This is a genomic window from Planctomycetia bacterium, assembly GCA_021413845.1.
Taxonomy (GTDB): Bacteria; Planctomycetota; Planctomycetia; order Pirellulales; family PNKZ01; genus PNKZ01.
This window is the reverse complement of record JAIOPP010000163.1, coordinates 1-57671: the sequence shown is the minus strand read 5'-3', so window position 1 is coordinate 57671 and position 57671 is coordinate 1. Positions and strand designations below refer to the sequence as shown.

Sequence of the window (57671 nt, the reverse complement as noted above, 5' to 3'; positions counted from 1 at the left end):
TGCTTGATAGCGGGCAGAGGGGGCGCCTTCTGACAACTTGGTGGCGAGATGATTTCGGTCGCGTTGTTGGCCAATGCTCTCACCGCCGATATGGGAATGATTCCCGGTTTCGCTCCGGTCGGGCCCGCGCTCGGGCTGCCGTTGTCGGTGCTGGCTGCGTTTCTCGAGCGGCCTTTTTATACGTGCGCCGGCGTCGAGCGAAATGCGTTGCGCTATTCGTTGCAAGCGAACTTCCTCAGCCTGCTTGCCGGCGTCGTCGGACTCGCGGTGTTCGCTCCGATCGTCATGAGTCCGCTCGGAGCGGCGTTCGGGTGGTTCGTGCCGCCGGCCGCCGTTGCACTCTCTGTCTTGGTCGAAGGACTCTATCTGCGACCAGAGACAAACCCGCGATCGTTCGGTTGGAATTGGGTCATCGGGGCGAACGTGTTCAGCGCCGCGATCTGTGTCGTCGTGATGATCGTCTCGTCGTCGCTTCGAGATTCCTATCCGGCGTTCGCTAGAATGTTTCGGCCGGGCCACGATCGCTTGGAGGTCGGTCTCGCGGTCGTGTGCTTAGGTGTGTTCATCGCCTCATTCTGCGGTGCCGCGAGGCGAGACTCCTCGCCGCAGATTTCCTCCACTCCCGAGTCCTCACCCGCCGCGTCGGCCGATGCGATGCCCCTCCCGACGCTCCGCGCCGAGGCCGAACATTGAATTCCGGCGGCAGTTCCCGTATCGTTCGGTTCTACGAACCCTTGGCCTCTGATCTGCTAGTTGTCTATGACCCCGTACCAATTGATCGAAGAGCTCTCCGAAAAAGAGGAATACACGGCGGCCGACTTAAAACGGGTGCGGGCCATGTTGGACAAGTATCCGAAGTCGGCCGAGCTTTGGGACTACTACGGCGACCTGATGCAGATGAGCGTCGAGGAGTTTCCGATCGAGCGCTCGCAGGAATGCTACGAGAAGGCGATTCAATGCTACCCGACGTTCGCTTCGGCCCATGAATCGCTTGGGCACCTGTACGATGCCTATCTCGACGACTTCCCGAAGGCCGAGGGGTGTTTCGTGCGCGCGATCGAGTATGGCGCCGGCGACTCCGCCCGCGTCGGGCTGGCGCGCGTGTTCGCGCAGACGGAGCGCGAAGCGGCGGCGATCAAGCAGCTTGATCTGTGCGAGGACCAAGCGAACCCGGACGTGTTGGAATTGCGCGCGGAGATCGAAGAGGGATAGAACGGCGAACTCGACCGATCGCCGATCCTGCGACGATCGGTGTCGTAGAATGATGCCCCTATCGAATCGAGAATCGATCATGACGACCGACGAACAAGAGATCCGTAACGTCGTGACCCAATGGATGGAGGCGTCGAAGGCCGGCGACATCGGTGCGGTCTTAAGCTTGATGACCGACGACGTCGTGTTTCTGCAGCCGGGCCAGCCGCCGATGATGGGTAAGGCCGCATTTGCCGAAAAGGCGAAGCCGCAGCAAGGTCCGCTCGGCGAGCGTTTGCAGATCGACGGCAAGAGCGAGATCCAAGAAGTGCAAGTCTCGGGCGAGTGGGCCTTCATGTGGACCAAGCTTTCGGTCACCGCGACTCCGCCCGGCGGCGCGCCGCCGATCAAGCGCGCGGGCCACACGCTTACGGTGCTCCGAAAAGAAAACGGCCGCTGGCTGCTCGCGCGCGATGCGAATCTGCTGGTGAAGGTCGACTAGGCTTGTGTGGTTCGTGTGCTCGACGCTTAATCGCCGTTGCAGGCCGATAAGCGAGGGGGTAAGGTGTATTTTTGCATGTCACGCCATGCGATCTCTCACATCATAGAGCGACACAATTCCAGGCCGTTGCCGGCCGTTAGTAGCGAAGATCGCCGGATGGATCGGCTGTGCGGTTGAGCCTTCGATCGGCCTTTTCCGTGACCGAATGTGAGCGAAAGAATCGTCGGGAATGCCACGGATGATTTCAAGCAGTGAGATTTCCGTCGTTGTGCAAGGTGCGGTCGCCGGCCGACCGAGCGATCCACCGGCGAAGCGATTTACCGACCGCTGCTTGCGCTCCGTGCGACGTCATCTGCCGGAGGCGCAGATCATCTTGTCGACATGGAAAGGTGCCGACGTCACCGGCTTGTCGTTCGATCGACTCGTCTTGAGCGACGATCCCGGCGCGGTGCCGCTCGATGCGCGCCGCACGCCGAACAACATCAATCGACAAATCGTGTCGACGGGTGCCGGAATGCGAATCGTCGAACGTCCCTACGCCGTGAAGTTGCGAACCGACTTCGAGTTGCTCGGCGATCGGTTCTTGCACTACTTCGGTAAGTTCAACGCCTACGGCGGGGATGATCGAATCTTTCGCGAACGAGTCGTCGCTTCGACGGTCTTCTCGATCAACCCGCGGCGGTTTGCGCCGATGCCGTTTCATCCGAGCGACTGGTTCTTTTTCGGTCGCAGCGAAGACTTGCGCAACCTTTGGGATATCCCGCTCGCACCCGAGCCGGAGACGTCGAATTGGTGCGGTTTGGAAGATCGAGCCCGTGTTCCGTTTCTCGGTGGAAGGACGGCACGCTATGCGCCCGAGCAAACGATGTGGCTCGGCCTGCTGCGGAAGCACGGCGACGTTGCTTGTCGCCACATGACCGACGTGGCCGACGGCGCGATCGAAGCGACGGAACGAACGATTGCGAACAATCTCGTGCTCGCTTCGCCGAACCAACTCGGCTTAAAGTATCTCAAGGGGCGCCGCGGCTCGCTGTGGGACTTCGAGAGTATCGCCGTGTATACCCATTGCGAATGGCGTCGGTTGTATCGCCGCTACTGCGATCCGAGGGCCACGGTTCCTTGGATCGACGCGCGCGGCTATTTCAACGCTTACCTCTACTTTTGGTATGCGATCGGGCAGCGACTGCTGAGTTGGACGCGCGGGCCGCAAGCCGATCCGTTTGCGAATTCGGATCTCATGGCTTCCAAATCGGATCGATAAGTTCGGCGATGTAGGTATTGGTGAACGAAGGACAGTGTTCGGCGTGAGCCGGTCGTTTAGGATTCGTAGCTATGGTGGGTGAGAATCTTGATCTTTCGAGCGATCCCGAAGACGGCGACGGAAAATCTCGCGCCGCTTCCGGGCACCCAGCCGGGCGACCGTTTCTCGGCGTCCATTTCGTGTGTTGCGATGTCTATGCGCGGATCTACGTCAACCGCGAAGCAACTGCCTATCAAGGCCACTGCCCGAAGTGCTCGCGAGCGATCGTGGTAAAGATCGCTTACGGCGGCAGCGACTCACGATTTTTCGAAGCAGGATAAGATCGAAGCTCCGCCGAAGCCGATGAAGACTCGGTCGACGATGCGTTCCGGTTTCTCGAAGCGTCGGCGTGTCGCTGCTTTCGGAAACGAGGGTCCGACGTATAATCGGCAACTGCATTCGAGCATCTCTCCCCCGACCGCTTCGCTTCCGTCATGCCTTTGCTCCCCGCCGAGATCGATCTTTATCCTGCCGACTTTCTGGAGCGGCCGGATGTAGGCGCGGAGTTGGGGCGCGGGTGGTGGGCGTTTTATCTTCGTGCGCGACGCGAAAAGCAGTTCATGCGCGTGCTCCGCGGGCTCGAAATTCCCTTCTACGGGCCGACGATTCGCAAACGCTCGAAGTCTCCTTCCGGCCGAACGCGCGACTCGTTTATGCCTCTCTTCTCCGGCTATGTGTTCGCTTACGGCGACGACGAAGCGCGGCGACTCGCTCTGACGAGCGATTGCGTAAGCCGTTGGTTGCCGGTTCCCGACGGCACGACTTTGACGACCGATTTGCGTCAAATCCGTAAACTCATCGCGGCGAGCGTGCCGCTGACGATCGAATCGCAGATCGAGCCCGGCACTCCGGTGCGCGTGAAGACGGGGACGTTTCGCGGGATGGAAGGGGTCGTCATTTCGCGCCAAGGAAAAGAACGGCTGCTCGTAGCCGTCCGTTTTCTCCAGCAAGGCGCCTCGCTGGCACTCGACGATTTCGAAGTCGAGCGGATCTAAGCCGGCGGCCGCATCGTTGCCGTCGCCGCATGCAGAGCAATTGCTGTAAGCGCGTGCATACAACCTTGCCGTCGCCGGCGGTTTCTTGTACCTTCCCGCACCCGTATGGGCGTGGCTCGATCGAGACTCGTGCAGGCGATTTCTTTGGAACGTTCGGCATCGCGATGGATTTCGAAGTTGTTAAATCGACGCGGACTTGCGCCGTCAGCGGGCGTGAGATCGCAGCAGGCGAGACTTACTACACCGTGCTGATGAAAGACGGAGCGATGGTGAAGCGACTCGATTACTCGGCCGCTTCTTGGAACGGTCCGCCGGAAGACGCGATCGGTTGGTGGAAGTCGACGATGCCGGCTCGCGAAGGGTCGAAGAAGCAGAAGCTCGCTCCGAGCGAAGTGATGCTGCAACTGTTCGCCGAGTTGGAAGACTCGCCCGAGCAATATGATTTACGTTATGTGTTGACGCTGCTGTTGATTCGCCGGCGGTTGATGCGACTGGAAGAGACGGTCAAGGAAGACGATACCGGTGTGGCCGGAGAGACGATGGTGCTCTACTGCCCGCGCGATGAGCAGACGTATCGAGTTCGGGTCGTCGATCCGAGCGAACCACGCGTGGCGGAGATTCAAGCTTATTTGGGCCAATTGTTGTACGCTCCGAGTTAACCGGCCGCTGCTAAGAAAACCTACGAAAGTCGCGGAAGTGATCAAACAACCGGCTGCCCTGCTCTTCGCTTGCGTCGTCGCCGTTTCGGCGGGGGGCGCTCAATGTCATCGGCCGAATCCGAACGTGACGGCGATCTACGGCCCGCGCGTGTTGACGGAGAACCCATCCACCGGCGATGTGATTCAGGTCGTGAATGCCAACAGCGCACTCATTCGCTCGCTTTATACGACGGATGCCGTGATGAGCGTGCCGGGTGCCCCTTCGTTGCGCGCCAATCTTGCGCTGGAGCGGCAAAAGAGATTGCGTCTCCGCGCAGAGACGGCGCTCACCGGTGCGGAAGTCGATATGGGAAGCAACGACGACGTGTTTTGGTTTTGGGTCCGAAGGAATCCGCCTCCGACGTTGTATTTTTGTCGACACGATAAGTTCGCGGCAAGCGCGGCGAAGCAAGTCGTGCCGGTCGATCCCGAATGGCTGCTCGACGCGATCGGCCTGGCGACGTTCGATCCTTACCATCAGCATTCGACGCCGCAGAAGAATCGGAACGGCAAATGGGAAGTTCGGACGACGTTGCCGAGCGTGAACGGCTCCGCCCCGATGACGAAGGTGACGGTCGTCGACGACGCGCGAGGGTTCGTGCTCGAGCAACACCTTTACGACGAGCGCGGTACGCTGGTCGCCAGCGCGCTGGCGAGTCGCCAATGGCGCGATCCGGCCACGGGCGCGATCGTGCCTCAGGTGATCGAGATCAATTGGCCTTCGACGCAGTTCTCGCTGAAGTTCGATGTTCGCTCTTGGACGGTGAATAATATTCCAGCCGATCCGGCGCAACTGTTCACGATGCCGAATTATCCCGGTTGGGCCGTGGTCGATCTCGGCGACCCGAACGTGCGAGCCGCCGGCTTGCCGGCCGGAGGGCCGAACACGACTCAGCAGCCTGCCACCCCCGTCGGTGGTTCTTACGGCACGCCGATTCCGACACCGACCCCCTATTCGAACTCGGGGGGATTTTCCAGTTCTACTGGCATGACCGCCGTGCCGCCCTTGGGCAATGGGAATGCCGTAGGAGTACCGTCCTCTGGTTCTGCCCCTTATCCCGCGGCACCTGCCGGCGGGCGCGACCTCATCGGATGGGCCGGTGCTCCGACGAATTCGAGCGCCCCCACTGCCGCCGCTTCGCCTTATGCGAATCCTTACCCGGCAACGACTTACGGCCAGGTTCCCTTCGGGACCGCGGGTACGAGCGGCACTTCGGCGGCTCGCACCGCTCAAGCAGCATCGTCTCCGCCGGCCGCTCCTGGAATGTTACGCTAGGCGAACCGCTGCGCGAATCGCCACGATTCGCTCCTTTCCCAGGCCTCGATGCGAAGTAAGATTGAAGTAGGCGGTAGTGGAGCTAAACCATTCCTAACGGAGATTTTGCGGCAGGGATCAAGCCTTTTGGGTGGGCTGTCAGCTTGGTGGGGATCCGCTCGCGATATTCGTTGAGAAATACGTTGCAATACCTGCTTAGCCAAATATCATCACAGAATGGCATCGTCGGCACGCAAATCGAGGCTGATGCGTCGATTTAAGCCGTTTGACGATGCCTGCTTAGACCATACCTCCTTAGTGGTTTTGCCGTCGTTGAAATAAGTTCGCGACACGCAGCTCAACTCCGGAAGTTCAGTTCCGGAAATGGTTCCTCAGAAAGCATATCTATGAACGTCCTGCGCATGCATTCGTTGCTTACCAAGTCGTTTGTGTTTGCCGCGTTCGGTCTGACGCCTATCGTCGCCGATGCGCAAGCGCTCGTGGAAGCGGCGGACGCGAAGAAGGAAAACGCCGTCACTGCCGAGACGGTGGCGGTCGATGCCGCGGTGCGCAGCGCGGCTTATGCTTCGTATATGCGGCATGAATATGCCTTGCAGTCGGACGGCAACCTAAAAGGTAAGGTGCGCATGGTCGACTCGGGCGGCGCCCTGACTCCGGCACGCGTCAAGCTATTCTTCGTTCGTCACGGCGAGATCGTTTCGCAAGCCACGCCGAATGCGGAAGGAACTTTTCAAGCAACCGGGCTGACTCCGGGTTACTACTCGGTGATCGCCAACGGAGCGTCGGGATTGTCGTCTACGGGCGTGCGCGTGGTTCCACCGCCGGAGAAAGTCGAAGCTCCGCGAGCGAATACGATCGGCCGGCAGCGCCTCGTTTCCAATGTCGATGCAGGGACGAAACAAGCTGCCGAAGCTCCGGGAGCCGATTGGTTGCACATCACGCCGATTCCTACGATCGACGCCGAAGCCGCGAGGCGGATCGCCGAAATCCAAAATGGGCAACGTGTCAGTGCAACCGGAAACGCATCCCCGATGCGCTTGGTCGCGGCTGCGGAAACCGATAAGGGAGTCGTGGGAGCCGCCGACAAAGCGGGAGCGGCCGAAGCCAACACTTTGGAAATGGATACGACGACCGTCGACCTCCTGAACGACGCTTACGAGCGTAGCTCTTATCATCTGGATGCAAACGGCAAGCTCTTAGGGCAGCTCAATCATTTCGACAATTCCGAAAAGCTCGTGCCATCTCCGTTTACGACGATTTACTTTTTGCAGCAAGGACGGGTCGTCACACGGACTACCAGCAACGCCCAAGGCAATTATGAAGTCAGCGGTCTTCTTCCGGGTTCTTATTCATTCATCGTCGCCGGAAACGATCAGTTCGGTGCGGTAGGCATTCGAATTCTTCCGGCACCGGCCGAGCTTGTTCCTTCCTCGAACATCAAGTCCGTATCGTTTGCTCGCGGCGTGCTCCAGCCTCGAGGGCTCGGCCCTAGCGGCGGCGGCGGTCGCGGTGGCGACTTCCGTGCTGCCGGTGGCGGCGGAGGAGGAGGCGGTGGTTTTGGTGGTGGAGGTGGATTTGGCGGAGGAGGCGGTGGCGGTGGAGGAGGCTTAGGTGGTGGTGGAGGGGGCGGCCTTGGCGGCGCGGGCGGGGGGCTCGGCGGCTTGGGCGCACTTGGTCTTGGAGGAGCTGCGGCCGCTGCCAGTGCGTCCGGAAAAAGTAATGCAGGCTCCTCTTCGAGCGGTTCCGGTTCGGGCGGTTCCGGTTCACTGTAGTATCGTACTGATGAATTCGAGCGAAGCATGACATGTGCAACCGCTCGTCAAAATAATTGCGGAACGGCCGGAATCGCCTCACGACGATTTCGGCCGTTTTGTTTTCTTGGATCATCTCAACAGGCTCAAGTCGGTGTCGTTCGCTTAGCAGTTCGTCGTCGAGGATCGACACTTGTCAAAATACTGCCGGCTCGCCGCTCAAGGGTTGGTGCTGTTGGGAATTGCGGTGATCCCTTGGTTCTTCTCCGGCGTGCAGATGCCGGTGCGGCTCGTCGCGATGGCCGTTTCCGCCGGCGCTCTCCTTCTCTGTAGTACGCAATTGCCGGATGCGGGAGTTGCTTGGAAAGCGATTCGCGTTCCCTTGCTGTTATTGGTTTGTGCGGCGGGGTTGGGTGCTTGGCAACTCACCGTCGCGGCAAGCGATTGGAGTCCGAAAGCCGCTCAATGGAAAAGCGATTTCGCGGCGTCGCCAGGAGTGCAGGCTCAAGCGAGTCCGCTAAGTTTGTACGTGCCGGGCACGCGACGCGATCTGGCGTTTCTCGTCGCCGCCATCGCCTCGGTTGCGCTCGGCGCTGCGCTCTTCGGCGAAACGAAACCGATGCTGGTGTTGCTCTCCGTCGTCGCGGCTACCGGTTTCGCGGTTGCGTGCTCGGGACTTGTCGAGCGCGCGATGGGAAGCGTCGGCCCGTATTTTCAGTTGCCGCTGCCGCTCAATGCCGCTCCTTTCGGCCCCTTTCTCAATCGAAACACCGCGGGAGCATTGCTCGAACTCAGCTTAGCAGCCGCCATCGGCCTTACGGTGTGGCAAATTTCTCGGATCCCGCGGCGCACGAGCGGGAGTCGCGGGATCGATAGTCTGCAATGGTTCTTGATGCACGTCGACGCACCGTTGCTCGTTTCCTTCGGAGCGCTCATCACGATTTCCGCGGGTGTCATTGCTTCGCTTTCGCGCGGAACGATGATCGCGGCTATCTTCGGGACGGTCCTCACCTTTATCGTCGCCGGCAACTCCACGAGTCGGCGTTCTTTCTTTTGGTTAGCGGCGGGGCCCGCGATCGCAGCGACGGCGCTCGGCGTCTGGGTCGTCCAATCTTCCGTGTTGGAACTTCGCTGGGACTCGATCCTCGCCGGGAGCATTCTTGAAGAATCGCGGTGGCGAATCTGGCGCGAGTCGCTGGATACCGGGGCTCTGTTTCAGCCGTTCGGTTCGGGTCTGGGAACCTTCTACTATGCCCACGTTCCCTTCGAGCGGCAAATGTATCTTACGCTCTGTAGGAATGCGGAAAACCAATATATCGAGACGTTCGTCGTCGGCGGTCTGGTCGGTGTGGTGCTGCTCGTTGCGCTGTGCGGGTTGATCTTTCGGTCGGCGCGTCGGATGTGGCGCAGGGCGCAAACAGCCGAGCACATCGGGCTCGCTGCCGCTGCGACGGCGATCGTGGCGATGCAACTCGTGCATGTTTGCTTCGATTTCGCATGGTATCGCCCGGCGGTTATGTTCCCGCTGGCCGTTTGTTGCGGAGCGATTTTTCGTAGAGCGACGATTAAGCGATCCGCGACGTCGAAACCCAAAGATGATTCGGCTTCGTCTGCGTCCCTGATTGTCGAGGCGATTCCGGCCACGGGACGCAAGAGCGATTGGGCTTGGGGAATAACGACACTCACGGTTCTCGTCGCCGGAGTGAGTTGGGCCGCGTCCGAGACGTTCCGCTCTTCGATCGTCGAGCGAGCCGAACTCGACACGCGCGTACTGAATGAAGAGAAACGCACGACCGAAGCCATGGATGAAGCGATTAAGCGGCAAGAATCAGCAGTCCGTGCTTATCCGGACGACGGCGAAGCACATTTACGCCTGGCCGAGTTGTGGGTCGAACGCTACGCAAGCGAGTATCGTCGCGAGATGGATCTCGATCCGGTGATGCGGCTCGATAGCGAGAAGTATGCCGTCGGGCAATTTCCCGCAGCATTGCACTCCGAGGCCGGCCTCAGGGAAAGGATCGGCGACGAAGCGGGACTGAAGGCGATACGCGAAATTCCGATCGTAAAAGCGAATTTGTTTCCGGCCTTGATCGAGGTTCGCCTGGCTCGCGAGCTTTGTCCGTTGTCGCCGTACGCGCAGATGATCATGGCCCAGCTTTGTTTTCTCGACGAAGCTCCGAGCAACGACGCGTGGTATCTCGAACGAGCTGAAAGGCTCGCTCAAGGGCGGCCCGATTGGTTGTTCCTGATCGGTCAATTGCATATGAACGCAGCTCGACCGGAGCAAGCATGCACGGCTTGGAAGCGAGCGTGGACGTTGTCGCCAAGCCAATCGAAGCAGATGATGGAGCAGGCGATGGCTTATTTGAGTTCGCAGCAAATTTTGGAACACCTCCTTCCCGACGATCCGAAAACGATTATCGACGTCGCGCAGACTTATTATGCGGATCCGGCCGATCGGGCGACGCGTCGTTCCTTCTTTCAAAAGGCAACGCAGCTCCTCGACGCCGCCGATGCGCATGATGCTGCCGATGAATACGTTCGCGGAACGGCGCTTGCCGATGCCGGGAAGCTCGATCAAGCCGAAGCGGCATTCGTGGCGGCGACGCGCTCGGTCGATGGAAAACCGCAGTGGTATTTGGATCTTGCCGCCATCAGAGCCGCGCTGGGGCAGCGCAAAGAAGCGGCGGCCGCGGCAGATCGTTATCGATTGCTGGTTCGTTCCGGCGAGCCGAAGAACATCTATCTCCGCAAGGGAGCCGAGTTGTTGCACGCCCTGCCTGAGATCGACGACGAAGCACGCCGTCGCTGCGCCGAACTCTATCTCGAAGCGGGAGCCAATGTCGAAGCGGCGGAAGTCGCACGCACCTCGATTACACGAAACGAGAAAGACGCGGAAGCACACGTGATCTTAGGTCGCGCACTGCTCAACCTCGGCGACCTCGCCGGTGCCTCGAAGGCGGCTAAACGAGCGGAAGAGTTATCGCCGGAGCGTCTGGATATCCGCGAATTTCGAGAGTCCGTGGATTCCGCGATCGGTTCGAAGCGTTTGCAGTAAAGTCGCTCAGCTTATTGCACTGCGATTAATCGTCGGTTTGGAATTTGGGTGCAAGATAAAATTCTTCCGCCGTCGGCAAGCCCCGGCTCTTGCGCATGCGACGATAACGCCATGCTGTCGGTAACCGCTTGAGAGTTTCTTTGCCGGCTAGTAAGGTCCACCAAAACTTCGTGCCGTTGAACGTGGCGGCATGCTTGAGCAGCAAGCCGAGCCACACGAACGTCGGCAAGAGGAAGTGCTTCGTGGAGAAGTGTTTTACGCCCAAGACGATCAAGCTGGATCTGCCGGAAATCGTCCGACGTCGACCGACCAATTGACGACCTCCGTCGATCGACTTGGCATTCGATACGTTGACGGCGTGATAAACTTTCGCCTCCGGCACGGTGATGCATTTCCAGCCCGCTTGCCAAGTGCGAATGAAAAGATCGAGATCTTCATAATCGAGAAAAAAGCTGCGGTCCCAACCGCCGACTTCTTCGTAAGCGGAGCGATGGATAAGAATGGCTCCTGCACAACCAAAGGGGACTTCTTCGCCTACCGAGAGCGGACATACGAAGGCGTTGGCCCGCCACGGATACGGAGTATTGAGTTCTAGTCGTCGCCGCCGAAATCGGGTTCCGGCGTGAATGAGGATCTCGGCGTCATAGGTCCACTGCCAAGGATCGGCCGCGGCGATCCGATTCGGAAGGTCGATGCGCTCCGCGAGCAAGCGAAGGCAATTCGGTTCGAACCACATGTCTTCATTACAGAAGAATAAAAGATCCGACGTCGCCCGTTCGGCACCGACGGCGTAGCCCGTCACGAGGCCGGTCTCGGGACGCTCGGCGATGACGATCAGCTTGGGATCGTTCGCCAGGATCGTGGCGGACGCATCGGTACTATGCCGATCGACGATAATGATCTCCAGCCGCACGCCACGCTGAGCGTATAACGTCTCCAGCAACTTCGGCAGGTACTTTGCGCCGTTGAAATTGCTGACGATAACGGAGACGCGAGGTTCGTTGGACACGATAGAGAAGATCTAAATGAGGCTGAGTACGAGCGTGAGTTGAATCGCGGCCGGCGAGGATGGGAAGAAGCGGCAGCGATAATGCTTCAGATGTCGAAGAATCATGTTTCCCAGCCGCTCGGAAGCTTTTCGCGGATCTCGATATCGGAAAATCGAACGGGTATCGCGGGGCCGCGCTCCTTCACCCATCGGGCCATGCGACGGATGCCGGTTCGAAGATCGACGGGCGAAGAATTGCCGAATGTCCATTGCACGCGCGAATGATCGGAGAACGCGTGGACGACTTCGTTTCGCGCCGGAAGATGAAGCAACTCGACCGGCTTCTCGAAGGCCGCGGCGATTTCGTTCGCCAGTTGCAAGATCGTATACGGTGTGTCGGCGCCGATGTTGAACGTTTGGTTGTAGGCCTCACGCACCAATGGGCTGCGCGCGATGATCGGTGCGACGTCGTCGATGTGTGAGAACGCGCGCGTTTGCAAGCCGTCGCCGAACACCGACATCGGGCGACCTTGCAGGAGCTGGTTCATGAAGATGCCGATGACGTTACGGTATTTATCGGCGATGTTTTGTCGCTCGCCGTAGACGTTATGCGGCCGGAACACGATGAACTCGGTGCCGAACATTTCATGTGCGGCTCGGAGGTCGAGCTCGACCGCATACTTCGAGATGCCGTAAGGATCTTCCGGCTGAGGGATCATGTCCTCCGACATCGGCACTTGGCCGCGACCATAAACGGCGATCGACGAGGTGAAGACGAAACACTTGCAAGCCTTCGACTTGATCGTCTCGTTCAGCACATGCATCGAAGCAACTAAATTCGTGCGATAGTTGTAAGCACGAATGAAATGCGAAAGCCCTTCGGCCGCATAGGCGGCGAGATGATAGACGTAGTCGAATGGGCCATGATCCGTCCACAACGAAGCCGTGAACTCCGGCGATGTCAGATCGCCTTCGACCCAAGTCGCCTTCGTCGGCACGTTCTCCAAGAAGCCGCCCGAAAGATCATCGGTTGCGACGACGTTCATCCCCTGGGCCAAGCAATGCTCGGCGACATGAGAACCGATAAAGCCGGCGGCACCGGTGACGAGAACGCGCGGGACTATGGCCGTGGACATGAATGGGCTTTCGTCGAGAGCCGCCGTAGAAACGGTTCTCGACTCGATGCTTCCGTTTCAGAAAAGAAACAATCTTTCAATCTATTTCCTAGGCGCAAGGTGTCAATATGCCGATCGGTTCCTGATCGATTGCGGATGGTGAATTCGACGTATTTCTCCTAAGAAGGTCCGAATTCCGTCGAAAGCGTCGTTAAAATATCTTGTTCGTGCCTAACTGCATCTCGATCGCTCACCATCAATCTGGGCTTTGAACTCTAAGTTCGGACGATTACATCCGATCGACGGACGCATAAGATCGTCGAGACGCTGAACCTTGCACCGTTCGTATGGGATCAACTGGATGACGGAATCGGATGCCGCTGAAGCTGCCAAGCTGTCCTATGGCGCGTTGAATATTCCCGTCTTCGAGGCGATTCCGATCGGGGCCCGACGAGTGCTCGACGTCGGATGCGGTACCGGCACCCTCGGTCAGGCGCTCAAGAATCGGCAAGCGGTTGAAGTGACTGGCCTGACCTATTCCGAGCCCGAAGCCGTCGCGGCTCGCAAGCGATTGGATCGCGTCGAGGTGTGCGACCTCAACGCCTTCGGCATGTGCGATCTCGGTAACTTCGATTGCATCGTCTGTAGTCATGTGCTCGAGCATCTCTATTGGCCCGGCGAATTTCTGAAGCGGCTTTCTCCGCTCCTGTCGCCGGAGGGCCGGCTGGTGGTTGCGCTGCCGAACGTGCTGGCTTGGCGACAGCGGCTGGCGTTTCTCTGCGGTCGTTTTCGGTATGCCGACGGTGGGCTTATGGATCGAACGCATTTTCGCTTTTTCGATCGGCAAACCGCTCGAGAATTGGTTTCGCAAGCAGGCTACGACGTCCTCTCCGCGGAGGCTCAAGGCGTTTTCCCGCTTGCTCGGTATCTGCCGGGGATCGGAAAGTCGATCGACCGAGCCGCGGTCAAAATAGCGCCGGGCTTATTCGGCATTCAGTTCATAATCACGGCGAAGCCGAGAGCTTAGGCCGGCGTTCGTGGGTTTTCTTCCAAGCATGCGCTGCCGGCGGTCCCGTTGTGGAACTGAAGTCTTCTTGGTGCCGGCAGGTGGTTTTGTTATACCGCTGCTCTCCGGTGGAGAGATTGCCGACGAAGTCGATCGGCAAGGTTGGCAACATCGCCGAAAGGTCCGCTCGTTGTGATCCGTTTGTTTCAGGCCGTGTTCCCCGGATGCTCGTTGCGCTTGGCGTCCCTTACGGCGTGCCAAGCGACGGCGGCGGCGGCGGAGGCCGCGATCGTGGCACTGATGGTTCCGCTGTTGGCTTCGCTGGGAACGACGTCCGTCGTAATCAGCTTGCCTCGCTTCGCAGCCGCTCATTCGTTTCACATCTCATTTCCTACACTGCTAAGTTTGCTGGGAATTGCGTTCGTGGTGCGCGCATCGGCCCAAGCGAGCGCCGTCTATCTTTGGGCCGCCGGTGTCGAGCGCTACGAGCAGTTGCATCGCGATCGACTGCTGCGAGGGCTCTTGAATGCAGAGCATGCGTGTCAGAGCCGAGAGCCTGCGGGCCGTCTACAGCATGTCTTGACGCATCACGCCGAATGCGTCGCACGGGCATTCACGGCTTTGTCTTGGGGCGGGGCTCACGTCGTGCAAATCGCATGCTTAAGTCTCTGTGCGTGGTTCGTGAGCCCAATGCCTGCCCTCATCACCGTCGTGGCTTTAGCGCTGATCGTGGCGCTATTTCGCCCCCTCACGAAACTCGGCAGTGCCGCGGCGAAGAGCCGAGCCGATGCACTGGGTAATTATGTACACCTAATCGGACAAACCTTGGCGCTCTTAAAAGAATTGCGCATCTTCGGCGCGACGACAAACTACTTAGAGCGCGCTAGAGCTTCCTCGTCGACGATCGCATCAACGCGCCGACGACAAAACATCATCGGCTCGCTCCTGCCGACGCTCTATCAAACGGCCGCCGGCCTATTGTTGCTGGCCGGGGCGACATGGATCTATCTGAGCGGCGAAGCGGCGGGCACGGCACCGATCGTGAGTCTGTTGCTACTGCTTCGCGCCACTTCCGCCGCTCAGCATTTGCATGTGACTTACCATCAAGTGCAAGATTCGCAACCGGCGCTGGAGCAATTGATCGCGATTGAGAAACTTTATGCCGACGCAGGGGTTCCCGCCGGTGGTTTGCCTTTGGGTCGGATCGATCGGCTTGAATTACGTGCCGTCGACTTCGCGTATGAGGCGGATCATCTCATCTTGTCGGACGTCGGCATGCAAGTCGAGCGAGGCGACGTGATCGGCATCGTCGGTCCGTCGGGAGCGGGCAAGTCGACGCTCGTTCAAATTCTTCTCGGTCTCCGAACGCCGGATCGTGGATGTCTACTTCTGAACGGCATGCCGGCCGAATTGTTTCGCCTCGAAGACTTCTACGCCCGGACGGCGTTCGTAGAGCAAGAGCCGGCATTATTCAACGAGACGATTTCCGAATGCGTTCGCTTCGGGCGCAGCGATGTCGATGATGCCGAGATCAGAAGCGTCGTTGCCGAAGCGGGACTGCTTGAAGAAATCGAGCGGCAGCCGCAGGGTTACGAGTCGCTCGTCGGCGAGAGAGGAACTTCGCTTTCGCTCGGACAGCGGCAACGACTTTGCATCGCTCGGGCATTAGTCGGCGAGCCCGACTTGCTTGTTTTCGACGAACCGACGGCGGCGCTCGATGCCGTGAGCGAAGAGCATATCATTGCGATGCTCTACGCACTACGCGGGCGAGCGATCACGTTCGTCGTTACGCATCGCCCTGCCCTGCTCCGCTCCTGCAACAAAGTGCTGAGCGTCGGCCACGGCAAAGTGACAAGTCTTGAGCAAACGGCGGAAAGCGCCGTCCTACCGACGAGCTAACGCCGCTCGATCAACTCGCGGTATGCCGTCGCGATGGCGCACGCATGACGTTGCCACGTGAATTGAGAGGCCCAAGCTAAGCGCCGTTCTCGTTCCGCGGAATCGACGCCGGCCGATAAAACCGCTGCGGTGACTTCCGTCCACGCATCGAGATCGCCGGCTTTGGCATATGCGGCGACATCTCCGCCGGCTTCGCGAAGCATCGGTAGGTCCGAGGCGACAACCGCAACGCCGCATGCCAGGGCTTCGATGACGGGAAGCCCGAATCCCTCGGCATCGCTGGGAATCACCACGGCGGCGGCGCTGCGAATCGCCTCGGCAAGGTCGGGTCTGGAAAGTCGCCCAAGATGACGAATGGAGTCGCTGATTCCGAGTTCGTGGATTTGTCGCTCTTGCGCTTCCGTCCAGGGATCGCCGACCTTCGTAAGCAAGAGATCGGGAAACTTACGATGAATCTGCGCAAACATCGCCAACAACAGATCGATTCGTTTGCGCGGAATGCAACTGCCGACATGCAACAGGAAAGGCCGAGAGCCGAAGTCACGCGTTGGGCGAGATGCGGAAGAGCCTAAGCGGGGAGTAAATTCCGGCGCGACACCGAAAGGAACATGCTTCAAGCGATCCGGCGATACGAGTTTCTTCGAGCGTAGTTCTTCTCCGATGAAGAGAGTGCTATGGAACACGATCGCGGCTTTGCTCAGGCCGCTTAGAATTCGACGAGCCATCGCGCGGAACCAGAGCGGGCGAGGATCTTTATGCGGTTCGAGCAAACAACGAAACGTGTCGAGATCGTGGCAGTAAACGCCTGTTCGATTCGACGGTAATTCGTGAACGACGTGCGCGTAGCTGTGGTCGACGATATGAAACGCGTCGAAGTCGGTGCGCGATCGCCGAACCGCTCGCGGCAATGTCACGAAGCGGTTCCAAAGGCGATCGAAATTGCGGCCCGCCTTCGCTCGCGCGAAGCCGGGGATGCGACCGCAGAGCGAATGAAACGACGGTGTGATATCGGCTGCCGCCACGATCGGGTCTTCATCCGAGAGATGCTCTAAAAGCATGTCGGCTACAAGATCCATACTCGGCCAACACTCCTCGCGGAAGTCACGCACGACGGCGATCCGCAAGGAGGCGTTCACATCGGCTCGACCGAGTCCTGTTGCGGAATCCAAATTAGATCTCTCGGTGATCGAGGAGCTCATCGAAAAAGTCGAGGTGTTTGCGTGCGACTACGGGCCATGCATAATCAGCCCGCGCGCGCTGGAGCCCGCGCTCGGCAAGCTCGGCTCGCAAAGCCGAATCGTTCAAGAGTCTTTCGAGAGCTTCGGACCAAGCAAGCTCATCGGCTTCGGGCACGACAAGCCCGGCGTCGCCGATCACGTAAGGTATCTCGCCTGAATTGCTGCCGACCACCGGCACTCCGCAAGCAAAGGCTTCCAGGAGCATTCTGCCCAACTGTTCGCGCCAAAGCGGTGTGGTTTGGCTTGGGGCCGCAAGGATATCCATCGCGTTCAAATAAGCCGGAACTTCGTCATGAGCGACGCCGGTCACGATGCGAACCTGATCCGGTTGCGTTGCGGCCCACGCGCGCAACTCCGATTCCAAAGGCCCTCCACCTACGAACATCGCTCGCCACGGTGACTTGATTCGACTTAGGATGCGCTGCAGCATGGCGACCCCTTTTTCAGGGACGAACCTTCCGAGATATCCGATCACCGGGGGACCAGCCGACGGCCATGACAGCTTTCTTAGAATCTCGGACCGTGCCGAAGCATCGGGTCGAAAGGCATCGAGATCGACGCCGAGGGGAATCATGCGATGTGGCTTTTGCCCGAAGCCGCCCGGGCGTTTGTTCACTACGACTTCGACGGTGTGCGAGCCCGTGATCCATCCTGCACAACGACGCCCGCACCAGCGTTCGATCGCGGCGAAGGGGAATGGGTATTGCTTATCGATGTTTTGATAAGTGCAATAAACGATCGGAGCCTTGCCTGCCCAATACCCGATCTGCACACCGCTGAAGATATAAGGCTCTTCCCAACAATGAACGAGATCCCACGCTTCTCGCAGCAACGCACGGAGTCGCAGACCGTAGAACATGACGTGGATCTTCTGCGTGAGATAGGCGTCGATCTCAACGAGCCGACAGGCCTCGCCGGTAAAGCGTTGTAAAGCGATCGGGCTTAGATCGCCGGCGACGAACTTGGGAGCGGCGACCGTTACGTCCCAGCGCCCTGCACCGATTTTCGCCATCTCGTGCGCCAAGCGTCTGTTGAGCGCCACGGCATACGAGTGGCCGACGGTTATGAGACGACGAGGCTTAGGCACCGGGCTTATCGATTCGCCGACTTCGTCTCGGCGACGACTTCGTAATAGATCGGCAGCGTCTCGGCAGCGACGCAGTCCCAGGTCCGATGTTCCATGGAGGTTCGGGCCGCAGAGCCCATGCGATTTCGTAGCATTTCATCAGTTGCCAGCGCACGAATCCCTAAGGCGATCTCCTCATGGTCCCAAGCGTTTTGAATGAGCCAGCCGTTCTCGCGGTCGACGATGAGTTCGGAAGCGCCGGCCTCGCGACTTGCTATGGCAGGCAACCCGGAAGCCATCGCTTCGGTAAGCACGAGTCCGAAAGTGTCGTAAAACGTCGGGAATAAGAAGAAGTCGGCAGCACCGTAATAACGGTGGATCTCAGGCGTCGGAGGGACGAGCGTGATGCGGCCTTCGATGCCCGCGGCGCGCGCATCGGACAGGATGATATTCGACGGCGTTCTGGTAACGACGATGCATCGGACATCGGGAACCTTCGCCAGCGCGCCAACGACGGCGGGACCGACTTTTTGCCAATCGCCGACGTAAAGAGCGACGATCTCACGTTCGCCGATCTGAAGTTCCTGGCGAATCGTCGCTCGCCATGCCTCACGATTACGAGGATGAAAACGTTCGATGTCGGTGCCGTGGTAAACGACTCGTATCTGATCGCGCAAGCCGTGGAAGTTCTCAAGATCTCGTCGGACCCTATGCGACACGGCGATGAATCTTCGTGCCGCTTGCGGTCGATAGACAAGCTTTTCCGCCGTCGTCGAAATCGCACGATAGATACGCTTTCGCCACGACTGCGGAACATGGAAGCGGTCGATAGCATCGAACCACGCTGCGTTGCACATGTGCGCAGTAACGACATTCTGGCGGGGGCTGCAGAAGCCTTGAGCGTGGACGATATCGAATGAGTCGGGGACCTTCCAGGCGGCACCGATGAAAAATGAAAGATCGTTGGTTACCGCATTGGCGCGCCATTTAGGAACATGGTGGAACGTTAAGTTTTCGGGATTCGGTTCCTCGAACGAGGCCGCAAAAATGTGTACGTCGTGTTGTCGTTTGAATCGCGTTGCCAGTTCGGCGACGTAGCGACTGTGGCCGTGATGCCGATTGTATTCGTGAACTACGAAGGCGATACGCAATCGTCGGCCGGCGCACTCAGGCCGTGGCGGCGGAGCCTCGGTGTCATCCATGTGCATCGACATCGAGTTTCGCGGGCGAGGTCGTTGCGTTCTCACGATCGAGAATTTTGGCAATCGCGCATTCGAGAGAAAAATGCGCAGAGTAGTAATGCCTGCCGCGAGCACCGGTTGCGTTACTCATTTGAGGTTCGGCGAGCCATTGGTCTATGATCCTTATTGCCCTCTCTACGTTTCCGACTTCGACTGCTGCACAAGCCTGTTGAGTCTGCCAAAACGGTTCGGAAAGTTCTCCGATGGTCGTGATGGTGGGGATTCCGGCCGCCAGGCATGCCATCAGAGAGGTGCGTCGCGTGCTGGCCCCATCGGGAAAAGGTTGAATCATCAAATCGCAAGCTTGAAGCGTGGCGGCAACCTCGACATCTTCAAGCCCGTCGAAAGCGACGACGCGCCCATGCCAATCGGGATGACCGGTTAAAAGATCATGAAGGCACGCAGCGGACCCTCTCCCTAGGAGAACGATTTTTACGCCGTGAGATCGACTTAGAAGCAACTGCAGAATCGGCACGAGCAATGCGATGATTCCGGCGGAATAGGTGCCGAAGTGTCCGATCGTCGAAGTCGAGCCATCCTGCAATAAGGTGTGTCTTAAGTTCGCCACTGCGCAGGCATCGACTTCGTGGCCGATATTCGAGGGAACCGGCAGGACTTCCAGCGGTCGATTTCGAGCGCCGTATCGCCTAAGTATCGAGTGCCAAGCGGATGTCGACGTATAGATTCGCGTGGACGCCGCAACGAGGACGAAAGCCATGATTCGATTGACGATCGCGATGATATTCCATTTCAGCGGCTTGCGAACGAAAGGAAACGCAACCTCATGGAACATCACTTGTACTACGTCGCCCCGAACGCGTGCCCTCCACCATAGCCAAATGCAAAACAACAAGTTCATCGCGCGAAAGCCGAACGCATGCGGGACGTATTGAACGAACAGTTGCCTTGGCGCTGCGAATCGATCCAGACCTTGTGAGATCGCTCTAAGACCGCGGAAGCCGAAACCTCCGGAGATTCGATGCACCGTTATCTTGGACAGCGGTTCTATTTCATTCGATCCGATATCCGGACACCAGACATGCACCTTGCAGCCCGCGAGCACCAAACCGGATGCGATAATCGCCGTATTATCGGATACGCCACCGCTTTGCGGCGGATATTCGCCCGTTAGAAAATGCCGCTCTAAATTCTGAGGACGAATAAGTATTGTTTTCGCCGAGGCGGTTAAGTCTAGGATCCGAGCCTATACCTGGAGCAGTTCTCGGCTTCGATATAAAGGTTCTATGCTTCCGGCCAGCGCAAAGGAGGCTGAGACTTGCAAGAAAGATCGAGAAAACGTTCCGGAACCGAGGTGTCGGCGTTCAAGCCGAGAAAGAGTTGAAGCCAGTCACGGAAGCGAAGCGTATTCCAACCCAAAACCGGCTCATTGAGAAGGGAGGTATGTTCGGTATGGGGGTGATACTTAGGCCAATAGAGATCCAGCATCTCGACATCGACGATCAGAAACCTCTCGGCAAGCGCTTTCCACCAGAAACTCAATGTCGAATCCACGGACTCGACCGTACGCTCGAGATAAGATCGACATAAATAAACTTCAGGAACGATTTCCGGCGTAAGATCTTTGATTCTCCACTCGCAATGGTCCGACGAACCTCCGGCGTGAACCGGGCAACTCCAATAGCGAATTAAATCTTCGACCTCGCCGAAGAGAAATAAGTCGGAAAGGAAAAACGGAGTGTATCGAGCAGTACACAAATTCGTCGAAATGATACGGCGGCTTTGGATGCCGTCGGCCGTCAGTGGAAACGCGCTCATCAGGTTCGATAGAAAAGTCCATATGTTCGGAGCATAGATACGCATGTCGGTGCGTGTTTTTGCCGCGAATCGGCACTTTAGTTCCTGAGCTCTTTCCAACCCTTTAAGCGTGGATGTCGCTTGTAGGTTGATGTTAAACGCACCGACAACCATCGGCCTCTCACTTGTTACGATCTCGACGCCGGCCTCTTCGCAGAGTTTGAGTGTGTGCGCATCTTCTCCTTTCCAAGTCGAAAGGATGATGATCGCATCCGGATGGAGCGCTCTATAGTAGCGGATCGTCTCAAGCGTAAAGTCTTCTTGCAGAAGCAACGGACCTTGCAGCACGATGGCGTAGCGTTCAAGTGCCTGGATCGGCAACGGATTCCATGGGCGATAATACTCCGTGGTCACTTGTTTCGGGCGCTTGTGCATCGTGATCCAATACGGACCTTTGCGATGCAGGGTCCGTATGCAAACATGCAACAGGCCGCGAATCGCAGTCAGCGGAAAAAAAACTAAGATGCCGCAGAAGAAAGTCGCAACGGCATCTTGCAGCTTCAGCTTCCTCAGCGGAGTAATTCTCAAGCGGTTAAACAACACGTGATTCGATCATGTCGATGTAATTCAAAAAGTTCGGACGCCCCCTAAGACACGCCCGCGTCGGGCCATTTCGCGGGAACTAAAAAACGGCAAGGAAGTTTGAGAAGTTGTTCCGGCACGGAAACCTGCGCATCGAAATCGAGCATGAGTTGCAGCCAATCGCGGAAGGTTAGCTGGTTCCATGCCAAATAGTTCTCATGCGCGCGCGAAATATATTCGGTATGCGGATGATACTTATGCCAATAGATGTCGAGCATCTCGAAATCCACGATTAGGAACTTGTCGGCTAGCGCCCTCCACCAAAACTTCAGAGAGACTTCGACCCGACCGAAAGTGCGTTCCAGATAGGATCGACAAAGGTATATCTCCGGAACGTCCGCAGATATAAGTTCCGCAATGGCACCACCAAAGACCGCGTGAGAGGTAGTCCCTTCATTAAGGGGACATTCCCAATAACGAATTAAGTCTTCGGTTAATCCGAAGAGAAAAAAGTCGGCAAGTTGAAAAGGATTGTATCTCGCCGTGCACCAGCTTGTGGCAATGATGCGACTCTTTTGAGCCCCACCGGGCTTCAACGGAAAGATTCTCGAAAGATTTATTAGGAACGTGAATGCGTTGGGAGCGAAGACACGCATGTCGGTTCGCGTTTTGGCTGCAAAACGGCATCCTAACTCTTGGGCTTTTTCAAGTCCCTTCAGCGTCGACAGCGCTTGAAGGTTTAAGTTGTATGCTCCGGGCATCGTCGGTTTGTCGATGAGCACGACTTCGCTTCCGGCTTCTTTGCAAAGCGCGATCGTGGCCGCATCTTCGCCTTTCCAAGTGCTTAGTATGAGCAGCGCTTCCGGATAGGTCGCTCGGTAATAACGGATCGTCTCAAGCGTGAAATTCTCCTTAATCAACAACGGCCCTTGCAGCACGACGGCGTATCGGTCCTGTGCAACGATCGGCAGGGGATTTACAGGACGATAGTATTCCGCGGTTCCCGACTTCGGACGTCGATGCATCGTGATCCAAAACGGTCCCTTGCGATGCAACGCTTGCATCGACGCGCGGAAAATCCCTCGCAGAGCTGCGACAGGTAATAAACGAAGCACACAGGATAAGATTGCCAGTGCGGTATCTTGAAGCCTTAAATCTCTCTGCGAAACATTCATAGATGCATCAAAATCGTTCGACGAGCGCAATAGGAACTATTCGAATGATGTTCGCTCGATCCGCGTCTTATTCGAAACCGGTGAGTTGCAAAACCATTCGAGATCTTTCGGAATGCCGAGTCCGTACATGCCGTCGTATTCTCGACCGACGTTGTACACAACGATGTTTTGTCCCTCGGCGATGAGTTCGTTGTAGGCTGGGGCGACATAGAACTCGTTGTTGACGCGAAAGTTCTTCGCGATCATGGCATCGGCTGCCCGAACGAAGTCACGCCCGCGACGAAAGTTATAGATACCGACCGTCGCTTCGTTCGAAACGACTTGCTTCTCTACGACTTCGACTACCTTTCCGGTCTCACCGAAGCGGACGAACGACCATTTCGGGTCGTCGGCCCACATCGTCATGATCAGACCGTCGGAGGCGGAAACATCGAGCGCAGCGAGGTAGTCGTCAATCTCGATATCTACCCATTGATCGCAGTTGGCGATCATCAACGGCCGGTCGGAATCGATCAAATCGCGCGCGAGCAACACCGTGCATGCGGCTCCTTCCGTCACTTGCTCGACGTAGCGGATCTCGCAACCCGGAGCCCAACGCAGCAAATGCTCGTCGAAGCCGAATTGCTCCGCGTGCTCCCTCAAGATAAGGAAGATAAAACGATGCGGCTTGCTCGGTCGTAGGTTGTCGATCACGACTTCCGTCATCGGACGGCCATGAATCGGAATCAGCGGCTTCGGGTCGACGAAGCCTGCATCGGCGAAGCGCTTTCCTCGGCCGGCCATCGGCATCACGATCTCAAGCATCGGTTCACTCATCTTGACGGAGGTATTTGTCGTTCTTGGCACCGGGGACTTTGACGACGACGGTCGTCACCGGCGTAAGGCAACGGAAGTCGGTTCCTTCGCCGGGCGCGATCACAAGGATGTCGCCTGCCTTATGGCGAATTCCATTCATCTCGACCTCGCCCGTCACGATCACGGTAACTTCCGTCGCGATTTTGTGATAATGCCAAGTGTCGTAATCTCCGGCGGCATAGTGCTTCACGGCGACTTCGCAAGCGTCGGTTCGGAGCGCGACCGGCGCAAAGTCGCCGACGAACCAGCCACCGATCATCTCCGAGAGTTGGTCTTTATGCATGGTCCGCGCGGTCCTCGTCGTGGTTGCGATCGCCTGCGGAAGCTCGCGCAGTTCGCTGTTCGTATTCATCGATGTTTTGCGGCGTCGCCAACGAGATATAGGCTTCGCGCGGAATGCGATGAACGCCGATCTTAGCGCCGGTAAGAATCATTTCATTGAACGCGGGACAGACGTAAAAGAGTCCGTTGACGTGAGCATCTTTACGGATCATGTCGGTCGCGGCGCGGAGAAAGTCGGCACCCCGACGGAAATAGTAGAATCCGGCCGTCGCGTCGCGGCTGATCGGCCGCTTTTCCGCAGCTTCGCTCACTAAGCCGTCGTTGCCGACACGGACGAACGACCACCGGGGATGAACGGAATCGAAAACGATCGTTCCGGCATCTAAGCTTCGACTCCGAAAATCGGCGATGACGGCGGCAAGATCGCAATCGAAGAGTTGGTCGCCGTTGGAGACGATGAGCTCCGCCTCGGGGCGGATATGTTCGATCGCCAACAGCGCGGTGCAAGCGGCCCCCGCCGTCGGCCCTTCGGCTCGCACAACCGCCGAAGCGGGATCGAGCAGATGAAGCACGCTATGCAGATGAGAGCGAAGCACGTCTTCCTTACGAACGACGAAGACGAACTTTTCCGGCGCGAGCGGACGTAAGCAAGCCCAGGCGTGTTCGACGAGCGGCTTGCCGTGAATTTCGATCAGTGATTTACAGTAGGAGAAACCACGCTCTTTAAAAGCGTCGTCGCCGCCGGCCATCGGTACGACAACGATCATGATCGGCCTCCTTCCGCCCGGCGAATCGCTTCGCAAATGCTCGTGAGATGAACGTCGTGTACGCTGCCGACGACCAGCACCGGACAGCCGGCACCTTCCGCAGCTTTGATCCCGTTCGGGTTGTCTTCGACGACCAAGCATTCGCCGGGAGCAAGACCAAGCCTTGATGCGGCGGTGAGATAAATCTCCGGATCTGGCTTTGCCTGCCGCACATCTTGATTGCTCAGCAGAACCTCGAGATACGGCTTCAACCAACTTCGCTCCATCATTAGTTCTACCGTCGCTCGAACCGAGTTCGACGCGACGGCGAGTTTGTAGCCTGAGTCTCGCAACCGACTCAGGGCATACTCATGGGCGAAGGTCGGCTTGCAGCGGCTATGGATCAGTTCGGTCGTGTAGATCTGCTTGATGTCGTTGAGAAAAACATGCAATCCGGCCGGCAAGCCTCGTTCGAGCGTGAGCATTTCGAGCTTCTTACGGGTCGGGAGCCCGTCGAAAGTCGTGAGGTGCTCAAGCCGGCTGATGTTGTAGCCGAAGAGATTGAGAGCTCGATTGAGAGCTTCGTAATGCCATTCCTTGGCGTCGATGAGGACGCCATCCATGTCGAACACGACAGCCTTAATCTTACCCACCGAAAAACTCCTTTGCCGATTCAGGACGATCGGTGCAAAGCATCAAGCGAGGATCGCCGCGAAACGGCGCGGCAGCCAATCGCTCCCAAGCTTCCTGCGACTCCCGGCCATGAAGTTCGGGCGAGACGAGGCAGACTTGCTTATCGGCTTTCAGATGTCGCGAGATGATTTCCGAAGTCCACCAATCGCCGAAAAAGCCATCGAGCCAGACGCCGGCCGCTTGGTCGTAAAATGCCGGCTCGCGTTCCACTTCGCTTTGGCGCGTGAAAGTCGGCAGACCTAACCGCAGCCAGGCGATAGCATCCGGCACGGCCATATCGAAGAGAAAATAGTTCGTGATCGAGTACTCGGCGAGGAGTGGAGGGAGAAGTCGTTGCAAACCGTCCGACTTGATATTCAAGGCCAGCGGAAGGTCGCGATCGGCCGAACGATAGAGTTGGAATAACGTCTCGGCAGCGAGGGCATCCGCTTGCGGAGGGTCGTGGGAAACTTTGAGCCGTCCGAGGCAATCGCGCAGGTCGGTCTCGGTGCCGAAACCGAACTCGAACGAGCGTTCGAAGGCCGCCGGAGAATTCTTCTCGTCGGAGCTCTTCCAGTATCCGCGATGACTAAGAATTCGCACGATTCAAACCCACGGCGTTTTTGAAGATGCGAAATAGCCGCGACCAAAAGCCGGGACGCGCCCAAAACATCGGAGTCGAGAAGCCGAAGAAGCGATAGCTCGATGCCAATATCAGTTTAAGGTCGTTCCACGGCGTAGGTCGATTTCGACAATAAAGACGATTCAAGGATTTCCAATGATCGTGGGAATAGGTCTGCGAAGGATCGCGAACGGCATCGGAAAAGTGAGTCGGCAATTCGATCCCTAATGTTTTCGGCGGGTAAGGAACGAAGTTGTTGACGAACAATCGATCGGAGAGTTTTACCCAAGTCGGCCGCCAATCTCCCTGAAATTCAAGGGGAATACGAATTTCCGATTTCTCCAATACCTCGAGCCAGAGATATTGCTCGGCAACTAAGGGAGAGATAAACGGAAGCAATGATCGCCATGAAAGTGCCTTGGGAGATGTCGCCGCAGCGAATCGTCGTGTGCTTGCGCTTGTGCGAAGCGGGACGTCCCAGGCTTTCAACAAGTCTTCAGTTCGACCGAATTGGAATACATCGCTCGGATGAAAAAGCAGAGGCGTAAGACGCGGATCACGACAAAATTGCGTGCAACAAACAATGCGATTTCGAAAAATTCGACCATCTGCTGCCCGTTCCGGATAGCGATCGAACAATTTCAAGACCTCAGAGTGCGACACGACGCAATCAGTTCGTAGCTTAATCGCAAATGGTCTCGAAGCGGCACGCAAGCCGGCCAGCGTAGAAACGATTTGCCGATTGACGTTGTCCGTGGTCGGTCGATTGCCGTAAGTCAAAACTCCGGGATCTTCGTTCTTCAGCACGATGTCGGCATCGATCGAACTCGTATCCGCCCCTTCCCATGTGGAAAGGATAATCTCGGATTGCGCATGAAATCTTCGGACGGATTCGACAACCGTTCGCGTTATCGAGTTGATGGGGCCTTGAACAACGACCGAGAGCTCTGAAGCGGTAATCATCGAAATGCGTAAACGAGCATCAGTCGTCGATCAGCATTCGCTTGATTGAATGGGTATCAAACGTTGTTTGCAAGTTCCATATCCACGCAGGTCGGACGACATTGTCGTAAGCGAGATATCTCCGGCCGATTCCATCCAAGTTTTCAATTTGGATCTGCAAGGCCCCTTGTTTATCGACGATTCTTTTTAAGCCATGAATACCGAGATCAAAGATGATTTGATAGAAGCCGGCGGCAAGAAAATTAGCCGGAATGGTTAGCATAAAATGATGTTCGCCAGGTGAGATCGCCGTAGCTGGAGGCGGGAGCATGTCATCGAAGTTGGAATATAGCAATCTGGCGCCATGTTTGTTGTGAATCTCGACGGCGCAAATCAATCCCAAAATCGGTCGTTTCACACGAATGGAGATGTGGATATTTATCGCAACGCTGGTGCGCAGGGCCTCGCCGGGAACATTCGCCTTAACTGCCGTATGAAGTAAGGTAGCGTCTTCGTCGCCTGCCTCGCCGTTCCATTCCGTTAAAATGTTTTCGGACTGATTTTGCATGTATTTCAGGATCGTATCTTCGCACGTACCGGCGTGTTCGATTGCTCCGTTACTTAGCAGAATAGCGCGATTGCAAAGAGACGCGACGGCTTGCATGTTGTGGCTGACGAAAAGAACCGTGCGACCGGATTTCGCGGCGTCACCCATCTTGCCGAGGCACTTCTTTTGAAATTCGGCGTCGCCGACGGCGAGCACTTCGTCGACGATGAGAATTTCCGGCTCGAGGTGTGCGGCTACTGCGAACGCAAGACGCATGTACATGCCGCTCGAATAGTGCTTAACCGGAGTATCGATAAACTTCTCGACTTCGGCGAAGGCTACGATCTCGTCGAAGCGGCGTTTGATTTCGGCGCGGGTCATGCCGAGGATTGCGCCGTTGAGAAACACGTTTTCGCGGCCCGTCAGTTCGGGATGGAAGCCGGTACCGACTTCGAGCAAGCTGCCGACCCGACCGTGGATCGCGGCATGTCCTTCGGTCGGCTCGGTGATGCGCGAAAGTATCTTAAGCAGCGTGCTTTTGCCGGCGCCGTTGCGACCGATGATGCCGACGACGTCTCCTTGCTTCACTTCGAAAGAAACATCTTTTAATGCCCAAAACGAAGGCTTCGACGCCAGGCTGCGTCCGCGACGAAGTAATGTGCGCAGAGAACTCGTGGTCCAGCTTTTTAAGTGATCGCGTAGCGTGCCGTAAAGGGGACGCGCAGCGCCGAGATGGTATTGCTTGCCGATCCCTTCGACGCGGATCACCGTGTCAGACATGACGCATCGCGTAGACGATTGGTAGATACAAAAAACGCTTAGATGACATCGGCGAACGTTTTTTCAAGACGACGGAAGTAGAAGAGTCCACCGACAAGAAACGCAGCCATAACCGCTGCCGATACGAAGATCATGCGCCAGGCCGGCTGTTCGGTTCCTAGCAGAGCCCAGCGAAACCCTTCCACGACGCCGGCCATCGGATTCAGGCCGTACCAATTGCGATAGGCTTCGGGCACCAGCGAAGCAGGATATGCGACGGGGGTAAGGAACATCCAGAATTGGGTGAGGAACGGGATCGTGTAGCGCACGTCGCGGTATTGCACGTTAAGGGCGGAAAGCCAAAGGCCGAAGGTGAGTGCCGTGAGAAGTGCGAAGACTGCAAAGAGCGGCACGGTGAGTATCGACCAACTAAATGGTGACCCATACCACAGCATCATCCCGAGGAGGAGAGCAAACGTTACGAAGAAGTCGACGAAGCCCGAGAGAACGGAGGCGACGGGGATGATTAGTCGCGGGAAATAAACTTTGGTGATCAGCCGCTGTTCGGCGACGAGGCTATTGCTGGATTGTGCGAGAGCGTAGGAAAACAATTGCCAAGGAACCAATGCCGTAAGGACGAAGAGAGCATAGGGTTTGTCGTCGGACGGAAGCTTGCCGAGCTTGCCGAAGAAGATCGTAAAGACCAGCATCGTCGAGAGCGGTTGTATGACGGCCCAAGCAAGGCCGAGCACCGTTTGCTTGTAGCGAAGTTGAATATCTCGCAACGTCAGAAACAGGAGCAGCCCGCGATAGCGCCAAAATTCAGCTAGATCCAAGGCGCGCCAACCGCCGCTTGGGCGAATGTGAACGACGCTACCCGTGACAAAGAGTTTGCCGATCGAAGTCTTGGTCGCGGTGGAAATATCGTCGTGCGGCATGCCGAGAAAAAACATTACGATTCGGGATTCATTCTCGGAACTCTTGCACCGAGTGATCGGCTTATCGGTCGGCGACGGGCGGACATCGCTAGCTGTTGTCGGCGTGCGACGATCACTCCCATGTTGATCAATAGGAGGATGGAACCCGGGATAGCGGAAAGCGTACCGGATCCAATCACTGCCGTACACCATGTGACTACGCTAGCGGAGTACATCATGGTAATTCCGATCCCGATGTGCGATCTAGAGCCGATTGAATGCGGGATAGGAAAATGTACCCAAGCTATAAAACCCAACCAGAGCAATAAACCGATCCAGCCCTGATCGATAAGGATTCGCGAATACTCGTTTTCCAAGCCGATTTGTTTCGGTGCTCGGTGTGCTAGGAAGTAGGGGATACTTGTTCCGGCGGAACTGCCCATCCCTGCGCCGAAAGGATAGCTAATAAGCAGGTCGAGAAAGTTTTCGTTGACGCTTCCTTGCAACCTCGTAACGATCACACGCTTCTCGGACAAACTGGTTAGGCGCTGAAATCGTTCATTAGAACTGACGATCGTGGCGAAGGCAGCCAATCCGAGCACGATAGGAATCGCGACCCTGAGTGAAAGTCCGCTCATGAGCCAAGCGACAAGCAACATAATGCCTGCGGCTACCACCGGTGCTCGTGCCGCACACAAAGCGACGCCGCATAAGGCAGAAAAAACCCCTGCAATCAGCCAAAGCTTTTCAGTGCCGTTCTTGGTATTGAAAAGCCGACCGACGATATACGGCAAGGAACCGACCATCGTACCACCGTAAGCGGCCGAACTTAGGAAGAGTGAAGGAATTCGAAGGTGTCCGCCCGCGACATCGCGTGACATGTAAATGATCTTGGTGACGGCATTTACCGGGTAAAGCGATTCTACACCGTAGACGTAGCACCAAAGCCCTGCACCTAAAGCGACTATATTCAGCCCCGCCAAAGTAATCGCAATGACTCGCAAATCATCGTCGGTAAGCCGTGTTGCGATAAGCATGATCGGCAACAGCCAAACCGTACCTCGGAACGCTACGAATTGAACGAGGATGTCGTTTTGAGGGACCGCCGACACGATGAGAGGCCAAAGAACGAGCGCCGTTACCCAACTGGCGAGGGGAAATTTTCCGATGCCCCTAAAAAGTCCTGTTTGATTGAGTAGCGCGCCGAGATAAACTCCTAAAACAGCCATGTCGACCATGAAGGTCGTGAATACGCTTATGTAATTCGCGCGAATAATTCCGTTGAAGTATCCGAAGCCGATCAAGACGCTGATGCTTGCACCGAGCGAACTTCGAGCCGACACGAACGATACGAAAAATGCAGCGGCCGGAAGAAGCAGAAGTATAAGGAAGGAAGTATTCAAAGTCGCTTAGTCTTTCTTGTGGCTCGGCATATTCTTTGCTCTTTGTCGAATCCGTCGAACCGAATCATTTCCGTTTCACGTCGATTTGAGATAATGCGTTATACAACGCGTGAATCTGTGTTTCGGGATCGCAAAGTTGAGCCGCGCGCGACGGGCCGGTTGCCGCAAGATCTTTACGCAAAGTCGAATCCGTCATCAATTTTATCAAGGCCTGACGGAGTTCGTCGACGTTTGCCGGTGTGGTGAGAATTCCGCACTCCGGAGAAACGATTTCCGCACCGCCGCCGAAGTTCGAGGTGACGACCGGTAAGCCGGCATAAAGCGCCTCGACGAAGACGATTCCGAAAGGTTCGGGCGCGACGTTCGGCTGGCAGAAAACATCGGCCGCGCGCATCAGATCGCCGATGTCGGAACGTTGTCCCAGGAACTTGATTCGTGAGGCGTGTTCGCCGGCCGCCGCAAGGTCTTTAAGTTCCTGATAATAGACTTCTTCCGACGGTCTCTGAGGGCCGCCGACAATCCAGCATTCCCACATCTTCATGTCGTGAAGTGTCGACAGTGCTTCAATAAGAACGTGTTGACCTTTCCAGCGTTCCAGTCGGCTGACTTGGATGACCACTAAGGAGTCTTCCGATGTCTTCAGTTCTTGCCTAACGCTGTGTTTGTCCTTGATAGAACCAACGTATGCAGAAACAGGGTAGTTGCAGACAAAGCAAGGAACTTCCGTGATCGAGCCACTGAGAGTGGAAGCTGTATATTTGCTATTTGCCAGAATTAAGTCGGGCAAGGTTTTCAAGGCCCACCGATTCAACAATGAAGCATTTGAGAATGGTCCGTGAAAAGCTGAAACTAGGGGGATTTTGAATCTTTTTGCGACCGGCCCGAAAATAAGTTGCAACCAGAGTCCATGGACAATGATCACATGAGGTTGGATCCTCTTTATTATTCCGGCTAGGCGTCTTCGCGCTCGAATTACGGTCCATGGCCGACTGATTCTAACCGGGCCGAGGTCATACGTGGGTAAGCCGGTTGCAATCATTTCGCTTCGGAATCGTCCCGGAAAACAAATCCCGAAATGCGGCTCCATGCCAGGTGCCATGCCGGCGAAGCGAGCGAGAGTAAGTAAATAAGTTTCGATCCCGCCGAACAGATTGCCGGCGTTGAGATGCAAAACTCGCTGCGTCTGAGCCGAACCTGGGCGTTGTAAGAAGGGCTCGGGCCCTTTCGCAACGGCATTACTTAGAGAACAATCGATATCTGTCAAGAGTTCAGTAAGCTCGAAGAATCGTGGGACGTAGATGAATCCGTCGATGATTCAGCGGATCTTACGGATGATGGTCTATCCATGACCTTACGGTAGAGATCGAGGCTTTTTCGTGCCATCGTTCGGTAGTGAAATAACGATCGAGCGCGATCGACCCCGGCTCTTGAGAGCCGGTTTCTAAGATCGGAGTTGCGTTCGAGTCGATTCGCAGCTTGAGCCAACTCAGCAGGCGAATTCATGGCTATGGTCAATCCTGTTTCATCGTGCGGGCTGACCCAAGCAACGCCGGAATTTGGAATGGCCGTATTGATGACCGGACAGCCGGAGGCCATCGCTTCTACCTGAACGAGACCGAATCCTTCGCTGCGCGCGTTGCTAGGGAATAGAAGCGCAGTGGCAGCCTGATATGCACCCACAAGTTCATCCGCCGTACTTTTACCAAGCCATACGACACGATCGGCTAACCCCATTTTCGTAGCGTGTGATTGAAGTTCTTGCCGCAGTGGGCCTTCTCCGATAATCAGCAAAGTGCCGCGCATTTCAGTGAGTGCGCTAATGGCTGTTGCGAGCCCCTTGTAGTAGACCAATCGTCCGACCGAAAGCCAGAGAGGGCCGGGATATCGGCGACGCAGCTCATCGCGGAACTTACAAGCGTCCTCGGAAGGAGATAAAAACGGATCAGGATCGATTCCTAACGGGAGCGGCTCGACTTTATCGAGAAAGGGTTGTAGTTGCGCGGAGCCGGCAGCATAGGGAGGACTATCCGTCAGGATCTTTGCCGCTTTGCCGAGTAATCGTCGTTCGAATAGCGCCAAGCCCTTTGCCAGAAAGCGTTGCTTGATGACGTCGCTGTGATGCGTGATTACCAAAGGTACTTTCAGGCCTGCTGCCCAAAGTGCTAACGTCATGGTGGCGTTCGGGGTATGCAGGTGAAGCAAATCGACCCGATTCTGACCTGACTGAAGTTGCCGAATTCGGCGTGACAGTTTGGGAGAAAAGTCCCATTTTGAAATCGCACATGTTCGCGGGGCGCGAAGCACGAGAACTCCACGATCCTCATCCTCGATCGCCGGCGTAGCCGTCCAAGGTCGATCGAAAATCTCATTCCCGTCGGCATCTCGGTGATTGACGACTAACACCGTTACGCGAAGACCGAGCTCACATTGGCCTCGAGCGAGCGATTGAACGTGCGTTTCGATTCCGCCTGCCGCAGGCGGGTAGTATTTCGCGAGATGGCAAACGTGCAAGCTCATGCTTCGTTGCGAGTGTACGAATATCGAACTGGATCTTGCATGCGACTATCGACAAGATCGGAAGGTTGTAGCCGGAGTCCGCGCGCACTCCGTGCTCGTGGGTGGCGAATTGCTTCGCTACCTTTCGCTGAGTCAGTCATCGAAACTAAGATGGAAACGATGAAACTTGGATTTTCCGGACGTTTCAAACGGTTTCCGGATCGCGCGACTGCGCGGATCTCGGACACTTCATCTTACTACACCGCTGCAAATCGAACGAGTGATTCGAGGACTCGTCGATCGCGCACTAATGACCGATAAGTGCGAATGTAGGACTTAATCGATGCCGACGGTGAGCCAGTCGGTAATGCGAGATGGTATGCTCGCGACTACGCCGCATCGACGGGAGTGCCTGAAGCTACTCTTGGAGTCGCGGTGTTCGAATGGCCTGGCGAGATCATTTGAGGTTCGAAGCGGCTTTCGATCGCTTGAATGCGATCTTGAACCTCGGCGAGTAGTTCGGCGATCTTTGCCATCCAGATAGCTTGCTCCGAGTCGCCGTCGCCGGAGAGGCTCAGCGTGCCGATATACCGTTGCTCTAGGAATAAAGGCCATTCAAGACTCGCAAGATGCTCTACGCGTTGAGGCGTGGCACGAACCCATTTCGCATGATAGCCCTCGTGCTGCCACGGCATATTCAAATCGAGTTTGATTTGCAGCAACTCCAGCGACTCCGCTTCATCGACGAGAAATTGCCACAGTTCTTCCCAGGGATGCACTCCTTGCAGCCGAACCTTAGATTGCCAGGATTGGAAGTCGGCTTTTTGGGTCGAGCTGAGGAATTGTCTCGTCAGTTGCTTGACGTGATGGCTCGCCAATTGGAATTCCACGAACCCGAATAGGCGCGTGGAGACGAGCGATACGACCAAAGCCACGATCGAGATCAGCGCGAACCAGCTATTGCTGAAATGCACCGTGAGCCAAGCGCTAAAGCCGCAAACGGCACACAAGCTTCCGACGATACCGAGCAATTGCTGCTGGCTTACTCCACGATTCAACAGGCAATGATGCAAATGGCTTCGATCGGTCGTGGCAAGGCCACGGCCGGTGAGCTTTCTTCGTACCACCGCCATGGCGAGATCCATTACCGGCAGCGCCCACATCGCCAATGGTCCGATCAAAGCGAACGCGGTTACACCTTTGATCGAGCTTTGAACACTTAGTCCGCCGGCCAAGAGCCCGATCGACATACTTCCTGCATCGCCGAGAAAAATCGAGGCGGGGGGAAAGTTATAGCGCAGGAAGCCTAGCAGAGCTCCCGTCAGCGCGAAGGCGGCGAAGGCGACCAGTTCGTTGTTGAGTTCCACGGCCGTCGCGGCGATCGTTCCGCAGAGCACGATTCCAACCGTGGTCGCGAGGCCGTCGGCGCCGTCGATTAGATTCAGCGCGTTCATGCAAAGGACCAGCCAGAAGATCGTGACCGGCGTGGCCAAGATGCCGAGGTCCAGGCTTTGGCCCAGCAGGGAAAGCTTTTGAATCGTGAGGCCGGAATCAGAGACGATCGCCGCTGCGACAATTTGGCCGATCAGCTTATAGCGCGCCTTCATCCCTCTGATATCGTCCCAAACGCCGATGCAGCAAATGAAGAGCACTCCGACGGCGACCCCGTAGAGCTTCGGAGGAAAATTGCCGATTACCCTGCCCGTGAAACTCGGAATGAGAAAGGCTAGCGAGCCGGCGATGGCAATCGACAGGATGATCGCCAGTCCGCCGCCGAGCGGCGTCGCGCCGCGATGGATCTTACGATGTGCGTCGGGGCGATCGACTAAACCGAAGCGGAGCGATAGTTTGCGAATAAACGGCGTTGTCAGCAAACTGCTGAGAAAGGCGACCCCGAATGCGGCCGCCAGCAGACTTCCGTTCATGCAGTTTTTCCGCCTGAGAAACGCTGCGTCGGAAACCCGACGGGGGGAGATAACACTTTATTATTGGAGATTGCCAAGGGGAGTCAAAGAAAAAGAAGCCGCCGCAGACGAGATCGTATCGGATTGTGCCGATTGGAAGGATCGCACGGACGAATGCTCATGACGACCGGTAGCAGCTGGCATGAACGGCTGCCGGGAACGCTTGGATGTGCCCCCCTGGCGAGTTGCGGGCCTTCGTTTCTAAGCCGTGATTTCCGCATAGAGATCGGAGAATTGCTTCCCTAGTCTGATGGCCGAGAATCGTTGAACCACCGTAGCTCTTCCTTGTTCTGCCAACCGACTCCGCATCGAAGGATTCACGGCGAGCTTAATGATTCCCTGCGCGAGTTCGGGAATATCGCCTGGAGAGAATCCTAGCGCATTCACACCCGGCTCGACGATCTCCGCTGCTCCTCCGGCCAAGGCCACGACCATTGCCCGTCCGCAGGCCATTGCTTCTACGATCGTGAGCCCGAAAGGTTCGCGACGGGTGCTCGCTTGTACGACGATATCCAACGCTCGATAAACCGGCACGGCGTCGTCTTGAAAAGGGACGAAGCCCACGCGGTCGACGAGGCCGAACTTCGTCACGCACTCGCGAAGCTCGGCTTCCGTGTATTGCGATCCGGTGGTTCGGTAAATCGGACTTCCGATGATATAGAAATAGATCGGTAAAGTTGGAGCCTCGCGCGCGACGATCGAAGCCGCTTCGATAAATGCCGCCTGCCCTTTCCACCGTGCGTAGGTCGCCACGAGGCCGACGCGTATCGACTCGCGAGGAAGTTGCGACAGCCCGGCGAGGCGATCCAATTCCGCACCGTCTCCGACGCCGGGAGCGAAACGCTCGGTATCGATGGCGTTGTAAATCGTAACGACGTTGAGCGACCGGAGAACCAATGCCGCATCGTTGCGCACGGCGTGGCTATTCGCGACGGCGATCGTGGCTCGTGCTGAAACCAGCCGCATGATGCGACCGACGAGCGGACGGTCGCCGAGAAAGTCGCGGATGTGCCAAACGAGTTTTGCTTCCTTCGGGCGCACGATTGCCGCGACGATGTGCGTCTTGATGCCGTTGGAATGAATGATCGTGGGGGCTAATTCGCGCAGTCGTCGACGCAAGCGAAAAAGATAAGCGATCATGCCGGGCAGTGCCGATACGGCCCTCAGTAGCATGGCCAAGATTCGGATGCCGCGCTTGCGGTCGTGCAACTGACTGTCGCCGAAGGAGCTAAGCCCAGCCGGAAGCGGCAATAGTTCCGTTTGCACTCCGAGCTTTTCCGCTTCCGAGCGCAGGCGGCCCTCGGTCCCTACGATTAATCGGCGTTCAAGCGAAGGATCGGCTTTCCCGATCTCCGTGAGGAGTTGCAACAGACTCCTTTCGGCTCCTCCGATTTCGCCGACGGGATTTAAATAGACGATGCGCATCAAACTCTCACTGCATGACGCACGACGTAATCCTCGAGCACGATCAACGCCAGGATCTGAAGATCGGAGATTCGTCGATCGCCGGCAATAAACCGTGTCCAGATTTGTTTTGGCGCCGAAGGGACGAATTGCAGCGAGTTCCAGACTTCGCCATTGCCGACCGCTTTCTCCGCGCGACTTCGCAAGGGCCCGTGAAGCCACGGACACCAAGGAAACGTGAAGCCTTTCTTGGGTAATTTCAGCGGAGCTTGAGGCATCTTCCTACCGACGGCATCGAGGAGCAAAGGCTTCGGACGGGGATCACGGCGTTTCCATTTTCCGGGAAGCGGCAATGCTGCTTCCACTAAGCGATGATCCAGGAGCGGCACTCTGAGCTCGAGCCCGCTTGCCATGCTGCAAACATCCGAATCGCGCAATAGCATCTGCGACATGTAGCTATGCAACTCAAGTCGCGAAATCCGGTTGATCGGATCGTCGTCTTCAGTGAGTTGTGCGAGTTGCGCCGTGAAACGGAGCGGCATGCCATGCCAAGGATCCGACTCTGGGGGAAGTCCCTGCAGCTCGCGCCGTTCGTTCGGAAGAAATAGCTCGCGTCGAAGCAGGTAGTTTTGAAGCGCCGTCGCAGGTCGCCGCAAAACCTCGGCGGCTTTCGAGGCTCCGCGCGTCCCGACCGCTCGCAAAGCGGCGGCAAGCAGCGGGCGCATCGGTCCCGTCGCTTTCATCAAAGACTGGAATCGCTCAGCGCGCGGCACATCGCTAAACGACGCGTAACCCCCGAAGAGTTCATCGCCTCCTAGACCGCTGATCGCTACTTTAAGCCCGGATGCTTTGGCGGCGCGACACGTAAAGAACGTATTGAAGCCATCGACCGTAGGTTGATCGAATGCAGCTAGCGCTGCCGAGAAATCGGCGAGCACTTGTTCTCCCGATAATCGCACGGAAGTGTGTTGCGTACTGATCGTGCGCGCCACTTCGGCCGCCGTTTCCGTCTCGTCGTACTTCGGTTGGTCGAATCCGATGCAGAGTGTGCGGAGGTCGGTTCCCGCGCTCTCGACGGCAACCGTGCCGAGCGCTGCCGAGTCGATGCCGCCGGATAGGAACAGCCCGAGTGGTACATCGGCGATAAGATGCGACCGGACGCTTTCGCGTAAACGGCCGCTCAATGTCGTCACGGCTTCGTCACGGTCCTTCGTCGAAGCCGATGGTTCGGGAACCGGAAAACTCCAATAGCGCGACTTTCGCAGTTGCTTGCCGGACCAGTCGGTTATTAAAGAGCATCCCGGCTCGATGAGTTCGATTCCTTCGATGATGGAGTCGTTGCCGAAAACAGCTCCTTGCGCGAGAAACGATTCGAGCGCACCTCGCGATACTTTCGGAGGAACGAGCTCCGGGCCGGCCGCAAGCAATGCTCGGACCTCGGAAGCGAACAGCAATCCTCCACTCGATGGTCGGTAGAGATAAAGCGGTTTAATGCCGAGTCGATCGCGGCATAGCCAGAGCGTCTTGCGATTGCCATCGGCGAGGCACCAGGCGAACATCCCGTTCAACCGCTCGACGCTTTTCTCGCCCCACATTCGGTAGGCGTCGAGAACGACTTCCGTATCGCATTCCGATCGTCCCGGAAATCCTTGGGCAGCTAGTTGGCGGCGCAAGTCGCGATAGTTGTAGATCTCGCCGTTGAAGGTCAGCCAATTCGGCTGCGAGTATTCGCCGCGTCCGATATCGCGCATCGGTTGATGGCCTGCCGACGATAGATCGAGAATCGACAGACGGGTGTGAATCAACGTGATCTGAGTTTCGGCATCGGAAACCGATAGCGTTTCGATTCCGGCATCGTCGGGCCCTCGGTGAGCGAGCGCGCGAAGCATGCGCGGTGCAGCCGAGGCTGCCGCAGCAGGCGTTATCCCGATGAGTCCTGCGATGCCGCACATAGAAGTCGAATCGATGGTGTCGCGGAGCGTTGCGAGATCATAAAAAGAGCCGAGACCCTGGAGAGGATCTCGGCTCTTTGCTTAATAGCTTCCGCAAAGCGGAGGTCGATCGTTTTATTCGTCTCGCGTCTTGCGAGAAACGACCGGGAGCGGTTCCGGATCGTCTTCACGACCTTGGTCGGCTTCTTCGCTGTAGTAGTGGTGATAGGCATCGTAGTCGTAAGCGTTCGAGTCGTAGTAGCCCGATTCGGAAGCGTAGCGATGACCGTACTGCGAACTAAAGACGTGGCCTGTGCCCGGACGCACGCCGCCGACGCCGTTGACGACGACGCCGAGAATGTTGGCACCGAGCTCTTGCAGCGATTCCACCGAACGTCGAGCGTGAGGGCGAACATCCTTCGTGATCCGGATTAAAAGAATCACGCCGTCGACGCGCGGTGCGACGACGCATGGGTCGGTCACGGCGAGCACCGGTGGGGTATCGATCAGAACGAAGTCGTAACCTTCGCGGAGAGTTTCAACGAGTTCGCGGAATTGTTGCGAGCCGAGCAATTCGGACGGATTAGCTGGTCGTGGTCCGCACGGAAGCAACGACAGATTCTCGACGGTACTTGGGACGACGGCCTCCGGCAATTCGGCCGTTCCTTGGATGACGCCCGACAAACCGAGCGAGCTTTCGATGCCGAATATCTTCGCGACGCGAGGGCGTCGAAAGTCGGCGTCGACGAGCAACACGCGTTTGCCGGTTTGGGCAAGGCTCACGGCCAAGTTTGCCGTAAACGTACTCTTACCGTCGCCTGGGTCGGGGCTCGTTACCTGAACGACCTTGTGCCCTTCTCCGCGGACTCCGAAGTTCAAGCCCGTCCGCACGGCGCGGTAGGCTTCGGCGATCGTGCTACGCGGCTTGTGTAAGGTGAGGATCGTGTCGGAGATCGTCGCTGCCGCTTGCTTTTTGCGATTGGCTCGTTTTGCTTCAGGGATAACGGGAATATGTCCGAGGAGCGGCGTGCCGAGTTCGTTGCGAACTTGCTCCGCATTGCGGAAGCTCTTATCGGCCATGTCGATTAAGCAAGCCAATCCGAGGCCGACGAGAAAACCTGCCAACCCTCCGCCGGCAACGCACTTCACAAGCTTGGGCTCGACCTGCTTCACGGTGTCCGCAGGCCGGATCGTCCGCATATTAAAGCCGCCGTGATCCTTCACCAAGTTGATCTGGTTGAACTTGGCCAGAACTAGATCGTACAGCTTGCGGGTGTTGTCGCGGTCGTCGTTAAGCGCTCGCAGCTCACTGGTGAAGCTGCTGAGAAATTCCGCTTCCTTCTTCGTACGCTCGATGTTTTCCTTCAGGCCCTTCTCGACGCTGTCGATTCGTGTCGTGTCGAGCCGAAGCATATCGACGTACTGCGCCAAGATCTGCTCGGGCTTCTGTCGATTGTACTGATTCGCCTCTTCGACTTTGACCGCATTCGATTCGATATATTCGGTGTACGCCTTGATCTTCATCTCGATTTCTTTGACGCGCGGATGGCTTGGCCCGAACTTCGCGATCGCAGCCTGCTGATCGATCATCAACGGCAAGATCATGTCGGTGCCGGCTTGTTGCATCTGATCGTTGCGCGAATCTCGAAAAGTCGAATTTAATTCGACGAGCTTCAAGAGCACCTCGGCAGACTTGCCTTGGCCTTGTCCCGATTCGATCGTCGCCAGCAAGCTGTTCACGTCGAGCCGCTTGGCTTCGAGTTTTTCGAGATCGGTATACAGCCGCTTGAGCTCTTCTTCCGCCTTCGTGAGACCGTTTTGATAAGCCTTCACTTCCGCAGGAACGCTTTTCTCGTACTTGTTGATTTCGCGATTCTTGCTCTCGAGTTCTTTCTTGAGTTGATCTTTGGCTTGCGTGATGAGCGTGATCGTGTCGTTGCTGATCGACTGATAGGTTTCGCCGAGAAAGTCTTGGTAGCTTTGCAGCACCGACGTCACGACCGTCATCGCGGCGGCTTCGCTGGTGCAAAGGAACGTGACTTGAAGAACTTGCGAATCCGGCGCATCGCGTCCGCCGGCGCGAGTCGCAGTGAGCGACTCGCTGATGATACCGGCGACATGCTCTTTTTGATAAACCTTGAAGACGGGAAGATTGTATAGTTCGTCCTTCTTGACGGCCGCCTGGATGATGACCGGAGACTGCACGACCTGGGCGTGCGTCGTCATGTTGTCTTCGTAGCCGAGATCGGCGTCCATCAGCGACAACGGCGATTGAGCCTCAGTCCGTTGCTTGATGATCAGCACCTGCGCCGATGCTTCGAAGACCGGTTCCGCTTTCGTGTAATAGAGATAGCCGAGTCCTGCGGCGACGGACATGAAAAATAGGATCGTCCACTTCCGATGACGGCACACCGCCAGGATGTCGATCGACTGCTTCTCGCCGGTTGCGTATTGCGTCGCGTTATGCGAATTCCAATCAGAACCTACGCTCACAGGATCTCTCCGTTGCTGGATTGCTCAATCGTCGCCGACGAGAAAGGATTCGGAAGCTTTCTTCGACGACAAGTTATCTTCACCAACATGCAGATGCACCGAAACGAAATCGAGATGTCGGATAAGTGGAACCGGCGAGGAATGGCAAGAGCCATGCCGCCCTCATGCCCGTAACCTACGGAACGCTCGAAAGACTACTTCATAAGATGAGAACCGGCCGACCTGGACGAATTCCTCGGGGCCGGAAACTTGAGAGCGCCATAAGAAATTCGAGCTAAACTCCGCCGATAGCTCGATTCTATCGTGCCCCGTCGATGCCGCTACCGATTTTTTCGCGAATCATCGGCCGCGGCAAATCCCTTTGCTCCGGTCGTAACGCTTGTTGCCGTTCGGCAACGTCTGCGTGGCACAAACGCAACATGCCGATCGCGAAGAGCGAACGAAGACGCAGGTCGGCCGTGAAGGTCATGTCAGCGATCGGCTGGGCGGCATGGACACTTCGGGCATTAGGACGCCGGAGGTTAGGCGGGCAAAAAATAAAATGGTTCGATCGCAAGATTCGACCGCCCGCGGCAACCCATCGAGGTTAGGCGGAAGCTCAGCAGTTCCTAGGATCGAATTTCCGAAGGGGAGCCGTGCTTCGTGCCAACGTATTCGATTGACGAGGCCGGACCTGCATGATCGTTAGAGTCCGCTAGCTCGGCGAATTCGTCAGACTAGTGATGTCCGTCAATTCATCGCGTTTAATTGACGCATTGCAAAGGCAGGCATAACATTAACGCGTAACCGAATGAAGAGCACGGACTTCCCTGCTCCGACAGAGGTTGATCGAGATCGTCCGAATCGTTCATGTCCGACGGGAACCGGATGCATTCGCATCGGGAGCGGTGGTTTCCGTCACACTATCGAGCCGACTCTTAGCATGAGCACCGCCCCCGCCGAGCTTGAAGCCGCAACTTCAATCGAGCAAACGCATGCGCGGCCTTTCGTGGCTTCGCTGGCCGTGATCGGCATTCTGCTTCCGGCCCTCGCTCATCTGCCGATCCTGTGGTCTTACGCCTCGAGTTTGTATTCGTTGCCGCAGTACGGCTACATTCTGACCCTGCCCGTCTTTGCGACGGTGCTTGCGTATTCGCGCGTGCGTCACTTGGGGACTTTGACTCCCGGCAACTTTTGGGTTTCGTTCGGTTGGTTTATTTCCGCCGCCTTACTGCTGGCGACCTCGAGCGTCTTCGATTCTCCGTGGCTAGGAGGGATCTCTTCGTTTTGGGCGATGACCGCCATCGGCTATGCTCTCGGCGGTCGCCGCTTGCTGGTCGCGATCCTGCCTTCCTGGGTGATGCTGTGTCTCGCGATTCGTCTACCGATGTTGCTCGACGAGCAACTCGTGCAAGTATTGCAGTCGATTGCAGCGCGACGCGCGAGTGCTTTGCTCCACTACATCGGACAGGCGCACATCCTCGACGGAAACGTCGTCGAAACCCCGACCAAGCGTTATCTCGTCGAAGAGGCTTGCAGCGGAATTCAGTCGCTCTTCGCAATCACCGCCTGCACGGTTTTCTATATCCTTTGGACGCGAATGTCGTGGTGGCGTGCGATCTTGATCTTGGTCGTTTCTTGGTTCTGGGTCTGGACGGCGAACGTCGCTCGCATCGTGCTGGTCGCTTATCTAAACTCCACGATGGGCTTGCCCGTCGATAAAGGTTGGATGCACGATGCGCTAGCCGTAGGTTTGTTCGCCCTCACGCTGGGATTGATCGTGAGCTCGGCACATCTGATTTGGTTTTTCCTGCCGTATGGGATTTTCGGCGGTCGCGACGGCTCGGAAGAAAGTGCTGACGCGGACGCCTCGACGCTGGACGGTCCCACTCGCTTGTCGCCGCCGAAGCAAACCATATTTGCCTCTCCTTTCTTTCAGGTTTTTTACGCCGCTTTGCTGCTGTTCATTTGGCTGCCGCAGTTGCGGATTCCGAACGCCACCGCTTCCCCCGTCCAGCTGAACGGGCTCGAAGAGTCTTTTGCGCCGGAATCGTTTAAGGGTTGGACACGCGCTGCGGAAGGATTCCAATCTTTGCAGCGCAAAGATGATTCTCAGTGGGGCGCACACTCGCAAAGTTGGCGCTATCGCAAAGGCAACAAAAAGATCATCGTTTCCTTGGACTATCCGTTTTTAGGTTGGCACGAACTCGCGACTTGTTATGCCGCGGACGGCTGGACGATCGATCAACGGCTCGTCGTGCCGGTTCCCGAAATTCCCGGTAAGCCGGAGGCGATCAACCCTGGCGAGCGCTTCGTGAATACTTCGATGCGTCGTCCCGAACAAAACGATTATTGCTTCGTGGTCTATCAATGTTTCAATGATCGTAGGATGCCGATCCCCGTTCCCGAAGGAAATATTTTTCGCCTGCTTAGCGATCGATTGAAGACCTACCGTCGGCGGTTGGCTACGTTGGGCGCGTCCGGAAGCGGCATGAACGATCAAGTTCGGACCTATCAATTGCAAGTCATCCTTCAAGACCTTGCTGCGCCGACGGAAACGGATCGACTTGAGACGGTCGCTCTGTTTATGCATTTTCGCGGACTGCTTCATTCGACCCTTACGCCTTTGCCGGCGGGAGGGATGCCATGAATCGTCGTCGCGGTTGGAGCCATTGGTTGCTGGCACCGGTACGCGGGCTCTCGGAGCTCTTTCGCATCTTCGTGCTGGTTCCCTATTACGAAACGATTCGAGCCGTGCAAGGGCTCGGTCGCTGGTTCACGTCGGGGATCGGTGTTCGGAGTTGGTCCGGGATTCTTTCCTATTACTTGTTCTGGCTTCCTCGGTCGCTCTGGCATCTGATCGTTTCGCTGGTGCGCGTGCTCTACACTGCCGTGGTCAGCTGGCCGCGCATGATGCGGCTGCGCGACTTAGCGACCGGCTTGCCGGCGGTGATCGTTGCGGTTCCCGTTATTCTCTCGCTGACGATGCTACGCAAAGACCGGAACGAACTCACCTCGATGTATCATCAGGGACTGAACGAGTCTTATGCAGCGGCATTGAAGGTACGTGATCCGGCGATTCAGAAAGTCGAAATGGAGCATGCGCTATTCTATGCACGCTCGTTGGCGCGACTGGATTCGGAAGACATGATGTATCGCTTCAACTTGGCGTTGCTCTATCTCGGCAGCGGCGACAACGACCGCGCGCTGACGATGATGTCCGAGCTCGCGCCGCGCGTCGACACCGGCTTCGGACCGGCGCATTTGTGGATGGCAAAGCAAATTCTAGCGAAGCCGCTTCCGCGCGATAACGGAGAGCCGTATCGAGCCGCGGTCGCCCACCTCAAACGCTCGCTCGGGAGCGACAAAGTCGACAAGAACGAAGCTCATCGCCTTTTAGGAGAGTTGTATTTCCTCTCGTATTCGATTCTGAAGAACGACGGGATCAACGTGTTGCAGCTTTCTCCCGAAGCCGTTCTCGGCGAAGCGAAGGTCCACTTTCAGCAATGCGATGGAAAAGACGTCAACATTGCTTCCAAGCTGGGTCGCGTGCTGGCTTTGCAGGGGAACTTCGGTGAAGCCCGTTTGGTCATGCAGAACTTGATCGATTCGTTGCGAGTCAAAGTCCAGTTTAACGACGATGACGTCGTGGCGCGGCTCGAACTCGCGCGAGCTCTCTCCGTCGTCCAGGAATTTACGCAAGCGACGGATGTTCTTGAGAAGGGCCGAATCGGGAAACCCGATCCGCGATTGGACCACGAGCTGAGCAACGTCTACTTCCTGATGTCGCAAGATATTCAGAGAAAGATGCCCAGCGCTCCGGCTCTTCCTTTTCAAGCTTTGAAAAATTCCTTCGAATTGAATGCGGGTAACGGCTTGGTTGTCGCAAGATACCTGCAGGCCTTGATTCGTTCGCCTGCCGAGCAACTCCTGGCGCGCGAATCATTGGCCGGCTTGTCGGAGAAGGCACGCAGCCGCGGGATCACGAAGTTCATGCTCGGTTTCGACGCGGATCATCGAGGCGCACCGCAACTTGCAGATCAGCACTATAAAGCGAGCTTCGCTTCGAACGATCCTGAAACTCCTTCGGTCGTCGCCGAGGTTGCCGAGGCGGTGATCGAACGCAGGTATCCGGGGATGGAGAAAAACGAGGGAGTTCAGATCATGCAGAAGGGACTGCAGATCTGGCCGACTCACCCGGATTTGCTGGTCGTGCGGGCGTTTTATTATCTGCAAACTAGCCAGTATACCAACGCATTAGGAGATCTAAAACAAGCGGTAGATGCCCGTGAAAAGGATGTTACACTAAAATTGCGAATTGCGAACGAATCGCGAGTTTACGAACTTTTGGCACAAACCTATTTGAAGTTGGGGCAGCGAATCAACGCTGAAAAATTTCACCGCATGGCACAGTCGGCGGCTGCGAAAAGAGAGCCTTTGAAGTAGTTGCGCGTCCGCCGGTTTCGATCTTTTCGGACGGAGCGTCGGGGATACGGGAATAGTTGAGATCGAAGTCTATTCGTTGCCGTGGAGCACGAGAGATTGGATACACCTTTTTTGTTTATCGAGGAGAAGCAAACATGAAATTTAAGTTGAGGTCTTGGATGGCCCGGTCGCTTGCATCCCATTTGATGTTGGTCGTTGCCTTGACCGCGGCATCGGTGCAAGCTCAGGCTCCAGCTCCGAGTGCGAGCCCTGCGGCGGTTCTGACCGAAGACGTCGTCGTGCGCGTCTTGGGTATGGAAAAAAATCAGCTTACGCCACCGACCGGCACCGACGAAGCGTCGAAGGCCGCGGCCGATCGCATCGGTAAGTTGCGCACCCTTTTCACCGATGCCATCGGCGCTTTTCAAAAGGGAGACGCTCCTACGGCGGAAGCGAAGTTCAAGGAAGCGAAAGATCTCGATAAGTCTTTGTCGTCGCCGAACGTCTATCTGGCGCGCCTCTGCTTCGCGGTCAACGATCAGAACCTTGTGAAGGTCGGACGCCAGTTCCTCGATAAGGCCGTCGATCAAGATCAAGGCGCTCCGGAACCTTATATGATGTTGGGCAATCTTGCGTTGCTCGAAGGCCGGCTGGCCGATGCCAACCTGCTCTTCCAACAAGCGGCGGCTCTGGCTCTCAGCCCGGAAGCTCCGGCTTGGACTCAGGCGCAGAAAGACACGTTCTTAAAGAACGTCTATGCGGGCCGTGTGAGTGTTTGCGAACAACGTGCCAATTGGAAGCAAGGCCTCGTCGAAGTCGACGCTTGGTTGGCGCTTTCGGAGAAAGATCCCGTCGCGCTGTATCGCAAGGCGCGGTTGATTTTCATGAAGGATCCGAAAGACACTTCTGCAGTAGCCGAAGCGCGTAAGCTCTTCTTGGAATCGTATAAAGTCGCTGACGATGCCGTGAAGGGCAAAGACGAGCTTCCAGCCGTGCCGCCGGCCGAGCTCGCTTTGATCGAGTTGCAAACCGGTGCGGGCAACATCGACGAAGCACGTAAAGAAATTGCCGAGATCGTTAAGAAGCTGACGGAGTTGTCGGCCAACAAGAAAGAGGCGAGTCGCGTGAACTCGACTCTGTCGCAATGGTACCTCGGGCAAGGCGAGTTCAACGAGGCGCAGAAGTATGCCGAGCAAGCTTCTAAGGTCGACGCCGATTCGCCGGCCATCAAGCAGTTGACGGCCGTGTTGCAATACTTCGCGAATTCACCGGAAGCCAAAGGCTCGTTTACGAAGTTGAATCAAGAAGCGCCGGAAGATCTGTTCGCCGCCAACTATTTGGCGCTGGTGCTGATCGAATCGCCGGATGAAACGGAACGGGCCAAGGCGGTTCGTATCGCAGAATTGTCGGCACGTTTGAATCAGAAGTCGCCGGTCGCGTTAGCCACGCTCGCTTGGACTTATTACAAGACCGGCAAGTTGGGCGAAGCGGCCCAGATTTTTGCCGCTTTCGAGCAAGAGAAGAACATGCAAGTCTCGGCGGACACGGCTTACTATATGGCTAAGACGTACGCCGCTCTTCCTTCGGCGCAATTTCCGCAAGGCTTGACCCGTGCGAAAGCCCTGTTGGAAGGAATCGTAGGGACGAAGGGGGTCTTCAAGCATCGCGCAGAAGCCGAACGGATGCTGGATGCGTTGCGAGGTGTTACAAGCGCACCGGCGACAGGCAATGTCGAGGTGAAGCCCACGACCCCTGTGATTACTCCGCCGGCACCCGTTACGCCGGCAACGCCTACCACTCCGCCGGCTACGAACGGCGGTAAGAACGAGTAAGGACTATTCTTGGGAGGACGACTAAGTCGTTCCGATCGAGAGTTTCAGTTGCTTTTGAAGGCAGGGGAGCTAAATGGCTCCCCTGCCTTTTTTTACACCTGGAAATCCCGTCCTTAGATATCCCATGGACTTTCTGCGGCATTCCCAATCTTCCGCAACTGCTTCGCTGCCGGCATTGCCTGCCCATATCGACAAATCGCAAAATTGATCGGAAATCGGTTTACGGCAAGAAGTCTGCTTAAATATTCTGCCGGCACCTCTAACGGGGGTGGAAGTAGAAGAAGCGCAGATTGCGGATAATCGCGCAGCCGTGCAGCCCTTAGTGGGGGTGCCAAAAGGACTTTCGGCGATTTTTTATTAAATTACTTGCGGCATTACCAGCATCGCTTATTCTCAATCACGGTGAATTACTGCAGTTTTTGCGAGGTATATTTGCCTTGATCGGCACTCCGTTTTTTCGGAAAGATCGGATTTTTCCCAAAAAAAACGAAATTGCGCCCGTTAATTTGGGCAAATAAAACGCATTAAACGTAGTGACATGTTGTCCGATGAGTCACGCTGGAAATTCCATTTCCACCATGCTCATTGCGGAAGTTTGGGTGGGTTAGAGGCGGGTTAAAGGTCGTTGTTCTGAGAATTCAGAAATGTTTGAAATCGGTAAGCTTATGAACGTAAACGGAAGTTCGTCGACGCGGTCTCGCGTCGGAGCTCGGGTCTTGCTCGGCATTCTTTTCACGATATCTCCTTGCGGGCTCATCATGAGTTCGCAAGCCGATGAAGTGAAGCTCGGAGTTCCGGCGATTCCATACGAATTCGCGAAACCTCGCGAAGCGATGAACCTTTCATCGTCGCCGTTCCAGCCTTCGTTTGCCGAGCAATCGATCGGCTTTCAGTCCGTGTTTTCGCTCGAGGCGAAAGTCAGCCCCAACGTCTTGCTCTTAGAACCTCCGGCTGCATCGCAAGTTACGGCTAACTCTAGTATTCCTTTGACCGTCACTCCTCCGCCGATTCGTTTGCCTGTTTCGAACGTCAGTAAAACTCCGTCGCTTTCGGCAGGGTTGGTTTTCTTGTTTGGTTGCGGGTTGTTCTCGGTGACGTTTGCGGTTTGTTATTTTGTGGCGCGTCGTTTGGCGCGCGCCCCGGATGCGCGGCCGCAGACCGTGGCTTCTTTGGAGCGTCTCGTCGGTCGGGTCGACGGTTTGTTCTCGTCTTTGAGCGCCGAGCTTCATGAGCATCTCAAGGTGCTGCTGCTGACGACGGCGCTCGGCGTGTCGGTGCTTGTCGGAGCGCTCGCGCACGTAGTCGTTGCTTTGCGTTACTTGGTGGCTGCGGTTCGTTCACCGGCGGCTTGGCGTCGGCTCGCGGGAGCGATTGCGACCTTGCCGTCGCGGTTGTCGGAAATGGTCGTCGTGCGGCGCAATCGTCGGCAGGCCGGTCGCTGGGCGCTGACGCTCGCGATGATCGGGGCCACGATGATCACCGGCGTCCCGTCGAATACGTTCGCGGCGAACTACATCTTCGACATGGACGGCAGTCCCACCAACCGCGTCACCGAATGGACCGGCACACCCCTCTCGGCGTTTAATTGGAATCAAGGAACGAGCCAGAACTTTTTCAATCCCTTGGATTCGACCGAGAATCTCGCCACTTCGAATGACATCATTCAGTTCGGCAACGGAGCTACGCTGGGGGCTGCATATTCCGTCTTGATAGGCAGTGCTTCGACTGTCAACGTCAGTGGTTTGATTTTCGGGTCGAACGGCGGCTTCGGCTACGCGTTGACGGGCAACGGGGCGTCGAATGTGCTTAGCCTCGGCTCGGCCGGCATCACGCTCAATACCGGTGCCCAGCCCACAACCGTCGGCAGCTTCGGCGCGAACGCGCTCTCCATCACCGTGGCGGCGCCTCAAACCTGGACGAACAACTCCACGAGCATCTTTACCGTCGGCGGCGTGGTGAATCTCGGCACTAACGCCTTGACGCTCGGCAACAACACGACCGGCACTCAAGTCTTCAACCAGGCGATCAACGGCACGGGGAGCGTCGGGCTGATCATCAACGGCACGAACGCCGCGGCGGTCACCTTGAACGCTGCCAACGGCTATACGGGGGAGACGAGAATCGTTTCGGGATCTTTGACTCTCGGTGCCGCCGCGACCTTGGCTTCGACGGTTATCAACATCGGTTATGCCGGCATTCTCGCCCCGGGCGTTCTCGCCCCGACCGCTCCGACTTTGAATACGGGTGCAACGGGTAATCTGGTAGCCGGGGCGCTCGTCAATCTCGGCACGGCGGGTGCGGTGTTGAACTTGGGGGCCAATCTGGCCTTGAACAATGCGATCACCGGTATCGGCACGATCAACTTGAGTACCTTTACCCTGACCTTCGGGTCGGGCGCTACCGACAGCGCGTTCGGCGGGGTGAACTTGGGAGGAATTACCGGCTCCGGCTTGATCACTAAAAACGGCACCGGTGTGTTCACGCTGGGCGGCACCGCCGCCGCCAACACGTACACCAGTCAGTTCAACGTCGCCGCGGGAACCTTGAAGCTCGCCGGTGCCGGTGCTTTGGGTGCCGTCGGCGGTGCGACGGTTCTGACGAGCGGGGCTACGCTCGACTTGGCCGGCTTCAGCACGGCCGATCCATTGACGATCGCCGGTGCGGGGGTCGGCAGCAACGGTGCGTTGATCAACTCCGGTTCCGGCACCTCGACGGTCTCGGGTGCGGTGACGTTCAGCACCGCGACCATCGGCGGCACCGGTCAGATCCTCTTTTCGACTGCGTCGCTCGCTGCGGATGCCACCGCGTTGACGAAAATAGGAACCGGCATCGCGATATTCAGCGGAGCCGCCTCAAGCCGAACGGGTACGACGACGGTGAGTGCGGGCACTTTGCGTCTCGTCGCCGCCTCGGGCACCACGAACCCGTTGAGCAGCGGAGCCATCATTCTCAACGGCACCGGCGTGCTCAGCCTCGCGCCGACGACGGCGAGCGGCAACTTGGCCGTGAACGTCAACGCCAACGCCGTGGGCACGACCACGATTCTGACCGATTCCGGCTTCGTGCAGGGTTTGCAAGATCTGACGTTCGGCGCCGGTGCGACCGGCTTGACGTTGATGGCCGGTCCGGTGTCGGCGGTCAACGTCGCCAACGGTGCGACGTTCACCCGTACGATCACGCTTTCGGGGAACACGACGTTCACGATCGTCAACAACGGCGTCGTCAATGCAGCGGCGGGCTTGGAGACGTTGACGTTGGCTACGTTGGCGGACGGCGGCGTCGCGCGCACGATCGTTAAGGAGGGGGGCGGCATCCTGGCGCTCACCGGCACCGGTGCTTTGACTACCGCAAATAATATCTTGACGATCAATCGCGGCTTCGTGACTTCCTCGGCGGCCACGTCGCTCGGCTCCGGCGCGCTCGTGACGGTCAATAACAATGCTACGTTCACCGTCAACACCGCGGCTCAGACGATCGGGTCCCTGTCCGGATCGGGTCGCGTGACGATCGCGACGGCAACCTTTCCCTTGACGGTCGGCAATGCAACTTCGACGACGTTCGACGGATTATTGACGAACACGGGAGGCCTGACGAAAGTCGGCGCCGGCATGTTGACGTTGAGCGGGCCCAATACGGGCGCCGGTCTGATTACCGTCAGCGCCGGAACGTTGCAAGCGCTTGACCTCAACACCGTGCTCGGTACCGCGCCCATCACCCTCGGTACGACCAGCACGCTCGACATTCGCGCCAACACGTCGCAAGCCTACGCGACCGGCACGTTGACGATCAACGGCACTACCGGAGCGACGGCTTCGGTGATCAACGTGCAGAACAACGGCACGGGGAGCAACAACGTGCTGACCTTGAACGGTGCGTTGGCGATCGCCGGTAATCAACTGAACGTGACGGGGGCCAACGGCTACTGGCTCAACATCGCGGGGATCCCGACTCTGACGGGAACTCCGACGCTCAATATCGCGACGGGGATGACCTTGCAACTGAGCGGCATCATCGCCGGCGCCGGAAACGGCATTACGAAGACGGGCCCGGGCATGTTGGTGCTTACGGCGGCCAACGTGATGAGCGGCACGACCTCGTTGAACTCCTCGGCGGGGGTCAACGCCGGGACGTTGCGCGGCTTAGTGGCCGGTAGCTTCGGCACCACGGCTTTGTCCGTCAACACGTCCGCCACCGCCGGCGTGGGTGCGACGCTGGAATTGTTGGCGAGCACGAACGCGAGCACGGCCTACACGACCACGACCACGACGATCGCCAACAGCAGTTCGCTGACCATTACGGCCGATATTCTCAACGGGATCACCGGCATCAGCGGCTACGGCAACGGCTATTCCAATCAGCAGCCCATCGGCACGCCGGCGGTCACGCATACGTTGGGAACGGGAATTCTCACCTTGGGCACGGCCAGTACGTTGACGGTCAACTCCGCCAACTACGACGGCGTCGGCGTGACGTTCGCGGGAGCGACGATCAACGGCACGTCGGGAGCGAGCAGTTCGGTGATCAACGTCGGCGGCGGAGCTCTATATTCGCAAGTCACGCTGAATGGTCTGACGATGTCTGGGACGAGCGTGTTGGATATCAACACCGCAGGCTCGGGCACGGTGTTGTTGAACGCCGCCACCGGTGCGGAGGCGGCGGGATCGGTCATCAACGTGAACGGCGGCACGCTCCGGCTCGGTCAGATTTTGGCCTTAGGCGGGTCGACTAACGCCCAGGGAGCCTTGGTGAACGTGAAGACCGGTGCGACGCTGGAAATCGCCGGCGTCGTCGCTACGGCCGGTATGATCTCGCTCGCAAGCGGGAGCACTCTACGCGGCACCGGCACCGCTGCCGGGTTCAACAATACGTTCGCCAATAGTCTCAGCATCGCGTCCGGCGCCAGCGTTACCCTTCAGACCAGCACCAATTCCATCGCGTTTGTTACCGCCGCGCTCTCCGGCACCAGCGATGTCTTTACGATTACCAACGGCATCAACTTCGCGGGTGCCGCCAACGTCGCCGTCAGCGGTCTCGGTCGCATCGTGCTCGGCGGTGCGGCGACCACGAACAACGGAACTTGGACGATCAACAGCGGCGTGCTTCAATTGGGTAACGTCGGCGCCTTGGGTTTGACCGCGGCTTCTTCTCCCGTGTCCATCAACGGCGGAGCCCTTTCGGCGAGCGTCGTCGGTACCTTCGCCAACAACATCACCCTCAACGGCGGTTCTCTGGCGGGTGCGGTCGGCGCGCCGGCGACGAACCCGATCTTCAGCGGTACGGTCGCGGTCGGCGTGTCGAACTCGACGATCTTCCTGCAAGATCCTTCGACCTTGACGGCCACGGCCCGCAGCTTCGATATTTCGGGAGCGCTCACCTCGACCGCGTCAAACTTGAACTTGTACGTCACCGGGTTGCAAGCCGGCGGCGTGCTGACGTTGAACAACACGGCGAATACGTTCAACGGCAACATGATCGTGACCAATGCGACCGTCTCGCTCGGCAGGAATGCGACGGTCGGCACCGGTGCTTGGCTGCCGACGAGCGGCACGCCGACCCTCACCTTAAACCAAGGGGGTGCGTTGACTCTTGATAACACCGTGGCGACCGTCGCCGATCGTTTGAAGGATACCGGCACCGGAGCGGTGGCGATCTCGATGCTCGGCGGCACGATCAATTTGACGAATCAGAGTGCCACGCCGGTGTCGGAAGCCGTCGCCGGGGTGACGCTCCTCGGCGGGTTCAATACGTTCAATATCAACCGTACCGGTGCGGCCAACGTCGACCTGACCCTTGCTTCGCTGGCGGGCCTGACCGGCACGACCTCGGTGGCCGCCTTCACCGGATCGATCACACCGAACCTTGGTGGCGGAGCCGGCGCCGCGCACGTGTATATCACCAGCCTCGGGACCGGCACCTCGGCCTTCCTCGGAGCGAACTATCTCGCCTCTGCCGGTTCCACCACGCCGACCGAGTTCGCGGCTTACGACGGCACGACCGCAAACGTCGGGGTCGTCGCCTACACGGCGGGTTCGACGAACCTCGTTACGGTCCCGGATCCTCTACTCCATGTCCGAATCACAGGGAATCCTTCGGACACGATCACGACGAAAACGGTCAACTCCCTCAATCTCGCCGGCGCCGCCACGGTGACGATGCGGGACAACGCCCAGATATTGACGCTCACGAGCGGCGGTTTGTTGTCCAGCACGGCGAACACCATCACCGGCGGCGGCATTACGGCGGGCGCCAACCCGCTCTACGTCAACAACACCGCCTCGACGTTGCTCCTCAACAGCTTCATCACCGGCACGGCTTCCACCGTCGGCGTCGTCTACTCGGGTGCGGGAGTGACCACGCTCGGTTCGAGTTCGCTCGGCGGCAGCCTTGCGAACGACTATACCGGCTCGACGACGCTGAATAACGGCGGCCTGACGCTGGCCCGTGCGCCGGGAATCACCGCCGTCCCCGGCACCGTGCTGAACGTGGTTTCCGGCACGCTGACGCTGACGAACGCGGAGCAGATCGCGGACGCCATGAACGTGACGATCAATAACCTCAACGCCACGGGAGTCATGACTCTGGGCGGTGCGGGGGTCAATGAAACGATCAAGAGCCTCACGCTCGTCTCGACGACGGCCGGCGCCGGCGTCGGCGGCACGGGAACGTTGATTTTGACTTCGACCGACACCAACGCCTTGACGGTGACCGGCGGTACGGTCGCCGCTCCGCTTCGCTTCACGGGCACTTCCGGCGGCGGCATCAAGTTCCTCGCTCCAACCACGATCTTGGCTCCGACCCTCGCCGTGAACGCAGGACTCGGCGGACCTTACCAGTCGATCATCGGTGCCGCGGCGGCACAGATCGACTTGAACTCCACCGGTACGGGCTTGACCCGCACGATCGACGTAGACAACGGACCAGCCTTGATCGACCTCAACTTCAACGGTGCCCTGACCGCGAGCGGCGCGCAGACCGCGATCACCAAGACCGGGGCGGGAACGATGCGCCTGAACGTCGCGAGCACTTACACGGGCCTCACGACGGTCAATCAAGGGACGTTGAGCTTCAACGTCGCCAACGGGCTCGGCGTGGGGAGCTTGACCTTGGCTCCGACGAACGGCGGGAATGTGACGGTCAATCTCAGCAGCACTTCGACGAATACCGTGACGGTGAATTCGGTTCCCACCGGTCTCACCATCGGTTCGACGTTGTTGAACAGCACGGTGACTAATATCGTGGGAAACACGATCACCTTGGCCGCGAACGCCAACCAAACCATCGGCACCGGTACCAGCATCCCCTTCGGGGTCGCCGCCATGGCGCAGTTCGACATTGCCGCTGCGGTCAACCCGCTCGCGACAACGCTAACGATTCCGACTTTGGCACCGAACACGGTAACGGTCTCGGGCGGGACGTTGGAGTTCAATAACTTCGCGCAAACGATCGGCAAGTTGGTCTACAGCGGCGGCACGATTAATCTGCCGACGAGCGGTTTGTTGTCGCTGCAGAACCCGCTGAACAACACCACGGTCTTACAACTCGACTCGACGAACGGCCCGCTGACGCTGCGGGGGAACCTCAGCTTAGCTGGGGCGGCGGTGATCAATAACGTCACGACGACCGGCAACAACATGGTGACCCTCGACGGGGCGTTGGCTTTGGCCGGCCCGCGTAATTTCATCGTCGCCGACGGCACGGCGCTCGTGGACCTCGACGTCACGGCGTCGCTGAGCGGGGCGGGGATTTTGATCAAGAGCGGTGATGGTACGATGCGCTTGAGCGGCGGCCTCGTGACGCAGAACGTCAACAGCGGTGCGGTCGTGGTCAACGCCGGAACATTGGCGTTGGCGAAGACGGGCGTGTTCGGCGCGACCGGCGGCGTGGCGATCGGGACGGGGCAGCTCGTCATCGGCGACAATTTCGGCAACGCGGCGACGGTCCGGCTCGATGCCGACGAGCAGATCAACAACGCCGCGGCCTCGGTGATCACGGTCAACGCCGGCGGCACGTTCAATCTACAGAGCTTCTCCGAGACGATCGGCGGCCCGTTGAACATCCTCTCGGGGCGCGATTCGCTCAACGCCGTGAAGATGGGGAGCGTGACGGGGACGAGCGGCTCGCTCTACACCGCGGCCGTGAACATGATGGGCGGCAGCTTGGGAATGTCGACCACCGGCACGATCTTCCTCGGCGGCAACGTGACGGCGACTTCCTACTCGACGAATGCGGCCGTCATCAGCGGCAAGCTCAATCTCGGCACTGCATCGCGCACGTTCACGGTCGTTCCCGGGCTCGGCGGAGCGGCGGTCGACTTGAGCGTCACGGGCGTGATCTCCGGCAACAACATCGGAATCACGAAGCTCGGCGTCGGCGTGATGAGCCTGGCGGGGGCGAACACTTACACCGGCACGACGGCGATCAACGCCGGTACCTTGAAGCTGTCCTCGACCGCTTCTTTGTCGGCCAATTCGGCGATCTCCTTCATCAATACGATGACCGGCCCGGTCAACCCGACCCTAGACCTTTCGGCGGTCAATCAGACTCTCGGTTTGCCGTTCGGTCCCTCGACGCCGCTCACGCAGACGGCCAACCTCGGCTCGCTTACGGGCGGAGCCATCGGCTCGCCGACGGTTCCGTACGTGGTCGGGAAGGTGGCTTTCGGCGATCGTACCTTGGTGATCGGCACCGATGAAACCAGTCCGGCGGCGTTCTTGGGAGCGCTCGTGGGGACGACGGGCAATTTGTTCAAGACCGGTCTCGGAACGTTGGCGCTGGGCAACAATTCGTTCAGCAACTCGTGGACCGGGACGACGACCGTCAACCAGGGGATGTTGATGATCAGCGCTGCGCATGCGTTGCCGCTCACGACCGCCGTGACGGTGAGCAACGGCGGCGCTCTGTATTTGTTGGCACAACCGCAAATGCTGAAGTCGCTCCAAGTCGATGCCGGGGGGACGCTCAACGGCTCGACCGGGACGTTGACGATCAACACGGATGACAGTACCACGGCGCTCGCCGGCTTCATTCACGGCGGTTTCACCCTCAACAAAGCCGGGACCGGCACCGTCTCGATCACCGGCAACCAAAACACCTTCACCGGGGCGATCAACGTCAATCAAGGGACGTTGACTCTCAGCGGCTTAGGCGTCCTGCCGACGGTTGCGGCGGCGGGGGTGACGGTCAATCCGGGCGGCATTTTGCGCTTGGACAATTCGGGCACGAACAATACCGACCGCCTCGCCGCCACGCTCCCGATGACGCTTCAAGGGGGGACCTTCCGGATCGACGGCTTCTCTACAGCGGCCTCGGGCGAACAACTCGGCCTGCTGACCCTCGCCGGAGGCGCTTCGACGATTAATCTCGTCAACGGCGCCGGAGCCGGCTCGTCGCTGCAACTCTCCTTTAACGGGGCCGTCGCCCGCACCGGCACCGGCGGCACGTTGAACGTGACGACCTCCGGCTTGGGGACGCTCGGCAGCGCCGGGGCGAATCCCCGGTTGCTGTTCATGGGACAAGCCATCGGCACCATCGGCTACATGACGGTCACCACGGGCGGCGTCACCACCTTCGCCACCTACGACGCGGCTAACGGGGTCTCGGCCGTGCTCGATGCGAATACGATCGGGTTCGATGCCCTGGCCCTGCAGACGACCTTCGATACCAAGTTCACCGGGGCCACGGTGAACAACTCGCTGTTCCAGAACACGACGATCAACACGCTGCGGATCGAAAGCTCAGGGGCGGGCAAGTTCCTCGAGCTCGGCACGAACACGCTCACCATTACGGCCGGCGGCATCATGTTGAACGGGTCGGACGACTTCGAGATCAAGCGTTCGACGGGAGTCGGCAGCTTGGCGGCTGCGAACGGTCTGAACTTCTTCGTGAACGGCTCGGGAGTCTTGACGGTCAGCGCGCCGATCAGCGGTGTCTCCCCCACCGGCGCGACGGTCGCGACGGTCATCAATAAGTCCGGCAGCGGTAAGCTGATCCTGTCCGCGCCGAGCACGTTCCCCAGCACTTCGGCGTCGGCCATCTTCGTCAATGAAGGAACCCTCGCGTTCGGGGCCGACAACACGGTCTATGCCGGCAACTCAGCTCCGGCCTTGTTTGCCGGACCGCTGACCGTCAACAATCCCTCGGCCGTCTTGGACTTAGGCGGATTCAACAACGCGGTCGGCTCGTTGACGATCTCCGCCGGGAGCTTGGTCAATACCGGAGCGGGGGGCAGCTTGACTCTCGCGAACGTCGCCTCGGGCGTCACGGGTGCCTTGACCCTCGGCGGCGGCTACGGTGCGAATGGCGCGGCGAGCATCAACACCGGTACCGGCACCCTCTTCCTCAGCGGCGGTGGTTTGACGTTCAATGCGGCGAACGACGCGGGGCAAGCGACGATCGCGGGACGACTGGATTTGGGAAGCTACGCCGTCACTCTCGCCCGTAACTTTACGATCGGCGACAGCCTCTACTCCTCCCTCCAGTCCTCCGCCGCGACGATCGACCTCGACGTCTCGGCCAATCTCACCGGCGGGCCGCAGGTGGGCCTCGCCGCCTTCACCAAGGCCGGTG

General features: G+C 57.8%; 39 protein-coding genes. 16 read left to right on the top strand and 23 right to left on the bottom strand.

Features of this window, described 5'->3' with window-relative positions; genetic code table 11:
• The first annotated feature begins 48 nt into the window (after window positions 1-48).
• From K8U03_26520 to K8U03_26475, 10 genes are all read left to right on the top strand, one after another.
• Window positions 49-693: a hypothetical protein gene (locus K8U03_26520; GenBank protein MCE9608454.1), complete on the top strand. Its 645-nt coding sequence runs from the start codon at window positions 49-51 to the stop codon at window positions 691-693.
• A gap of 66 nt (window positions 694-759) precedes the next feature.
• Window positions 760-1212 (top strand): hypothetical protein, encoded by a 453-nt coding sequence (locus tag K8U03_26515; GenBank protein MCE9608453.1) that lies wholly within the window; start codon window positions 760-762, stop codon window positions 1210-1212.
• A 79-nt stretch (window positions 1213-1291) separates the two neighbouring features.
• Window positions 1292-1693: an SgcJ/EcaC family oxidoreductase gene (locus tag K8U03_26510; GenBank protein ID MCE9608452.1), complete on the top strand. Its 402-nt coding sequence runs from the start codon at window positions 1292-1294 to the stop codon at window positions 1691-1693.
• Between the two features lie 238 nt (window positions 1694-1931).
• Entirely contained in the window at window positions 1932-2954 is a 1023-nt protein-coding gene (locus K8U03_26505) for a WavE lipopolysaccharide synthesis family protein (GenBank protein MCE9608451.1), read from the top strand.
• A gap of 71 nt (window positions 2955-3025) precedes the next feature.
• The gene (locus tag K8U03_26500; protein MCE9608450.1) at window positions 3026-3274 is read left to right on the top strand and encodes a hypothetical protein; all 249 of its coding nucleotides are present in this window, start codon (window positions 3026-3028) and stop codon (window positions 3272-3274) included.
• Window positions 3275-3427: 153 nt separating this feature from the next.
• Window positions 3428-3988 (top strand): antitermination protein NusG, encoded by a 561-nt coding sequence (locus K8U03_26495; GenBank protein ID MCE9608449.1) that lies wholly within the window; start codon window positions 3428-3430, stop codon window positions 3986-3988.
• Window positions 3989-4152: 164 nt separating this feature from the next.
• Window positions 4153-4647, top strand: coding sequence for a hypothetical protein (locus tag K8U03_26490; protein MCE9608448.1), 495 nt, complete (start codon window positions 4153-4155; stop codon window positions 4645-4647).
• Window positions 4648-4684: 37 nt separating this feature from the next.
• Window positions 4685-5962, top strand: coding sequence for a hypothetical protein (locus tag K8U03_26485; GenBank protein ID MCE9608447.1), 1278 nt, complete (start codon window positions 4685-4687; stop codon window positions 5960-5962).
• A gap of 401 nt (window positions 5963-6363) precedes the next feature.
• Window positions 6364-7734 (top strand): hypothetical protein, encoded by a 1371-nt coding sequence (locus K8U03_26480; protein ID MCE9608446.1) that lies wholly within the window; start codon window positions 6364-6366, stop codon window positions 7732-7734.
• 172 nt (window positions 7735-7906) lie between these two features.
• Complete coding sequence (locus K8U03_26475; protein ID MCE9608445.1) at window positions 7907-10771, top strand: tetratricopeptide repeat protein; 2865 nt, start codon at window positions 7907-7909, stop codon at window positions 10769-10771.
• A gap of 25 nt (window positions 10772-10796) precedes the next feature.
• On the opposite strand, the gene K8U03_26470 is transcribed toward K8U03_26475, so the two are convergent.
• Together K8U03_26470 and K8U03_26465 are read right to left on the bottom strand one after the other, a co-directional pair.
• Complete coding sequence (locus tag K8U03_26470; GenBank protein ID MCE9608444.1) at window positions 10797-11780, bottom strand: glycosyltransferase family 2 protein; 984 nt, start codon at window positions 11778-11780, stop codon at window positions 10797-10799.
• A gap of 101 nt (window positions 11781-11881) precedes the next feature.
• Window positions 11882-12895: an NAD-dependent epimerase/dehydratase family protein gene (locus tag K8U03_26465; protein ID MCE9608443.1), complete on the bottom strand. Its 1014-nt coding sequence runs from the start codon at window positions 12893-12895 to the stop codon at window positions 11882-11884.
• Window positions 12896-13235: 340 nt separating this feature from the next.
• Here K8U03_26465 and K8U03_26460 point away from each other — a divergent pair, with 340 nt between their 5' ends.
• Both K8U03_26460 and K8U03_26455 read left to right on the top strand, forming a co-directional pair.
• Window positions 13236-13901 carry a class I SAM-dependent methyltransferase gene (locus K8U03_26460; protein MCE9608442.1) on the top strand — a complete coding sequence of 222 codons (666 nt, stop codon included), beginning with the start codon at window positions 13236-13238 and terminating at the stop codon, window positions 13899-13901.
• A gap of 171 nt (window positions 13902-14072) precedes the next feature.
• Window positions 14073-15779 (top strand): ABC transporter ATP-binding protein/permease, encoded by a 1707-nt coding sequence (locus tag K8U03_26455; protein ID MCE9608441.1) that lies wholly within the window; start codon window positions 14073-14075, stop codon window positions 15777-15779.
• Here the strand turns inward: K8U03_26455 and K8U03_26450 are convergent.
• The 21 genes from K8U03_26450 to K8U03_26350 form a co-directional block, all read right to left on the bottom strand.
• The gene (locus K8U03_26450) at window positions 15776-16855 is read right to left on the bottom strand and encodes a glycosyltransferase (protein MCE9608440.1); all 1080 of its coding nucleotides are present in this window, start codon (window positions 16853-16855) and stop codon (window positions 15776-15778) included. The two genes, K8U03_26455 and K8U03_26450, sit on opposite strands and share 4 nt — an antisense overlap.
• A 94-nt stretch (window positions 16856-16949) precedes the next feature.
• Window positions 16950-18104, bottom strand: a complete 1155-nt coding sequence (locus K8U03_26445) for a glycosyltransferase family 4 protein (GenBank protein MCE9608439.1) — start codon at window positions 18102-18104, stop codon at window positions 16950-16952.
• 5 nt (window positions 18105-18109) lie between these two features.
• Window positions 18110-19285, bottom strand: coding sequence for a glycosyltransferase family 4 protein (locus K8U03_26440; GenBank protein ID MCE9608438.1), 1176 nt, complete (start codon window positions 19283-19285; stop codon window positions 18110-18112).
• On the bottom strand, window positions 19278-20183 hold the full coding sequence (locus tag K8U03_26435) for a hypothetical protein (GenBank protein MCE9608437.1): 906 nt from the start codon (window positions 20181-20183) through the stop codon (window positions 19278-19280). Before K8U03_26435 ends, K8U03_26440 begins: the two co-directional genes overlap by 8 nt.
• Window positions 20184-20566: 383 nt before the next feature.
• Window positions 20567-21514 carry a WavE lipopolysaccharide synthesis family protein gene (locus K8U03_26430; GenBank protein ID MCE9608436.1) on the bottom strand — a complete coding sequence of 316 codons (948 nt, stop codon included), beginning with the start codon at window positions 21512-21514 and terminating at the stop codon, window positions 20567-20569.
• A gap of 212 nt (window positions 21515-21726) precedes the next feature.
• Window positions 21727-22836, bottom strand: coding sequence for a WavE lipopolysaccharide synthesis family protein (locus tag K8U03_26425; protein ID MCE9608435.1), 1110 nt, complete (start codon window positions 22834-22836; stop codon window positions 21727-21729).
• A 36-nt stretch (window positions 22837-22872) separates the two neighbouring features.
• Complete coding sequence (locus K8U03_26420; protein MCE9608434.1) at window positions 22873-23640, bottom strand: glycosyltransferase family 2 protein; 768 nt, start codon at window positions 23638-23640, stop codon at window positions 22873-22875.
• A 4-nt stretch (window positions 23641-23644) separates the two neighbouring features.
• Window positions 23645-23974: a hypothetical protein gene (locus K8U03_26415; GenBank protein ID MCE9608433.1), complete on the bottom strand. Its 330-nt coding sequence runs from the start codon at window positions 23972-23974 to the stop codon at window positions 23645-23647.
• On the bottom strand, window positions 23967-24740 hold the full coding sequence (locus K8U03_26410) for a glycosyltransferase family 2 protein (GenBank protein MCE9608432.1): 774 nt from the start codon (window positions 24738-24740) through the stop codon (window positions 23967-23969). Before K8U03_26410 ends, K8U03_26415 begins: the two co-directional genes overlap by 8 nt.
• A complete protein-coding gene (locus K8U03_26405; GenBank protein MCE9608431.1) occupies window positions 24737-25372 on the bottom strand; it encodes an HAD family phosphatase in 636 nt (211 codons plus the stop codon). The genes K8U03_26410 and K8U03_26405 overlap by 4 nt, the downstream gene beginning before the upstream one ends.
• Window positions 25365-25994 carry a hypothetical protein gene (locus K8U03_26400; GenBank protein MCE9608430.1) on the bottom strand — a complete coding sequence of 210 codons (630 nt, stop codon included), beginning with the start codon at window positions 25992-25994 and terminating at the stop codon, window positions 25365-25367. The genes K8U03_26405 and K8U03_26400 overlap by 8 nt, the downstream gene beginning before the upstream one ends.
• Window positions 25981-26976: a WavE lipopolysaccharide synthesis family protein gene (locus tag K8U03_26395; GenBank protein ID MCE9608429.1), complete on the bottom strand. Its 996-nt coding sequence runs from the start codon at window positions 26974-26976 to the stop codon at window positions 25981-25983. The genes K8U03_26400 and K8U03_26395 overlap by 14 nt, the downstream gene beginning before the upstream one ends.
• A 19-nt stretch (window positions 26977-26995) precedes the next feature.
• Window positions 26996-28282: an ATP-binding cassette domain-containing protein gene (locus K8U03_26390; GenBank protein MCE9608428.1), complete on the bottom strand. Its 1287-nt coding sequence runs from the start codon at window positions 28280-28282 to the stop codon at window positions 26996-26998.
• A gap of 38 nt (window positions 28283-28320) precedes the next feature.
• The gene (locus tag K8U03_26385; protein MCE9608427.1) at window positions 28321-29199 is read right to left on the bottom strand and encodes an ABC transporter permease; all 879 of its coding nucleotides are present in this window, start codon (window positions 29197-29199) and stop codon (window positions 28321-28323) included.
• Between the two features lie 14 nt (window positions 29200-29213).
• Window positions 29214-30581 carry a hypothetical protein gene (locus K8U03_26380; GenBank protein MCE9608426.1) on the bottom strand — a complete coding sequence of 456 codons (1368 nt, stop codon included), beginning with the start codon at window positions 30579-30581 and terminating at the stop codon, window positions 29214-29216.
• Between the two features lie 64 nt (window positions 30582-30645).
• Complete coding sequence (locus tag K8U03_26375) at window positions 30646-31752, bottom strand: glycosyltransferase family 4 protein (protein MCE9608425.1); 1107 nt, start codon at window positions 31750-31752, stop codon at window positions 30646-30648.
• 89 nt (window positions 31753-31841) lie between these two features.
• Window positions 31842-33098 (bottom strand): glycosyltransferase, encoded by a 1257-nt coding sequence (locus K8U03_26370; GenBank protein ID MCE9608424.1) that lies wholly within the window; start codon window positions 33096-33098, stop codon window positions 31842-31844.
• Between the two features lie 368 nt (window positions 33099-33466).
• Window positions 33467-35002, bottom strand: a complete 1536-nt coding sequence (locus K8U03_26365) for an undecaprenyl/decaprenyl-phosphate alpha-N-acetylglucosaminyl 1-phosphate transferase (protein ID MCE9608423.1) — start codon at window positions 35000-35002, stop codon at window positions 33467-33469.
• A 240-nt stretch (window positions 35003-35242) separates the two neighbouring features.
• Window positions 35243-36466 (bottom strand): glycosyltransferase family 4 protein, encoded by a 1224-nt coding sequence (locus tag K8U03_26360; protein ID MCE9608422.1) that lies wholly within the window; start codon window positions 36464-36466, stop codon window positions 35243-35245.
• The gene (asnB, locus tag K8U03_26355; protein ID MCE9608421.1) at window positions 36466-38397 is read right to left on the bottom strand and encodes an asparagine synthase (glutamine-hydrolyzing); all 1932 of its coding nucleotides are present in this window, start codon (window positions 38395-38397) and stop codon (window positions 36466-36468) included. Before asnB ends, K8U03_26360 begins: the two co-directional genes overlap by 1 nt.
• 114 nt (window positions 38398-38511) lie before the next feature.
• Entirely contained in the window at window positions 38512-40869 is a 2358-nt protein-coding gene (locus tag K8U03_26350) for a polysaccharide biosynthesis tyrosine autokinase (GenBank protein ID MCE9608420.1), read from the bottom strand.
• 922 nt (window positions 40870-41791) lie between these two features.
• Here K8U03_26350 and xrtU point away from each other — a divergent pair.
• The 4 genes from xrtU to K8U03_26330 form a co-directional block, all read left to right on the top strand.
• Window positions 41792-43498: an exosortase U gene (gene xrtU, locus K8U03_26345; GenBank protein ID MCE9608419.1), complete on the top strand. Its 1707-nt coding sequence runs from the start codon at window positions 41792-41794 to the stop codon at window positions 43496-43498.
• Window positions 43495-45294, top strand: a complete 1800-nt coding sequence (locus tag K8U03_26340; protein MCE9608418.1) for a hypothetical protein — start codon at window positions 43495-43497, stop codon at window positions 45292-45294. The genes xrtU and K8U03_26340 overlap by 4 nt, the downstream gene beginning before the upstream one ends.
• Window positions 45295-45428: 134 nt before the next feature.
• Window positions 45429-47105: a hypothetical protein gene (locus K8U03_26335; GenBank protein ID MCE9608417.1), complete on the top strand. Its 1677-nt coding sequence runs from the start codon at window positions 45429-45431 to the stop codon at window positions 47103-47105.
• Between the two features lie 758 nt (window positions 47106-47863).
• Window positions 47864-57671, top strand: a 9808-nt coding sequence (locus K8U03_26330; GenBank protein ID MCE9608416.1) for an autotransporter-associated beta strand repeat-containing protein, incomplete at its 3' end; no start/stop codon positions are given.

Bases quoted from the DNA above. Each gene is read 5' to 3' on its own strand.
- K8U03_26520 (MCE9608454.1), top strand. From the start codon at position 49: ATGATTTCGGTCGCGTTGTTGGCCAATGCTCTCACCGCCGATATGGGA.
- K8U03_26515 (MCE9608453.1), top strand. From the start codon at position 760: ATGACCCCGTACCAATTGATCGAAGAGCTCTCCGAAAAAGAGGAATAC.
- K8U03_26510 (MCE9608452.1), top strand. From the start codon at position 1,292: ATGACGACCGACGAACAAGAGATCCGTAACGTCGTGACCCAATGGATG.
- K8U03_26505 (MCE9608451.1), top strand. From the start codon at position 1,932: ATGATTTCAAGCAGTGAGATTTCCGTCGTTGTGCAAGGTGCGGTCGCC.
- K8U03_26500 (MCE9608450.1), top strand. From the start codon at position 3,026: ATGGTGGGTGAGAATCTTGATCTTTCGAGCGATCCCGAAGACGGCGAC.
- K8U03_26495 (MCE9608449.1), top strand. From the start codon at position 3,428: ATGCCTTTGCTCCCCGCCGAGATCGATCTTTATCCTGCCGACTTTCTG.
- K8U03_26490 (MCE9608448.1), top strand. From the start codon at position 4,153: ATGGATTTCGAAGTTGTTAAATCGACGCGGACTTGCGCCGTCAGCGGG.
- K8U03_26480 (MCE9608446.1), top strand. From the start codon at position 6,364: ATGCATTCGTTGCTTACCAAGTCGTTTGTGTTTGCCGCGTTCGGTCTG.
- K8U03_26465 (MCE9608443.1), bottom strand. From the start codon at position 12,895: ATGTCCACGGCCATAGTCCCGCGCGTTCTCGTCACCGGTGCCGCCGGC.
- K8U03_26460 (MCE9608442.1), top strand. From the start codon at position 13,236: ATGACGGAATCGGATGCCGCTGAAGCTGCCAAGCTGTCCTATGGCGCG.
- K8U03_26450 (MCE9608440.1), bottom strand. From the start codon at position 16,855: ATGGATCTTGTAGCCGACATGCTTTTAGAGCATCTCTCGGATGAAGAC.
- K8U03_26440 (MCE9608438.1), bottom strand. From the start codon at position 19,285: ATGGATGACACCGAGGCTCCGCCGCCACGGCCTGAGTGCGCCGGCCGA.
- K8U03_26435 (MCE9608437.1), bottom strand. From the start codon at position 20,183: ATGAACTTGTTGTTTTGCATTTGGCTATGGTGGAGGGCACGCGTTCGG.
- K8U03_26430 (MCE9608436.1), bottom strand. From the start codon at position 21,514: ATGCACAAGCGCCCGAAACAAGTGACCACGGAGTATTATCGCCCATGG.
- K8U03_26425 (MCE9608435.1), bottom strand. From the start codon at position 22,836: ATGAATGTTTCGCAGAGAGATTTAAGGCTTCAAGATACCGCACTGGCA.
- K8U03_26420 (MCE9608434.1), bottom strand. From the start codon at position 23,640: ATGCTTGAGATCGTGATGCCGATGGCCGGCCGAGGAAAGCGCTTCGCC.
- K8U03_26415 (MCE9608433.1), bottom strand. From the start codon at position 23,974: ATGCATAAAGACCAACTCTCGGAGATGATCGGTGGCTGGTTCGTCGGC.
- K8U03_26410 (MCE9608432.1), bottom strand. From the start codon at position 24,740: ATGATCGTTGTCGTACCGATGGCCGGCGGCGACGACGCTTTTAAAGAG.
- K8U03_26395 (MCE9608429.1), bottom strand. From the start codon at position 26,976: ATGATTACCGCTTCAGAGCTCTCGGTCGTTGTTCAAGGCCCCATCAAC.
- K8U03_26390 (MCE9608428.1), bottom strand. From the start codon at position 28,282: ATGTCTGACACGGTGATCCGCGTCGAAGGGATCGGCAAGCAATACCAT.
- K8U03_26385 (MCE9608427.1), bottom strand. From the start codon at position 29,199: ATGCCGCACGACGATATTTCCACCGCGACCAAGACTTCGATCGGCAAA.
- K8U03_26370 (MCE9608424.1), bottom strand. From the start codon at position 33,098: ATGAGCTTGCACGTTTGCCATCTCGCGAAATACTACCCGCCTGCGGCA.
- K8U03_26365 (MCE9608423.1), bottom strand. From the start codon at position 35,002: ATGAACGGAAGTCTGCTGGCGGCCGCATTCGGGGTCGCCTTTCTCAGC.
- K8U03_26360 (MCE9608422.1), bottom strand. From the start codon at position 36,466: ATGCGCATCGTCTATTTAAATCCCGTCGGCGAAATCGGAGGAGCCGAA.
- asnB (MCE9608421.1), bottom strand. From the start codon at position 38,397: ATGTGCGGCATCGCAGGACTCATCGGGATAACGCCTGCTGCGGCAGCC.
- xrtU (MCE9608419.1), top strand. From the start codon at position 41,792: ATGAGCACCGCCCCCGCCGAGCTTGAAGCCGCAACTTCAATCGAGCAA.
- K8U03_26340 (MCE9608418.1), top strand. From the start codon at position 43,495: ATGAATCGTCGTCGCGGTTGGAGCCATTGGTTGCTGGCACCGGTACGC.
- K8U03_26335 (MCE9608417.1), top strand. From the start codon at position 45,429: ATGAAATTTAAGTTGAGGTCTTGGATGGCCCGGTCGCTTGCATCCCAT.